The sequence below is a fragment of the Streptosporangium sp. CA-115845 genome, from assembly GCF_050943795.1.
Taxonomy (GTDB): domain Bacteria; phylum Actinomycetota; class Actinomycetes; order Streptosporangiales; family Streptosporangiaceae; genus Streptosporangium.
The window spans coordinates 8,437,323-8,494,993 of the sequence record NZ_CP191988.1 but is presented as its reverse complement, the minus strand read 5'-3'; the positions used below and the strand labels follow the sequence as shown (position 1 = coordinate 8,494,993).

At 69.2% G+C, this 57,671-nt stretch carries 42 protein-coding genes and 1 pseudogene (2 of these 43 cut by a window edge); 19 read left to right on the top strand and 24 right to left on the bottom strand.

Annotated elements, in window-relative coordinates:
- From ACQP0P_RS40400 to ACQP0P_RS40385, 4 genes are all read right to left on the bottom strand, one after another.
- Nucleotides 1–1,340 carry the 5' portion of a glycosyl hydrolase family 18 protein gene (locus ACQP0P_RS40400; RefSeq protein ID WP_433366255.1) on the bottom strand. Its footprint begins 256 nt before the window's first position, so the window shows 1,340 of its 1,596 coding nt (coding positions 1–1,340); the start codon lies at nt 1,338–1,340; its stop codon lies off the left edge, out of view.
- A 302-nt stretch (nt 1,341–1,642) separates the two neighbouring features.
- Nucleotides 1,643–3,898 carry a 1,4-alpha-glucan branching protein GlgB gene (glgB, locus tag ACQP0P_RS40395; protein WP_433366252.1) on the bottom strand — a complete coding sequence of 752 codons (2,256 nt, stop codon included), beginning with the start codon at nt 3,896–3,898 and terminating at the stop codon, nt 1,643–1,645.
- A gap of 217 nt (nt 3,899–4,115) precedes the next feature.
- Nucleotides 4,116–5,330 carry a copper amine oxidase gene (locus ACQP0P_RS40390; protein ID WP_433366249.1) on the bottom strand — a complete coding sequence of 405 codons (1,215 nt, stop codon included), beginning with the start codon at nt 5,328–5,330 and terminating at the stop codon, nt 4,116–4,118.
- Between the two features lie 3 nt (nt 5,331–5,333).
- A complete protein-coding gene (locus ACQP0P_RS40385) occupies nt 5,334–6,008 on the bottom strand; it encodes a hypothetical protein (RefSeq protein ID WP_433366246.1) in 675 nt (224 codons plus the stop codon).
- Between the two features lie 534 nt (nt 6,009–6,542).
- On the opposite strand from ACQP0P_RS40385, the gene ACQP0P_RS40380 reads away from it, so the two are divergent.
- Nucleotides 6,543–8,990, top strand: a complete 2,448-nt coding sequence (locus tag ACQP0P_RS40380) for a M14 family metallopeptidase (protein ID WP_433366243.1) — start codon at nt 6,543–6,545, stop codon at nt 8,988–8,990.
- 289 nt (nt 8,991–9,279) lie between these two features.
- A complete protein-coding gene (locus tag ACQP0P_RS40375; RefSeq protein WP_433366240.1) occupies nt 9,280–9,588 on the top strand; it encodes a GNAT family N-acetyltransferase in 309 nt (102 codons plus the stop codon).
- A gap of 57 nt (nt 9,589–9,645) precedes the next feature.
- Here the strand turns inward: ACQP0P_RS40375 and ACQP0P_RS40370 are convergent, their stop codons facing one another.
- Entirely contained in the window at nt 9,646–10,146 is a 501-nt protein-coding gene (locus ACQP0P_RS40370; protein WP_433366237.1) for a GNAT family N-acetyltransferase, read from the bottom strand.
- Between the two features lie 196 nt (nt 10,147–10,342).
- Between ACQP0P_RS40370 and ACQP0P_RS40365 the strand changes: the two genes are divergently transcribed.
- From ACQP0P_RS40365 to ACQP0P_RS40355, 3 genes are all read left to right on the top strand, one after another.
- Nucleotides 10,343–10,717: a hypothetical protein gene (locus ACQP0P_RS40365; RefSeq protein WP_433366234.1), complete on the top strand. Its 375-nt coding sequence runs from the start codon at nt 10,343–10,345 to the stop codon at nt 10,715–10,717.
- 318 nt (nt 10,718–11,035) lie between these two features.
- A complete protein-coding gene (locus ACQP0P_RS40360; protein ID WP_433366231.1) occupies nt 11,036–11,371 on the top strand; it encodes a TraR/DksA family transcriptional regulator in 336 nt (111 codons plus the stop codon).
- Between the two features lie 168 nt (nt 11,372–11,539).
- Complete coding sequence (locus ACQP0P_RS40355; protein WP_433366228.1) at nt 11,540–12,391, top strand: LLM class F420-dependent oxidoreductase; 852 nt, start codon at nt 11,540–11,542, stop codon at nt 12,389–12,391.
- Nucleotides 12,392–12,591: 200 nt separating this feature from the next.
- Here ACQP0P_RS40355 and ACQP0P_RS40350 read toward each other — a convergent pair whose 3' ends face one another.
- The gene (locus tag ACQP0P_RS40350) at nt 12,592–13,077 is read right to left on the bottom strand and encodes a hypothetical protein (protein WP_433366225.1); all 486 of its coding nucleotides are present in this window, start codon (nt 13,075–13,077) and stop codon (nt 12,592–12,594) included.
- Nucleotides 13,078–13,201: 124 nt separating this feature from the next.
- Nucleotides 13,202–14,170: a helix-turn-helix domain-containing protein gene (locus ACQP0P_RS40345; RefSeq protein WP_433382342.1), complete on the bottom strand. Its 969-nt coding sequence runs from the start codon at nt 14,168–14,170 to the stop codon at nt 13,202–13,204.
- Between the two features lie 202 nt (nt 14,171–14,372).
- Here ACQP0P_RS40345 and ACQP0P_RS40340 point away from each other — a divergent pair, with 202 nt between their 5' ends.
- The 6 genes from ACQP0P_RS40340 (at nt 14,373) to ACQP0P_RS40315 (ending at nt 21,168) form a co-directional block, all read left to right on the top strand.
- Nucleotides 14,373–15,599: a sensor histidine kinase gene (locus ACQP0P_RS40340; RefSeq protein WP_433366222.1), complete on the top strand. Its 1,227-nt coding sequence runs from the start codon at nt 14,373–14,375 to the stop codon at nt 15,597–15,599.
- Nucleotides 15,596–16,258, top strand: a complete 663-nt coding sequence (locus ACQP0P_RS40335) for a response regulator (RefSeq protein ID WP_433366220.1) — start codon at nt 15,596–15,598, stop codon at nt 16,256–16,258. Before ACQP0P_RS40340 ends, ACQP0P_RS40335 begins: the two co-directional genes overlap by 4 nt.
- Before the next feature lie 378 nt (nt 16,259–16,636).
- A complete protein-coding gene (locus ACQP0P_RS40330) occupies nt 16,637–18,706 on the top strand; it encodes an MMPL family transporter (RefSeq protein ID WP_433366217.1) in 2,070 nt (689 codons plus the stop codon).
- Nucleotides 18,707–19,162: 456 nt separating this feature from the next.
- Nucleotides 19,163–20,413 carry an AAA family ATPase gene (locus ACQP0P_RS40325; protein WP_433366214.1) on the top strand — a complete coding sequence of 417 codons (1,251 nt, stop codon included), beginning with the start codon at nt 19,163–19,165 and terminating at the stop codon, nt 20,411–20,413.
- Complete coding sequence (locus ACQP0P_RS40320; RefSeq protein ID WP_433366211.1) at nt 20,373–20,990, top strand: RloB family protein; 618 nt, start codon at nt 20,373–20,375, stop codon at nt 20,988–20,990. The genes ACQP0P_RS40325 and ACQP0P_RS40320 overlap by 41 nt, the downstream gene beginning before the upstream one ends.
- 13 nt (nt 20,991–21,003) lie before the next feature.
- Nucleotides 21,004–21,168, top strand: a complete 165-nt coding sequence (locus tag ACQP0P_RS40315; RefSeq protein ID WP_433366208.1) for a hypothetical protein — start codon at nt 21,004–21,006, stop codon at nt 21,166–21,168.
- 15 nt (nt 21,169–21,183) lie between these two features.
- On the opposite strand, the gene ACQP0P_RS40310 is transcribed toward ACQP0P_RS40315, so the two are convergent.
- The 4 genes from ACQP0P_RS40310 to ACQP0P_RS40295 all read right to left on the bottom strand — a co-directional run bounded on the left by ACQP0P_RS40310 (nt 21,184) and on the right by ACQP0P_RS40295 (nt 27,581).
- Nucleotides 21,184–25,611: a caspase, EACC1-associated type gene (locus ACQP0P_RS40310; RefSeq protein WP_433366205.1), complete on the bottom strand. Its 4,428-nt coding sequence runs from the start codon at nt 25,609–25,611 to the stop codon at nt 21,184–21,186.
- Complete coding sequence (locus ACQP0P_RS40305) at nt 25,598–25,975, bottom strand: effector-associated constant component EACC1 (protein ID WP_433366202.1); 378 nt, start codon at nt 25,973–25,975, stop codon at nt 25,598–25,600. The genes ACQP0P_RS40310 and ACQP0P_RS40305 overlap by 14 nt, the downstream gene beginning before the upstream one ends.
- Before the next feature lie 152 nt (nt 25,976–26,127).
- Nucleotides 26,128–27,093, bottom strand: a complete 966-nt coding sequence (locus ACQP0P_RS40300) for a hypothetical protein (RefSeq protein WP_433366199.1) — start codon at nt 27,091–27,093, stop codon at nt 26,128–26,130.
- A gap of 47 nt (nt 27,094–27,140) precedes the next feature.
- Nucleotides 27,141–27,581 (bottom strand): ATP-binding protein, encoded by a 441-nt coding sequence (locus ACQP0P_RS40295; protein WP_433366196.1) that lies wholly within the window; start codon nt 27,579–27,581, stop codon nt 27,141–27,143.
- A gap of 198 nt (nt 27,582–27,779) precedes the next feature.
- On the opposite strand from ACQP0P_RS40295, the gene ACQP0P_RS40290 reads away from it, so the two are divergent.
- From ACQP0P_RS40290 to ACQP0P_RS40275, 4 genes are all read left to right on the top strand, one after another.
- The gene (locus ACQP0P_RS40290; RefSeq protein ID WP_433366193.1) at nt 27,780–27,989 is read left to right on the top strand and encodes a Scr1 family TA system antitoxin-like transcriptional regulator; all 210 of its coding nucleotides are present in this window, start codon (nt 27,780–27,782) and stop codon (nt 27,987–27,989) included.
- Nucleotides 27,990–28,032: 43 nt separating this feature from the next.
- A complete protein-coding gene (locus ACQP0P_RS40285) occupies nt 28,033–28,284 on the top strand; it encodes a DUF397 domain-containing protein (protein WP_433366191.1) in 252 nt (83 codons plus the stop codon).
- Nucleotides 28,285–28,505: 221 nt separating this feature from the next.
- Nucleotides 28,506–29,549 (top strand): hypothetical protein, encoded by a 1,044-nt coding sequence (locus tag ACQP0P_RS40280; protein WP_433366188.1) that lies wholly within the window; start codon nt 28,506–28,508, stop codon nt 29,547–29,549.
- Nucleotides 29,550–29,889: 340 nt separating this feature from the next.
- A complete protein-coding gene (locus ACQP0P_RS40275; protein ID WP_433366185.1) occupies nt 29,890–30,831 on the top strand; it encodes a DUF5996 family protein in 942 nt (313 codons plus the stop codon).
- Between the two features lie 78 nt (nt 30,832–30,909).
- Here the strand turns inward: ACQP0P_RS40275 and ACQP0P_RS40270 are convergent, their stop codons facing one another.
- The 4 genes from ACQP0P_RS40270 to ACQP0P_RS40255 all read right to left on the bottom strand — a co-directional run bounded on the left by ACQP0P_RS40270 (nt 30,910) and on the right by ACQP0P_RS40255 (nt 37,568).
- On the bottom strand, nt 30,910–31,428 hold the full coding sequence (locus ACQP0P_RS40270) for a nitroreductase family protein (RefSeq protein WP_433366182.1): 519 nt from the start codon (nt 31,426–31,428) through the stop codon (nt 30,910–30,912).
- Between the two features lie 161 nt (nt 31,429–31,589).
- The gene (locus tag ACQP0P_RS40265) at nt 31,590–32,900 is read right to left on the bottom strand and encodes a xylan 1,4-beta-xylosidase (RefSeq protein WP_433366179.1); all 1,311 of its coding nucleotides are present in this window, start codon (nt 32,898–32,900) and stop codon (nt 31,590–31,592) included.
- Nucleotides 32,901–33,372: 472 nt separating this feature from the next.
- Nucleotides 33,373–35,940: a NucA/NucB deoxyribonuclease domain-containing protein gene (locus tag ACQP0P_RS40260; protein ID WP_433366177.1), complete on the bottom strand. Its 2,568-nt coding sequence runs from the start codon at nt 35,938–35,940 to the stop codon at nt 33,373–33,375.
- 176 nt (nt 35,941–36,116) lie between these two features.
- Nucleotides 36,117–37,568, bottom strand: coding sequence for a PLP-dependent aminotransferase family protein (locus ACQP0P_RS40255; protein ID WP_433366174.1), 1,452 nt, complete (start codon nt 37,566–37,568; stop codon nt 36,117–36,119).
- Nucleotides 37,569–37,748: 180 nt separating this feature from the next.
- Between ACQP0P_RS40255 and ACQP0P_RS40250 the strand changes: the two genes are divergently transcribed.
- Entirely contained in the window at nt 37,749–38,972 is a 1,224-nt protein-coding gene (locus ACQP0P_RS40250) for an MFS transporter (protein WP_433366171.1), read from the top strand.
- 44 nt (nt 38,973–39,016) lie between these two features.
- Here ACQP0P_RS40250 and ACQP0P_RS40245 read toward each other — a convergent pair whose 3' ends face one another.
- From ACQP0P_RS40245 to ACQP0P_RS40225, 5 genes are read right to left on the bottom strand one after another with little or no spacing between them, the layout of a single operon-like run.
- A complete protein-coding gene (locus ACQP0P_RS40245) occupies nt 39,017–39,163 on the bottom strand; it encodes a hypothetical protein (RefSeq protein ID WP_433366169.1) in 147 nt (48 codons plus the stop codon).
- Nucleotides 39,164–39,169: 6 nt separating this feature from the next.
- The gene (locus ACQP0P_RS40240) at nt 39,170–41,287 is read right to left on the bottom strand and encodes a DEAD/DEAH box helicase (protein WP_433366166.1); all 2,118 of its coding nucleotides are present in this window, start codon (nt 41,285–41,287) and stop codon (nt 39,170–39,172) included.
- Nucleotides 41,284–42,591 carry a BREX system ATP-binding protein BrxD gene (gene brxD, locus ACQP0P_RS40235; RefSeq protein ID WP_433366163.1) on the bottom strand — a complete coding sequence of 436 codons (1,308 nt, stop codon included), beginning with the start codon at nt 42,589–42,591 and terminating at the stop codon, nt 41,284–41,286. The genes ACQP0P_RS40240 and brxD overlap by 4 nt, the downstream gene beginning before the upstream one ends.
- A gap of 13 nt (nt 42,592–42,604) precedes the next feature.
- Entirely contained in the window at nt 42,605–45,451 is a 2,847-nt protein-coding gene (pglZ, locus tag ACQP0P_RS40230; RefSeq protein ID WP_433366160.1) for a BREX-2 system phosphatase PglZ, read from the bottom strand.
- Entirely contained in the window at nt 45,448–49,302 is a 3,855-nt protein-coding gene (locus tag ACQP0P_RS40225) for a hypothetical protein (RefSeq protein ID WP_433366157.1), read from the bottom strand. Before ACQP0P_RS40225 ends, pglZ begins: the two co-directional genes overlap by 4 nt.
- A 634-nt stretch (nt 49,303–49,936) precedes the next feature.
- Here ACQP0P_RS40225 and ACQP0P_RS40220 point away from each other — a divergent pair.
- The 3 genes from ACQP0P_RS40220 to ACQP0P_RS40210 all read left to right on the top strand — a co-directional run bounded on the left by ACQP0P_RS40220 (nt 49,937) and on the right by ACQP0P_RS40210 (nt 55,156).
- Nucleotides 49,937–52,567: an SUMF1/EgtB/PvdO family nonheme iron enzyme gene (locus ACQP0P_RS40220; RefSeq protein WP_433366154.1), complete on the top strand. Its 2,631-nt coding sequence runs from the start codon at nt 49,937–49,939 to the stop codon at nt 52,565–52,567.
- 51 nt (nt 52,568–52,618) lie between these two features.
- A complete protein-coding gene (locus tag ACQP0P_RS40215) occupies nt 52,619–53,632 on the top strand; it encodes a queuosine salvage family protein (RefSeq protein WP_433366151.1) in 1,014 nt (337 codons plus the stop codon).
- 345 nt (nt 53,633–53,977) lie between these two features.
- Nucleotides 53,978–55,156 (top strand): hypothetical protein, encoded by a 1,179-nt coding sequence (locus ACQP0P_RS40210; protein ID WP_433366148.1) that lies wholly within the window; start codon nt 53,978–53,980, stop codon nt 55,154–55,156.
- On the opposite strand, the gene ACQP0P_RS40205 is transcribed toward ACQP0P_RS40210, so the two are convergent.
- The 4 genes and pseudogenes from ACQP0P_RS40205 to ACQP0P_RS40190 all read right to left on the bottom strand — a co-directional run.
- Nucleotides 55,151–55,627, bottom strand: coding sequence for an SIR2 family NAD-dependent protein deacylase (locus ACQP0P_RS40205; protein WP_433382339.1), 477 nt, complete (start codon nt 55,625–55,627; stop codon nt 55,151–55,153). The two genes, ACQP0P_RS40210 and ACQP0P_RS40205, sit on opposite strands and share 6 nt — an antisense overlap.
- A pseudogene (locus ACQP0P_RS40200) lies at nt 55,628–56,820 on the bottom strand (RNA-guided endonuclease InsQ/TnpB family protein); the annotation flags it as partial.
- A 136-nt stretch (nt 56,821–56,956) separates the two neighbouring features.
- Nucleotides 56,957–57,292: a hypothetical protein gene (locus ACQP0P_RS40195; protein WP_433366145.1), complete on the bottom strand. Its 336-nt coding sequence runs from the start codon at nt 57,290–57,292 to the stop codon at nt 56,957–56,959.
- A 41-nt stretch (nt 57,293–57,333) separates the two neighbouring features.
- Nucleotides 57,334–57,671, bottom strand: the 3' portion of a protein-coding gene (locus ACQP0P_RS40190; RefSeq protein ID WP_433366142.1) for an NUDIX domain-containing protein. It continues 328 nt past the right edge of the window; the window shows 338 of its 666 coding nt (coding positions 329–666); the start codon falls outside the window, past its right edge; its stop codon occupies nt 57,334–57,336.

Genomic DNA, 57,671 nt, shown 5'->3' with positions numbered 1-57,671 from the left:
GGGCCGGTGGCGGTGCCGCCGGGGGCCGCCTGGGTCACGCCGGTCCAGCCGCGGCCGTAGAAGCCGATGCCGAGCATGATCTTGTTGGCCGGGACGCCCTTGCTCTTCAGCTTCTGGACGGCGGCGTCGGAGTAGAAGCCGGGCTTCGTGGGGGCGGGGAGGGCGGTGAGGGGCGAGTGCGGAGCCGTCGGGCCCTGGGCGTCCCAGGCGCCGAAGAAGTCGTAGGTCATCGGCATGATCCAGTCGAGGTTCGAGGCCGCGCCGGCGTAGTCGGCGACGTCCATCTTGCCGCCGTTGGAGCCGTCGGCGGTGATCGCCGCGGTGACCAGGTAGTTGGGGCCGAACTTGGTCCGGAGCGCGGAGATCACGTTCTTGAACGAGTTCGGACCGCTGGTGTCACAGGTGAGACCGCAGGCGTTCGGGTACTCCCAGTCGATGTCGATGCCGTCGAACACGTCCGCCCAGCGCGGGTCCTCGAGCATGCTGTAGCAGGAGTTGGCGAACGCGGTCGGGTTGGCCGCGGCCTGGCCGAAGCCACCGGACCAGGTCCAGCCGCCGATGGAGAAGAGCACCTTGATGTGCGGGTAGGCCTTCTTCAGCTTGCGGAGCTGGTTGAAGTTGCCGCGCAGCGGCTGGTCCCAGGTGTCGGCCACGCCGTCGACGCTCTGGTCCGCGGTGTATGCCTTCTCGTAGTCGGCGTAGGAGTCACCGATGGTGCACCTGCCGCCGGTGGTGTTGCCGAAGGCGTACAGGATGTGCGTCAGCTTGCTCGCGGAACCGCTGGTGACCAGGTTCTTCACGTGGTAGTTGCGGCCATAGACGCCCCACTGGGTGAAGTAGCCGATGAGCTTCTTGGCGGAGGGGTCGATGGTCGGGGTCGGCGTGGGCGTGGGGTCGACGGTCGGAGTCACCGTCGGGGTCGGGGTGGGTGTCGGGTCGGGGCCGCCGGTGCCGTTGCAGGCGGCGCCGTTCAGCGTGCAGTTGAGCACGCCGGACACTCCGCCGGGCGCGCCGTTGAAGCCGAAGCTCACCGAGGCGCCCGCCGCCAGTGCGCCGTTCCATGACTTGTTGACGAAGGTGTAGTGGTTCCCGCTCTTCGTCATGTCCGCGTCCCAGGCCGAGCTGATCGACTTGCCGGCGGGGAGGTCGAATTCGACCCGCCAGCTCGTCAGCGCGCTCGTGCCGGCCTTGACGACGACCTTGCCCTCGAAGCCGGAGCCCCAGTCGGAGGCGGTCGAGTAGGTCGCGGTGGCGGGTGTGGCGGCCGTCGCGCTGCTGATCCCCAGGGGAACCAGCAGCGCCGCCGCTGCGATTAAGGAGCCGATGGTAATGCGTCGCAAGGGTCGCTCCAGGTCAGAGAGTGCCAAGCCCCCGTACTCATAGGAAAGTTTCCTATTAGTTTCTTGAGCGTAGGTTCTCCTTTGCCGATGGTCAATGCCTCGGTCACGGATATAAGGCCGATTTAAGGTTTTGGGGGAAGCGGTTGGAGGCAGGGGGGCGAGAACGCGGAAAGGGCCGGTCACGCGACTGCGTGACCGGCCCTTTCGCGGTCCGGTTCCCGGGGGAGGCTGCTCCCGAAGGGGTGGCGCCCGAACGTCGCCGTCGCCTCACCGGTCAAGAGACAGGTCAGGGAGCCGATCGATCAGGCCGGTTCGGCCTCCTCGCGCTCCTCCGGCTCGCCGGCGGGCGGCTCGGTCGCGGCTCGCCTCCCCAACTGCTCTCGTACAACCTCCACGGTGGACTCGGACGCGCCGGGGTGGCGCAGCCAGAGGACGCCCAGCGGCGGGACGCGCAGCGTGGTGGCGTACGGCAGGCCGTGGCGCTGCTCCTCGACGGCCTCGACGGTGCCGAGGTTGCCCACGCCGCTGCCCGCGTAGTCGTAGGCGTCGGTGTTGAGCACCTCCTCCCACGAGCCGGGGAAGGGCAGGCCGAGGCGGTAGTTCTCGTGCGGGGCGCCGGAGAAGTTGGCCACGCAGGCCACCGCCGAGCCGTCCTCGGCGTAGCGGAGGAAGGAGAACACGTTGCCCAGCGCGTCGTCGGCGTCGATCCAGCGGAACCCTGCCGGGGAGGCGTCCACGCTCCACAGGGCGGGGGAGTCCTTGTAGACCCGGTTGAGGTCGCGGACCAGCCGCTGCACCCCCTTGTGCCCGTCGAAGTCGAGCACCCACCAGTCGAGCCCGCGCTCCTCCGACCACTCCGAGCCCTGGCCGAACTCGCCGCCCATGAACAGCAGTTGCTTGCCGGGGTGGGCCCACATGAAGGCGAACAGCGCGCGCAGGTTCGCGAACCGCTGCCACTCGTCGCCGGGCATCTTGCCGAGCAGCGACCCCTTGCCGTGCACCACCTCGTCGTGCGACAGCGGCAGCGCGAAGTTCTCCGAGTACGCGTACATCAGCGAGAACGTCATCTGGTGGTGGTGGTACTGGCGGAAGATCGGCTCGTGCCTGAGGTAGGCGAGCGTGTCGTGCATCCAGCCCATGTTCCACTTGAACCCGAAGCCGAGCCCGCCCAGGTGCACGGGACGTGAGACGCCCGGCCACGCGGTCGACTCCTCGGCGACGGTGACGATGCCCGGCGCCTCGCGGTAGGCGACCGCGTTCATCTCCTTGAGGAACTCGACCGCGTCGAGGTTCTCCCTGCCGCCGTACTCGTTCGGCGTCCACTCGCCCTCGCGCCGCGAGTAGTCGAGGTAGAGCATCGAGGCCACCGCGTCGACGCGCAGCCCGTCGACGTGGAACTCGCGTAGCCAGTACACCGCGTTGGCGACCAGGAAGTTGCGCACCTCCCTGCGGCCGAAGTCGAAGATGTAGGTGCCCCACTCGGGGTGCTCGCCCCGCGCGGGGTCGGCGTGCTCGTACAGCGGGGTGCCGTCGAACCTGGCCAGCGCCCAGTCGTCCATCGGGAAGTGTGCGGGCACCCAGTCGACCAGCACCCCGATGCCCGCCTCGTGCAGGCTGTCGACCAGGTGGCGGAAGTCGTCGGGGGAGCCGAAACGGGCGGTCGGCGCGTAGTAGGACGTCACCTGGTAGCCCCAGGAACCGCCGAACGGATGCTCGGCCACCGGCATGAACTCCACGTGTGTGAACCCCATGTCCACCACGTAGTCGACCAGCTCGACGGCCAGCTCCCGGTACGACAGGCCGGGGCGCCAGGAGCCGAGGTGTACCTCGTAGACGCTCATCGGCTCCCGCACCGCGACGCTGTCGGCGCGGCGCCGCATCCACTCCTCGTCCCGCCAGGTGTACTCCGACTTCTCGATCACCGACGCGGTCGCGGGCGGCGTCTCGGTACGCCGGGCCATCGGGTCGGCCTTGGCCCGCCAGATCCCGTCCGAGCCGAGGATGCCGAACTTGTAACGGTCACCGGGGCCCAGACCGGGGATGAACAGCTCCCACACGCCCGACCTGCCGAGCGAGCGCATGGGGTACGCGGTGCCGTCCCAGTGGTTGAAGTCGCCGATGACCCGGACACCGCGGGCGTTGGGCGCCCACACGGAGAAGGCCGTGCCCTCGGTGTCCTCGTGCCGGATGACCCGCGCGCCGAGGGTCTCCCAGAGCCGCTCGTGGCGCCCCTCGCCGATGAGGTGCAGATCCATCTCGCCCAGCGTGGGCCAGTGCCGGTAGGGGTCGTCCGTCTCGTAGGGCTCGGCATCGGGGTAGGCGATCCGGAGCCGGTAGTCGGGGATCTTGTCGAGGCCGGGGATCGTCACCGCGAAAACGCCGTGGGCCACGTGCCTCATGTCGTGGGCCCGGTCGTCCACGAGGGCCTGGACCTTCCGCGCCAGCGGGCGCAGCGTCCGTATCGTCACGCCCTCGGGAGTCTGGTGCGCCCCGAGGATCGAGTGCGGGTCATGGTGCGCTCCGCCCGCGAGCCGGTCCAGGTCCAAGTGCGCGTTCATGACTCACTCCCGTAGATCGATAGCCCCTACCTTGCCCTACCCGGGTCTCTCAACCCATGCCCCTGTCCACTATCACCATGCGTGTTAGGAAAAGGTGCAGATCTGAGTGAGAGAAAAGTGACGATTGTCGGTTATGTGGGGCAGGCCGGAATGCTCTCCACCGGCGGTGCCGGGCACCCGGGCCGGCCGAGGCGCCCGGCCCGGGTGCCCGGCGGCGTCAGTACGGGTTCTTGGCGGTGACGTCGCGGGGGGTGATGCGGAAGCCCTGCCAGTGGCTCGGCATGGGGTCGGCGTCCTCGTCGCGAGGGACGTGGTGGTAGCCGACGTTGACCCACAGGACCGGGTCGGTCAGTCGCTCGCCGTTGGTGTAGCGGTCGACGGACCTGGCGCACCGGGGAGTCGGGTTGACGCTCGCCAGGCGCTCGCAGGAGCGGTAGTCGGTGACGTAGAGATCGGCCCGGGTGAAGGCCTCGTCGGCGGGGCCCCGGTACTGGGCGCTGTCGGAGTTGTTGATCTCCCAGGAGACGCGGTGCCCGTCGGCGTTGCGCACCTTGCGGTCCACCACCCGCCACCAGCGCATCGGCCTGCTGACGGCCTTGGCCTCGGTGCTGAACGCCGTCCGCTCCAGCCGCCGGTTCGCGGTGCCCGAGCCGCTGAAGTCGTACTGCTCCACGACGTCGTCGGCCCGGCCCGCCACGTCGAAGTCCAGGCGCCAGAAGACGTTGTGCGTGTGGCTCGCCTCGAACCTGTCGTCGCCCACCCCGATGGGCCAGCCGTGCTCCGGTGTGGTGGTGAATCCGGCGAGTGACCCGGTGGCCCCCACCCGCGGGGTGATCGCGCCGTCGTCGGAGAAGGCCCATTCGGCCAGGTAGGTGTACCAGCCGACCTGGAAGGCGGCGAACACCACCAGGTCACGCCCCTGGGCCGTCAGGTTCGGCTGGTCGGGGACCGACTTCAGGTACGCGTGGCCGCGGGCCCTGGTCGTCACGCAGACGAACTGCTCGCGACGCTCGCCGAGCGGGCAGTCGGCCGCCCGCAGCGGAATGGCGGTGTAGCCCAGCGACCCGATGTCGTGGTAGCGCGGCCGGCCCCTGTCGTAGGGCACGTGGATCTGGGCCAGCGAGGTGCTGCGCAGCACGGCGACCGGCCGCTGGTTCCTCGGCGTGTAGACGACCCTGGTCAGGGTCAGCCCCTCGACGTTGCGCATCTCCCAGCAGAGCTGCCAGCGCGCCCCGTTGGGCAGGGTCTTGTCGATCCGGTACGGCGCGTTACACGGTGCCGTCGCGGGCTGCGCGGCGGTCGTCTCCGGCGGCGCATCGGACGACGCGCCGGAGGATGCGCCGGGCGAGGGGAGCGGCGGTATCGGTGCGGCCGGTGGGGCGGTGAGGGTTCCGGCGAGCAGGGCGCAGGAGAGGGCGAGGCGGAGGAACACTGATTACCACTCCAGGGTGTGGATCTTCTTGGCGGACAGGTCGACGACGAGCCGGCTGGTGTCCAGCCAGGTGCCGTCGGGCAGCCGGACGAACAGCCGCAGGCACCGGTGGACCTCGCACCGCCTGGCCGGTCCCTTCTCGCCGGACGGGGTGAAGATCAGCCCGCGCAGCCCCAGGTCCGCCGCCGACCCCAGCCGCCCGCCCCCCGCCCTGGCGTACGCCTCGCGTGCGACCTTGCCGTATCCCGGGTGGGCCAGCAGGAGCCCGGCGGCCGTCGTCTCCTCCTCCGGCGACGGCGGCGGTTGCACCCCACGGGCCACCGTCTCCCGCACGACGGTGCCCCGGCCGAGGTCGACGGTCCGCACGATGAGCCGGTCACTGCCGTAGTCGTAGAGATACGCGTCCGCACGGCGGCGGTCCGAGGTGTCCTTGTCGTCGTCGCGCTCCACGTAGAGCAGCTTGATCCGCCCCGCGGCCAGGTGCGATCTGGAGCCCGCCGACGCGATCGTGGTGGCCTGGGCGACCTCCTGACCGGTCAGTGGATCCTCCCGCGCGGGCATCTGCGGGGCGGACCCCGCCGCCTGTGACCCCTGCTCGCCGGAGACGAACAACAGCGCGCCGGCGACGACGGCCACCCCCGCCCCCGCGATCACCGTCACGATCAACCTTCGCCCCATGAGTGCCCTCTTTACTCACCGTTGACTTTTCATTGCGAAGGGTAGCGATCGGGAGGGGAGGTGGCGGGTCTAAAGGCGTATTGCGTTTTTGGTGGGTGTTACTGAGGTTTGTGGAACTTGAGGCCTTCTTGCTCTGCGGAGGCTTTGGGAAACCGCCCAGGTCGTTCGGGGTGCCTCGCCGGCAGGCGCCGGGGTGGCCGCGGTGGGAGCGGTCGCCGATCGCCCGGGGGGCGCCCGGCCACGATAGCGACACTCAGCCGCTAATGGCCATAAATCACCCAAGCGGCCATCAATTACGCGATGTACTTACTTGACAGGCTATTGATCTTTGCTATATATCACAACCCTGGAGTGAATGAAATAAGTCATATATAACCTTCATGTGAATATTTGCTTACGAAATTTAAGTGCGTCTGATATGCGGTTTTGGGGCCTTGGTGAATATTCGGCCTCTGGTGAGGATTCTTGCCAATTGTGCACTTCGTTGAAGAATGGCCAACTATCTGGGGTGTGTGCGAACCGGGGGAGTCTTTCATGAGGAGCCCCCTCGGCGGGAGGAGAGCCGGTCGCGCCGCGGTCGTGCTCGCCCTGCCCCTTGCCCTCGGCCTCGGCGCGATGCCTGTGCTGGCCGATCCGGCGCCGCAGGCCGGTGAGGTCGCACCCGACCGGCAACCCAGCGCGGCGCAGAACGGTGTGGCGCTGCTGCGCGTCATCGTCCCCGACCAGGAGGCCGTCGACCGGCTCAACACCATGGGCGTCGACCTCGCGGAGTACAAGAGGCCCCTCGACGAGGGCCTTGAGGTGCACGCCGTGCTGAGCCCGGAGGAGGCGCAGGAGTTGCGCGTCCTCGGCTTCGACGTGCGCGGTGCCATCTCCGACCAGACCGATGTGGCCGAGAACAGGGTCGCGCGGCAGGAGGCGCTCACCAAGGCGGCGGAGGCGGCGGCGGATGTCGACACGCTGACCCCGCTCCGCGCCGAGTGGTTCACCAGCCTCGACAACGAGTACTTCCTCGCGGTGGAGGTGAAGTCGAGCGCCACCGACGCGCAGACCGTGCTCACCGCCACCTGGGACAGCGGGAAGAAGACGGCCCCCGGCTCGGGCGGCACCGCGACGATGTCGCGCTTCACCGACGCCGGTCAGTACATGTACCACCGGTTCAACACGCCCATCTCTCTCACCGCGGTCCCCACCGAGGTCACCGTCACCAGCAACCGGGGTGGATCGGTCACGGTCCCGGTGACCAAGTGGCTGGGGGAGAGGCGCAAGGCGCCGAGCAAGCACTATGTCGCGGACTTCGTCGACCGCTACATGGACCCGACCGAGGTGACCAGCCGGATCTCCGGCCTGGCCCAGGAGTTCCCGAAGATCTCGCAGATCGTCAATCTGCCGTACAAGACGAACGGCTACCGCCGGGCGGCGCAGGCGCAGTTCGGCACGGTCGCGGCGAGCACGTTCTACGTGACCTCCAAGGCGTACGGGCACCAGGGCGGCAACGACATCAGCGTCGCGCTGGTGAAGCCGGACGCCGCCTCGGCCGCGCCGAGCGTGTCGGTGAGCGGCAAGGACGTCGTGGTCAACCTCGGCACCGACGCGTCCGGTGCGATCAACAGCACCGCCGTCCAGGTGGTCACGGCGCTCAACGGCGACGCCGCGGCGTCGGCGCTGCTGACCGCCGCCACCTACCGGGGCAACGCCGGTGCCGGTCTCGTCGCCGCCGCGGCGGCGGTGAAGCTGACCGACAACCTCAAGGCGCCGGAGGCCGTCTCGCGTGACCCGTTCCAGGTGAAGGCGCTGCGCATCGGCAAGCAGCGGGACGGTTCGAAGGTCGGCGTGTTCCTCTACTGCCAGGAGCACGCCCGCGAGTGGGTGACCCCGCTGACCTGTGTGGAGACCGCCGAGCGGCTGCTGCGCAACTACGCCCGCGACGGGCAGACCAGGAAGCTGGTCGACGACCTCGACATCTTCATCATGCCCACGGTCAACCCCGACGGCGGGCACTACAGCGTGTACGACTACAACATGCAGCGCCGCAACATGGTCAACCACTGCGACGCGACCAACGGCGATCCGGCGCGGCGCAACTCCTGGGGCGTGGACCTGAACCGCAACTTCTCGGTCGGTTCGGTGTTCGACGGCTACAGCGGTGCCTCGACGGTCTGCACCAGCGACACCTTCGCGGGTCCGGCCGAGCTGTCCGAGCCGGAGGCGCGCAACGAGGTCTGGCTCACCACCCGGTTCCCGAACATCAGGTTCGCGATGAACACGCACTCCTACGGCGGCTACTTCATGTGGCCTCCGGGTGCCTACAAGCTGGCCGGCCGTGAGACGCTGCCGAGGCCCGACTTCGGCACGGAGAACTTCTTCTGGAAGGCCTCCGACCACATCCTGTCCGCGGTCCAGTCCTGGCGCGGTACGGCGATCTGGCCGGGTCGTACCGGTCCGGTGCCGGACGTGCTGTACTCCGCGGCCGGTAACAGCGCCGACGAGCACTGGTACAACCGGGGCATCATCGGCTGGGACTTCGAGGTCGGCGCGGACGTCTACCACCCGGAGACCAAGCGCTTCCAGGCGGTCGGTTTCCAGCCGCCGTTCGAGGAGGGCCACGAGGAGGCGATGGAGTTCGCCGCGGGTCAGATCGGCATCCTGGAGATCGCCAGGTCCTTCTCCGACGACAACAGGCAGCCGAGGTCGGAGCTGAGCGTGACGGGGCGGACCAGCACCTCCGCCACGTTCACCTTCAAGACCGACGAGCCCGCCAACGTGTACTACACGCTGGACGGCGGCCGCCCGACGCCGAGTTCCACCAAGCTCGCCGCCGCGGGAATGCGCGAGGGCGCCCAGCGGATCACGGTCGACAGGACCACCGAGGTCCGCTGGTTCGCCGTTGACATCGCGGGCAACGTGGAGAACGGCTACCAGCCTGACGGCAAGGGCGACAGCTTCCGCAAGGAGAAGGTGAGGGTCCACGACGCTCGCTGACCCCGCCTGACGTTCGCACGGCCGCCGGTCCACCGACCGGCGGCCGTCGTTCAGCCTCATCACCGACCGGACGGCGCCGTGGACCGGCGCCACCCGCACGTGGGACGGCTCTGACAACGTCCTGCTTCGGTACGGGTGACCGGTTGCCAGGGGGCGGGAAGGCGGGGCGACAAAGGATGGGACACGGTCGGCTACATTCGTCCGTACCAGTCCTCGGGCTGTCCCCGCTGACATCTCACCGATCGCGGAGGGCTGGGAGGCTGAACGCGGTCGACGCCGAGGAGGACATATGACGGTCAAGGTCACCGACGCGCCCGAGGCACGCCGCTACGAGGCGCGGTTGGCAGGCGGGTCCGAGGTCGTGGGCTTCGCGGAGTACATCCGCGCGCCGGATCTGATCGCGTTCGTGCACACCGAGGTCGGCCCGGCCCACGAGGGCAAGGGAATCGGCTCCGCGCTGGTTCGCGTCTCTCTGGACGCGGCCCGGGAGTCGGGGCTGAGCGTGCTGGCCACCTGCCCCTTCTACCTGGCCTGGATCAGCCGCCACCCCGAGTACGCCGATCTCCTCTACCAGAACCGCAGCCGGGTCAGCGACTGAACGGCCTGAGCGGCGCACCCTGTCCGGTGCTGGATTCTCGCCGCCCCGATCCCGCTCTCACGATCCTCCAGGGTATGGCGGCAGGAGGTCCCACTCCTGCCAGGAGATCTCCCTGCCGGGCCAGCGGACCGAGAGGTACGGCCACGCCTCGCGCAACCAGGCGCGGACCACCGTCTCCAGCTCCTCCTCCAGGCCGGTGTCCTCCTCGTCGGCCCGCACCCAGAACGACACGTCGGCGTCGGCCCCCTGCCTTTCCGGGGGATCGACGTAGACGCACCCGAGCAGGCGGGAGCCGTCGGGGCTCAGCACCGCGTAGTTGAACGACCTGCGCAGCAGCGCCTCCTTCTGGTGCCAGGCCAGATCGATCAGGTTGTCCTCCAGCGTCATGTCGTCGAGCGGCCAGCCGCCCCACAGCGGGAAGCGCTCCCGCAGCCGGGCGGCGCTGCTCATCACGGCGTCGAAGTCACGCACCGCGTCGTGCACCGTGATGGGCCGGATGCGGAACCGCTCATGCTCCACACCCGCGGGAATCTCATGGGTTCTCGGTAGGAACGACATACGGAACAGCCTGACGCGCACGCCTTGGCAGCCGCTGAACTGCCGCTTGCCGGGGCCGGGTTCCGGTAGATCTTTCTGGCCGGACCGGGCAGAGGGGCCGGATTAGTGCGGACACCGGCGGATCCGGGATCGGCGAGTCCAGCGGCAGCGGACTGGGCATGTGCCTGTTTTCGCTGGTTGGGCTATGGTCGGCAGCATGGCGACCTCGTGGCGAACCCCACGTGAGTCCACCGCCCTGTCCGTGGCGGTGGGCTTGGTTCTGGCCGCCCTCCTGCTCGCCGCCCTGGCCCCGGCCTCGTACGGCGGCGGCCCCGCCCATCGGTCCGCCGGAGCGATCGGCGACGTCTGGGAGCCCGGGAACTGGCTCGAACAGTCGTCGACCATGCCGAGGGCATCCGCCGGCGCCTTCGAGCACCTGCCGGCCCTCCGGCGGCTGCACCAGCGCTCCGCCTCCGATCCGGCGGACCTGTTACCGCTCCTGTCCCCCGCGTGGCGGGACCCGGACATGGTGCGCAGCCCCCAGTTGGCCACCCACCGGACCTCGGGCTCGCGCAGCCCGCCCCTGATCTAGCCGATCCACCCCCTTCACCACCTGTCGGGCCACGCGCTCGACCGGCGGGTGGCGTACGCGCGCCGGTGTTCACCGAACACCCGGGGGCGCGCTCTGCCGTCCGCCGCGTTCGCGTGTCACCGGACAGAGCCGTGGAACGGCCGCGGCTCTGTGCACACCCCGCCCCGGCCGGATATCCCGCAGGTTCCATCGGGCCGTACCCGGCCCGTTTCACGCCATGCCCGCGAGGCCGCGACCAGGCCACGCCGGGCGAACTCGATGACGAGCGCGGCCATGCGCGCCGCCTGGCGTTCTCAGCTTTGGAAAGGACTTCCGATCATGTCAGTCAGCAGTGAGGGCACCCGTCTCAGCAGCGTGCAGGTCCGGATCATCCGCGAGGAACTGGACGAGCAGCTTCTGTGGCGTACCACCCGGGTGAACGAGCTCGAAGCCTCGGTGGAGGACGGGGAGGTCGCGTCCCGGCAGGACGAGCTCGTCGCCCTCGCCGCCGCGGGCCGCGACCTCGCGGAGACCAAGCGGGCCCTGGAGAGCCTAGACTCCGGCGCCTACGGCCGGTGCGTCGGCTGCGACGCGGACATTCCCTTCGAGAGGCTGAAGATCCGTCCGCTCGCCCGGTACTGCATCGCCTGCCAGCGGCGCCACGAGGCCCGCTGACCCGGCGGCCCCGTCCGGTGGACACCGGACGGGGCCGCTTCTCCTCGTGGGTCAGGTCCTCACTCCGACCGGCGCCTCCGGCGCGTCGGAAAGATCACTGCTGCGGAACAAGCGAGATCATCTGACGTGTTGGCCGACGAGGGACCTGACGACCTGGAGGTTTTCCCCATGAGCAGCGAGACCCCGAACATCGGGCGGTACGGCGTCTTCAGCGGGCTGGCCTGGCAGGAGGCGGGGGTGCGGGCCGAGGCGGCCGCGGAGCTGGAGGAACTCGGCTTCGGCACGATCTGGCTCGGCAACAGCGGCGTCGAGAAGGCCGCCGACATCGTGAACGCCACCTCCCGGATCGTGGTGGGCACCTCCATCCAGAGCATCTGGCACCACGACGCCGCCGACACCGCCGAGCGGTACGCCGAGCTGGAGAAGGCCCACCCCGGACGCTTCCTGCTGGGCCTGGGCGTCAGCCACCCCGAGGCCACCGACACCTACCGGCGCCCGTACGGCGCCATGATCGACTACCTCGACGCCCTGGACCGGGCCCCGGCCCCGGTGCCGCAGAGCCGCCGGCTGCTGGCGGCGCTGGGGCCGAAGATGCTGGGCCTGGCCCGGGACCGGGCGGCCGGTGCCCTGCCCTACCTCGTCACCGCCGAGCAGGTCGCGGCCTCCCACGAGGTTCTCGGCGAGGGAGTGCTGCTCGTTCCCGAGCTGGGCGTCGTGCTGGAGACCGACCCGGAGCGGGCCCGCACCCTGGCACGCGGCGGGCTGAAGCTGTACCTGGGGCTGCGGAACTACGTCAACAACTGGCTGCGCGGCGGCTTCACCGAGGACGACCTGGCCGGCGGCGGCAGCGACCGGCTGATCGACGCGCTCTTCGCCTGGGGCGACGAGGAGCGGATCCGGGCACGCGTCGAGGACTTCCAGGCGGCGGGCGCGGACCAGGTGGCGCTGCAGGTCATCACCGCGTCGGGCTACGACCTGCCCCGCGAGGAATGGCGCCGCCTCGCCGAGATCCTGCGCTGAGGCTTTCTCACGGTGTCAGCGTGAGCCCGATGAGGCACCCGGCCAGGAGGAACGCCGGCCCATCGTGGAGGTGGCCGAACCTGCCGGCCATGACGGGAGCAGCTTCCTGGCGGCCGAGCCGCCGGACGGCGGCGGATCGGCGACGGGGACGGACGCTCTCCGTCGTCCGGAACAGGTGGTCCAGTACCCGGTGCCCGGGATCACGAGCCCGTCCAGGCCCCGCAGGTGCCGACGTAACCCGTCGGCCCCTTGTTGCAGGCTCGGAAGTGCAGGTCGGAGTACAGGCCGTTGGGAAGAGCGCTCGTGGTGAACTCGGTCATGCCGTCGATGGCCTCATAGGTCACGAAGACGGTTGCGGAGTGGTAGGTCCACGTACTTCCGGAGTACCGGTATCCCTTGAACTGGAGTGCGCCGCCGTAGTTGTCGGTGTAGCAGTCGATGCCGTAGTCCGACAGCGCCCCGTCCACATACACGTTGTACGCCTTACGGCCATTGAAGGTGTTGATATAGGTATAGGTGTAATCGAACGAAGCCTGCGTACAGTCGTTGGCGCTCCTGATGATGAAAAACGTCAGGGCGGAGTGGCCGGCGGACGCCGAGGCGGGGACGGCGAGCGCGCCGGCGAGGGTCAGTGCGGCGGCCAGCGGGGCGATCCTGCGGGCGAGGCGAGTGCGGCGGATGGGCATGCGAGACTCCGTACCTGGATGGCGAGGTCCGACCGAGATGTCGCTTCTTGGTGCAGAGCAAGGCTAGATCGCCGTGGCGCGCGGGATGTGACCGCCGGCGCACGCTCCTGTGGAGATCAGCGCACTACCCGCTGCTGTTCCGCGTGTGCCGGTAGTCACCGGGCGAGACACCGTAGGCGGAGCGGAAGAGGCGGCTGAAGTGAGTGCGGTCGCCGAACCCCCAGCGGGCGGCGATCATGTGCAGGGGCAGGCTGTCGAGCCGCGGGTCCGTCAGATCGCGGTGGCAGTGTTCCAGCCGGGCTTGGCGGATGCGGGCCCCGACGGTGGGGCCGCCGCGCGCCTGGAACAGCCGATGCAGGTAGCGCAGGCTGATGTGGTGCGCCGCGGCGATGACCTCCGGGTTCAGATCCGGGTCCGCGAGCCGCCGCTCGATGAAGTGGTCGATGCGCTGGAGCAGGACCTGCCGGCGGGTCTCGGGGGTGAGCGCGTCGGATGCGTCCAGGCGGTGGGCGATGGTGGCCGCCACCAGGTCGAGGGTGATGCCGGACAGGGCGGTCTCGTCCGCTCCGGTGTAGCCGTCCGCGTCCCTCATCAGCTGGGACAGGTGGGCGGCCAGCACCGCGCCGATGCCCCTCCGGACGCAGATCGGCACCGTGGCGAGCTGGTCGACGTTGTCGGCGGGCAGGCCCGGCAGGGCACGCGGGAACTGCACGATCAGCGACCGCGCCGGCTCCTCCTGCGACGATCGCCATCCCTGGCTGGGGTGGGAGGTGCCGTAGAAGGCGAACTCCCCGGCGCGGTAGAGGGCGGAGCGACCCCGGTAGGTGAGGCCGGCCGAGCCGTTCAGGTTGAGGTTGAGCAGATATCTCTCCGGATCGTTCTCGCGGATCAACCTGGGAGTTCGGGTCACCTGGAGTGAGGGGTAGGAGAGCAGCGACACCTGGACCTCGCCCAGCTGCAACACGCGCATCGTGGCCGCGAAGTTGTTCTCATGTTCGCTGCGGACCCAGGCGCGCACGTGCGCCTGGGTGGCCATCTCGAACCAGCAGGGGAAACGGTCCCCGGCCGGCAGGTCGTGGGTGTGGAAGGTCATCGCACTCAATGGCGCTCCTCCTTCCGGCCGCGCCGCCGTTCCCCGCGGCCTCGGGTGAGACGCGTCAGAGTATCGACTTCCCGCCGGAGACCCGATGGAATCACCGTGGCGGTGTACGGTCGCGGGGTGTCGGCCCCTCGCGGTAGGCGGGATACCGCCACGGGTGGACGCCCCGGAGCGCCGGGCGGATTACCGTGCGGGGATGAGCAGGTTCGCACTGGTGGCCGCCATGACCGTGGTCGTCGGGTTCTCCTCCGTCATGGCCTACGGCAACCAGCCCGGCGCCCGGCCGCTCGACGCTCTCGGCTACGGGCTGCTCGCCCTGACCGTGCTCGGCCTGGCCGGGCCCCGCGAGTGGCCCGGGTTCGGGCTGGCCGTCTGCGCGGTCCCGGCGGCGGTCCTCTTCGTCCTCGGCTACGCCTACGCGCTGTGGCCGGCCCCCGCGCTGATCGCCGTCTTCGCGACGATCTCCGCCGGACGCCGGGCGCTGGGCTGGGCGGGTACGGGTTTCCTCGTGGCGGTCCCCACAGGCGCCGTCCTCCTCGACAGGACCCTCGACAACCTCACCGGCCTGCTGCTGTGGGCGCTCATCGCGGTGGTGGTCGGACAGCTCGCCGAGGTGTCCGGGGCCCGCCGCGCGCACGCCCGCGAGGTGGAGCGGCGGATGGTCGAGGCCGAGCGCACCCGCGAGGAGATGGCGCGCGGGCGGGCGCGGGAGGAGCGGCTCAAGGTCGCCAGGGAACTGCACGACGTCACCTCCCACACCGTGTCGCTGATCGCGCTGCACGCCGCCGTCGCCGCGGAGGCGATCGACCGCTCCGGCGGCCCCGAGGCGGCCCGCGAGGCGCTGTCGGTGATCCGTACGGCCAGCCGCGAGGCCCTGGCGGAGATGAAGGGCATTCTCGGAGTCCTGCGCGAGGACGGGCCGGAGGGAAAGCGGCCGATGCCGGGCGCGGGGCAGCTGGAGGAACTGGTCGCCTCGGCGGGCCTGCCGGTAGAGTTCGAGGTCGCGGGGGAGCGGCGCGCGCTGGCGCCCGCGGTGGACCTGACCGCCTACCGCGTCGTGCAGGAGGCGCTCACCAACACCATGCGCCACGCGGGGGCGAGCACGGCGCGGGTCCGGTTGAGCTTCGAGACGGGCGGTGTGACCATCCAGGTGGATGACGACGGCCGGGGCGGCGGCACGCTCCCGCCGGGCGCATCGAGCGGCGTGCACGGGCGGCCCGGCGATGGCGAGCGGCGGGGGACCGGTGGTGAGGTGACCGGCGGCGAGTGTCGGCCGATCGGCGATGACCTGATCGGCGACGTGACCCGTGGTGGGTACGGGCTGGCCGGGATGGCGGAGCGGGTGGCCGCGGTCGGCGGGCGGCTCGTGGTCGGCGACCGGCCGGAGGGCGGGTTCCAGGTCGCCGTGTGGCTCCCGGCGTGATCACCGTTCTGCTGGCCGACGACCAGCCGCTGGTCCGCGCCGGCCTGCGTGCCCTGCTCGACTCCGAGGAGGACCTCACCGTGCTCGGCGAGGCCGCCGACGGCCGCGAAGCCGTGCGGCTGGCCGCCGAGCTCCGTCCCGACGTCGTGCTGATGGACATCCGCATGCCGGAGCTCGACGGCCTGGAGGCCACCCGCAGGATCGTGGCGGCGGGCGGCGCCAAGGTGGTCGTGGTGACCACCTTCGATCTCGACGAGTACGTCTACGAGGCGCTCCGCTCGGGCGCCAGCGGCTTCCTGGTCAAGGACGCGGAACCGGCCGAGCTGCGCCACGCCGTACGCGTCGCCGCCCGGGGGGACGCGCTGCTGTCGCCGGGCGTCACCCGGCGGCTCATCGAGGAGTTCTCGGCCAGGCCCGATCCCGCGCCCGGCCGGGCCAGGCTGGCGCCGCTGACCGATCGTGAGCGCGAGGTGCTGGCCAGGGTCGCCGGAGGGCTGAGCAACCTCCAGATCGCCGAGCGCCTGCAGATGAGTCCCGCCACGGTGAAGACGCACGTCAACCGCATGATGGCGAAGCTGGCCGTGCACGACAGGGCGCAGCTCGTCGTGCTGGGCTACGAGGGCGGCCTGGTCCGTCCCGGCCTGCCGGAACAGCGCTGACGGCACTCACGGCGTTCACGGCGACGGCGGCGCGGCCACGCCCGCAGAGTTTCACCTCGTCGGGAGGCAGCGCGTTTCCCCGGGTGGGCTCGTCGTGTTCGGGTCCGCCGCCGGTTCGTGGGCTTTTTCCGTCACGGTGCGGTGCCCATGGAGTTTCACCCCGCCGGGAGACGGTGTGTTTCCCGGGTGGCTCCGCCGCCGGTCCGTGGCTTCCTTTCCGTCACGGTGCGGTGCGTGCCGGAGGTGAGCCCATCGGGTCTCGCTTCACCGGGACGGCCTTCGGGACTCCAGGGGTTCCGCGCTACCGCCGATGCGGTAGGGCGTCGCCCGCGCCGGGTGGACGACCTCGGGCGGTGCGCGCTCCTAACGTCCGGACCCATGACATCCCTCAACTCCCTGGCCCGCTTCTGCGCCCGCCGCAGGTGGCTGGTGCTGCTCGCCTGGCTGGCCCTGGCCGCGGCCCTCGTCGTGGGCGCCGCCCGCGCGCCCGGCGTCACGACCGACGACTTCACACTGCCCGGTTCGGAGAGCCAGCGGGCCGCCGACCTGCTCGGCGACCGCCCCGCCGAACCCCAGGGCAGCCTCGTGGTGTCCGCGCCGTCGGGCGTACGGGCCCCCGGGGTGCGGCAGGCGGTGACCGGGCTGATCGCCCGCATGAACACCGTTCCCGGCGTGGAGGTCGCCACCCGCACACCGGCCGGCGCCGCGGGCCGATCCCAGGTGCCGCCGGAAGCCCCCTACGGGCAGGTGTCCGCGGACGGCACCGTCGCCACCGTCCCGATCCGCCACACCGGCGAGGAAGGCGCCGCGAGGCTCAAGGAGATCCGCGACGCCTTCCGCGCCCCCGCCGCCGCTCCGGCCTCCGGAACCCCAGCCGTCCCCCTCCTCACGGTCGAGCTGTTCGGTGAGGACTTCGCCGACTTCACGCCCGGCGGCCTCACCGAGGGCATTGGGCTGCTGGCCGCCGCGGTGATCCTGCTCGTCGCGTTCAGGTCGCTGATCGCGGCGGTGCTGCCGCTGCTGGTAGGCGTGACCGGGGTGGTCTGCGCCGCCTCCCTGCTCTCGCTGCTGGGGAACTTCGTCCCCACGCCGGGATTCGCCGTGTTCGTGACCATCATGCTCGGCCTCGGCGTGGGCATCGACTACGCGCTGCTCGTCGTCACCCGCTTCCGCGCCTCGCTGGGAGAGGGCCGTACCGTCGAGGACGCCGTCGTACGGGCGATGACCACCGCGGGCAGGTCGGTGCTGTTCGCGGGCATCACGGTGATCATCACCGGCGCCGGCATCCTGTTCCTCGGCCCCTCGGTGGGCGGCGGCATCGCGCTGGCCGCCGGGTGCGGCGTGCTCATGGTGATGCTCGCCGCTCTCACCCTGCTGCCCGCGCTGCTCAGCCTCCTCGGCACCCGGGTCGACCGCTTCTCCCTGCCGTTCCGCCGTGGGACGGCCGGATCGTGGGCGCGCCGGTGGAGCGGGGCCGTGCAGCGCCGTCCCTTCCTGGCCGGTGCCCTCGCGCTCGGACTGCTCCTCGGCCTCGCGCTGCCCGCGGCGAGCCTGCGCTTCGGCTGGTCGGACGCGGGCAACCGGCCGATCTCCGACACCACCCGCCGCGCCCACGAACTGCTGGCCGGCGGCTTCGGCCCCGGCGCGGCGGGCCCGCTCGTGCTGGTCTCCGCCGGCCCGCTGGGCCCGGCGGTCGCCCAGGCCGCGAGCACGCCGGGGGTGGCCGACGTGACCGCGCTGGACGAGCGGACCGCACTGGTCGTGCCCGAGACGGGCCCGCAGGACGAGGCCACCACCGGCCTCGTCCACGCGCTGCGCGCCGAGTTGCCCGCCCCCGTCCTGGTCACCGGCGGTACGGCGGCCGGCATCGACTTCGCCGAGCACTCCTTCGACCGGCTGCCCGGGACGGCCGGCGCGGTGCTGCTCGCCTCGTTCGTGCTGCTCGTGCCGGTCTTCCGCAGCCTGGTCGTACCGCTGAAGGCCATCGCGGTGAACCTGGCGTCGATCGGCGCCTCCTACGGCGCGGTCGTCGCGATCTTCCAGTGGGATGTGTTCGGCCTCGGTACCGGCGGGCCGATCGACGCGTGGGTGCCGATGATGCTGTTCGTGGTGACGTTCGGGCTGACCATGGACTACGAGGTGTTCCTGCTCTCCAGGATCCAGGAGGAGTACGCCCGCACCCGCGACAACAGCGGCGCGGTCACCGAGGGCCTGGCGGCGACGGCCCGCGTGATCACCGCAGCCGCCGCGATCATGTTCTGCGTGTTCGCCGCGTTCGGCACATTCGACGACAGGGCGCTCCAGATCATGGGCATCGGCCTGGCGGCCGCCGTCCTCATCGACGCCACCGTGGTCCGTCTGGTCCTGGTGCCGTCGGTGATGGAGCTCCTCGGCGACCGCAACTGGTGGTTTCCCGGGACCGCCGGCAGGTCGGGCGGGGGGGCTTAGCGGTGAGCCGGACGGGTGGGCGACGGCGGCGGCCGTACTCCGGTGGCACCCTGAGGGAGATCCTCCCGTAGGACTTCGCAAGGTGAAGTTCGTTTGGTGAGTCCGTCGTTTCGTGCTCGTCGTTCGAATCCTCATTGTGCCAGGTGAGTGTCAAGTTAACTTCCTGCTTATCATGCTATATGACTAAAAATCCTATTTAGGTAGTTTCGAAGGCTGTTTTCCTGTTTTTGTCGAGTGCGCAAAAGGCGAGGTCGTGCGTCGCCGCTTCTTCGCGGTAGATGTCGACCTGTTGATCTTCCGGACAATCGGATGGTTGGTCCCGTACAGTTGCTCACGCTCATTCGTGCGGTTCTTCCGCACGACTGAGGGTAGATCCCCTGTGGGAAGGAGGTCGGCACGTCAATGTTGCTAAGTTTCCGTACGGCCAACCACCGATCGCTCCGCGATGAACAGCAGTTGTTGCTGACTCTCAACTACAGTTCCGACAGTCCGGCCGACGTTGACTGGGAGTGCGTCCCCGTGGTCGGGCTCTTCGGCCCCAACGCCTCCGGCAAGTCCAACGTCATCGATGCGCTGGTCTACATGCGAAACCTGGTGCGAGGCTCCCTCAGGGAGAGCGAGCCGGGCGCCGGCATCCAGCGATCCCCCTTCGCTCTGAATCCCGCGATGCGGGAAGAGCCGTCCACCTACGTGGTCGATCTCCTCCTTGAGAGGACTCGCTACACCTACGGATTCTCGGTCGACGACACGCAGGTGACCGAGGAGTGGATGTACAGCTATCCAGTGGGGCGGAAACGCACGATTTTCCATCGGAACTCGGACACCTACTCGTATGGAGAGCACTCTCCGGAGTCCATGAGGCAGGTGGAAGGCATCACGGATTCGAACGTGCTCTTCCTGTCCGTCGCGGCGCGATCGAAGCAGGGTCTGGTCAGGCCGGTTTACGACTGGTTCGTCGGTGTCCTGGATCGCAAGCCCGCGATGACGCACCTCCTTCGTAGCGTCGAGTCCCTTGACCGCTCGGGTTATCTCGATCGTCTGACGTCGCTGTTGCAGGCTGCGGACACCGGAATCGAGTCGGCCGAGATCGTCGATGAGACGGACGAGGAGTTCGCCGAGCGAACCGCTCGCCTGGAAGGGCTCTCTCGGGTGGGAAGACCCGAAAGGTACTCACTGCAACGGCGTAAGGAAGTGTTCTTCCAACACAGGGGAGAAAACGGCACATTCCCCTTGAGTTTAAGAGACCAATCCTTCGGCACCAGGGCCCTCTATGAAATGGGGATCCCGGTCTTCAGATCACTCGATCGAGGGACCCTTCTCATCGTGGACGAGCTCGACGCGAGTCTGCATCCGTACCTGTCGGCTCAACTGGTCAAGCTCTTCAGGGAACCCTCGACCAATCCTCTGGGTGCCCAGCTCGTCTTCACCAGCCACGACGCCACGCTGCTCGGCCGGATCCAGGGCGAGGAAGTGCTTCATCGAGACCACGTCTGGTTCACGGAGAAGGACGAATGCGGTGCGACGGAGTTGTTCCCGCTTTCCGAGTTCAAGCCGCGCCGGGACGAGAACCGGGAGCGCAGATACATGGCCGGCCGCTATGGCGCCGTCCCCATCGTCAATGACGAGCTCTTCGCCACTGCGCTCTCAAGGCGCGGAGAGGTAGGCGATGTCCCCCCAGACATCCAAGTCTACGAAGATCAGCACTGAGACCAACCTGAAGGGAGGTAAAAAGGGGACCAAAGAAGAACGCTCTACCTTCCTGATCCTGTGCGAAGGGAAAACCGAGAAAGACTATTTCACGGGTATGCGCTCCCGACGTGGCCCTCAGATCGATGTGGACGTCCCCAAGGGTGATCATCTCGCTAAGGTACGTGAAGCTGTCGATCGTGTGTCGAGTGATTACGATGCCGTCTGGTGCATCCTGGATACAGAACTGGACGGGGAGCTCACCGCCGAGATGACGCGCGAAGCAGGGAAGAGCGGCAGGGTCAGACTGGGTCTTTCCACGCCGTGCTTCGAACTCTGGCTGATCCTTCACCACGCCGACTGCGCGAGGCCGTTTCAATCGGCCGATGCCGCCAAGAAAAAACTGAAAAAGATCGTCCCCTCCTGGAGTGAGAAAAACACCAGGTTCTCCGATTTCTCGGCCGGGGTCGGCGCAGCGTGCGACAGGGCGCAAAAACTTAGCCCGGACGGCAGGAATCCGTTGAAGAACCCTTCGACAAATGTCTGGGAGCTGGTCTCCGGCATTCGCGAAAAGCAGGGTGCGGGACGCCAGAAGTAAGATCCCAGCGGGATTGCCGATCGCCCTCATCGCACGGAGCGGGGAGACCTCGGCGGTCACGGCCGAAGCCGGCGCTTCCATCGGTGTGCCGGTGGTCACCGCGACGGCCGACAGCACCGACAACGTGCCGGTGGTGGACGCCCTCAAACAGGGGTGTCCTGGGGGAGCCATCCCATGACCGAGCGGACACCGCCTAGCTGATCCCCGCCGCGCCCTTCGGGCAGATCTCGCGGTAGGGCGATTCGGGGATGAGTCTCGTCCACTCCTTCCTTGAGAGAGTGGTTCCCACCCGGGCGCAGAGCGTGGCGGTTGCCTGCTCCGGATCTGTGGGAAAGGTGGAGAGCCAGGTCTCCTCCTCCTCGGTCCTTCCGGTCGTGTACAGGGCCGACCCATCGGGGGCGAAGGTCACGTCACCTCCCAGGGTGGTCAGCGGGAGACCTAGCTGGCGCCGGCTCGCGACGTCCCAGATCCGCACGCCGTCGGATGCCGCGACGGCGAGCAGATCGTCCCTGCTGGAGAAGGCGAGCGAGGCGACGCCGTTCTTGTGACCGCGGAGGCTGAGCCCGACCCGTCTGAACGTGGTCGCGTCCCAGAAGGTGACCTGGCCGTCGTTGCCGCCGACGGCGATCAAGTCGCCGCCGGGGCTGAAGGCCAGTGCGCCTATCTGGTTCGTCCCCGGGCCGAACTCTTCCGGAAGGACCTTGCCTGAGGTCAGGTCGAGTGCGCGTCCGGGGTAGGTGCCGAGTGCGAGCAGCCGGCCACCCGGTTGGAAGGCCAACATCCCGCTCGGCCTGTCGATGCGATCGACCTCGATCGAGTGGAGTCGCCGCCCGGTCGCGACGTCGTACAGCAGGACCGTCTGCCTGGGCTTGGTGTCGTCACCGGTGACGAAGGCGATGCTCTTTCCGTCGGGACTGAACGTCATGCCGCGCAGAAAGTACTGCCAGCGTCCGTACGGCGCCTTGCCGGGTAGGTCGAAGACCACCGGTGCCTGGCCCGCGGGTTTGGCCAGTGTCACGCGGGAGCCCTTCTGCAACGCCACGATCCGTGCGCCGGGTCCGACCTCCAGCGTGTCGAAGGCGTTGTTGGGGATCGACCCGATCGGTTTGCGGCTGCGTGAGTCGAGCAGGGTGGTGCCGGTGTCTCCCACCGAGACGACCGTTGAGCCGTCGCGGCTCAGCGACGCTCCTTCGACGATCGTCGGGTGGCTGTCGGCGCGCAGGTCAAGAGTGAGTACGGCACCGTCGTCGCCCACCAGCCTGAGCGCGGAGGCGTCCGGAGTGAACCGGAAGTCGAAGACCTCCTCGTAGGCGGGCTTGTAGCGCTGGAGCAGAGCGTGATCGGCGACGCGCCACAGGCACACGGCTCTGTCGTCGTCGAATCCGGCGAGGAACCGTCCATCGGAGCTGAAGCGCAGCATGGCCACGCCGACCCCGTCGTAGTCGTTAACGCTGTAGCCGTCAACGCCGTATTCGTCCTGGTAGACCTGCCGGGTGCCGAGGTCCCACAGTCGCGGGCCGCTACTGTGGCCGGCAACGGCCAGGTACTTTCCACTGGGGCTGAAGGCTATTCCCAATGTGTCAGTATTTATCGCCTCGCTTCCCGTTGGCCTCGTTCCCAGAGTGAGACGTTTCTTCCCCGAGACCAGGTCCCAGACGACGGTGTTCCCGTCCAGGTCGAAGTGGGCCGCCAGCCGGTCGTCGGGGCTGAACGTGACCAGTCGCCGACTTGAGAGGGTCCTGTGGAGCATGACCTGCCGGGCCACGTCCCAGACCTCCAGATCGAACGCCAACCATTCGGGCTCTCCCCTGTCGAGGATCAGCCGTTTTCCGCCGGGACTGAACTCCACCGCCTTGACCTCGGAGCCGAACTCGGCGCCCACCTGACTGTCTGTTTCGGTGTCCCAGAGCCGCACCCTGCCCTTCGGGGTGACGACCGCCAGCGTGTGGCCGTCCGGACTGAGCGTGACGGCCTTGAACGACCTCCCCGCTGCGGCGCCCCTGCTCATCGGCACGGTGACGTTCGAGCCGGAGCCGCTCAGCGTTCGCAGCCGCCTGCCCGTGGCGGCGTCCCAGACGCCGCCACCGTCCGGTCCGAAGGCGACGAGTTCCGTGCCGTCCCGGCTGAGCTCGTACACGACCGCGCCGGGGACGGTGACCACGGACCGTTCCAGCTGATCCAGTGCCTCGTACAGGCTGCCCCGGGCCTCCGGAACCTGCCCGAGCCGCCAGGAGGCGATGCTGAGCAGGGTGGCGTTCACCGGATCGGTGGGCCGCAGGACGCCTGCGCGAGCGGCGACGAGGCTGGCGACGACGCGGTCTCGCTGGGCGCGTGCCGCGGCGGTCTGCTCGTCGGCCACCCGGCGCCGGCTCTCGGCCAGACCCGCGGCTGCCAGGGCGACGACCAGCAGTCCGGTCAGCACCGTCAGGATCAGCCGACGCTGCCGCCCCCGCCGCCTCATCGACGCCGAACCCGCGTCGAGGAACGCCTGCTCGGTCGCGGTCAGCGTGACGTGGTGGCGCGGGGAGTCGCCCTCCCCGCGGGTACGGGCCTGCTGAGCCGCGAGGAGACGGGTGCCCTGGTAGAGGAAGGCGGGGTCGCGGTCATGCCGGGCCCATTCACGGGCGCTCTCACCGAGCTGCTGGAGCACCAGCAAGGTGGCGCGATCCTCCTCGATCCAGAGACGTAGCTGGGGCCAGGCGCGGATGAGGGCCTCGTGGGTGAGTTGCACGCTGTCCTCGTCAACCGTCACCAGCCGGGCGCGGACGAAACGGTCGAGGACCTGCCGTGCCTCGACGTGCCCCGGCGCGGCGGCCGGTGGAAGCAGATCGGCCAGGGGGACCGTGCGCCGGGTGCTCTCGGTGCCTTCGCCGAGCCGTACCAGGCGGGGCAGGAGCCGCCGGGCGGTCCGATGGCTCGCGGAGTCGAGGTCCCCCAGGGTGGTGTCGGCGGTCTGCGCCAGTGACCTGGCGATTCCCCCGGTCGTGCGGTATCCGGCCAGGGTCAGGGTCCGCCCCTCCCGGTTCTGCCAGGTCGCCAGCAGGGCGTGGGAGAGAAGGGGGAGAACGCCGCCCATTCCCATCGCGCTGAGCTGCGCGCCGGTCCCGAGATCCTCCAGAAGGAGGTCGACGAGCCCGTCTTCCAGGATCAGCCCCGTCAGCGCGGCCGGTCCTTCGACGGCCTCACGTAGCTGTGCCGTCGTCATCGGGCCGACGACCAGGGGGTGGTCCAGGGCGGACAGGAGTTCCGGATGGGCCGTGCAGTGTCCGTAGAAGTCGGCCCGCACTCCGATGACGACCACGGCCGGGACGTCACCCCCGGAACCGGCGGATACGGAGTGCAGTGCCTCGACGAAGATTCGACGCTGGTGTTCGTCGGGACAGGCGGTGAAAACCTCCTCGAACTGGTCGACGATGATGACCGGACGCTCGGCCCGGTCGCCGAGGATCTGGCCGAGCGTCTCACCGAGATGACCGGGCTGATCCTGGAGCCGTCGCCGGAGCTCCTCGGGAGAGGAGCCGCCGGGAACGGCGAACCGCTTGGCGAGCATGCCCACCGGATCGTCACCGGGGCTCAAGGTCATGAATTGGGTGCCGGTCTCGCCGGAGTGTGGTGCCCGCTGGAGGGCGGGGACCAGACCGGCACGGAGCAGTGACGACTTGCCCGACCCGGACGGTCCGATCACCACGAGCGGCCCTGCCTGGGAAGGGTGTTCGGTCACCCGGTCGACCAGGGCGGTGATGAGATCGGTGCGGCCGAAGAAGAACCCGGCGTCCTCCGGGCCGAAAGCGGCCAGCCCCCGGTAGGGGCTGAAATCTCCCACCTGCTCCCTCGGGGCATCCGGAGATCTGCTCCGGTAGGCGGGGTTGGGGACAATCGGCTGCCGGTCTCCGTAGTCGGCGGCCTGGCGCCGAGGCCGGGGAAAACCCTGCTCGGGAAGAGTGCGGGACAGTGACCTGTAGAGATCGTCCAGGGTCAGCAGCGGTGGGGCCGTGGGGTCTCCACCGGTCAGCAGGTGGATGAGGGCACCGGTGAAGGCGGTGTGCCGCCGTCCCTCGGGGGCCCATGCGGCCTCGTCCCTGTTGGTGGAGGTCAGGAGGTACATGCCTTGCCGGGCGGTATCGAAGACCTGGTCGAGGTCGGCGCGGCCGGTGGTCCCCTGTGCCCGACCGGCGAAGCAGCAGTCCAACGCGATGAGCGTCAGACGGGCCGGGGAGTCGGCGACGACCTCCCGGACGACCGAGTAGGGCAGGGCCTGGTGGCTGGGAATCCCCTTGGTGAGATCGACGGTCGAACGGGTGGCCAGATGAAGCTCGTTGTGACTGCTGACCAGGCCGTGGCCCACGTAGTAGACGAACAGCGCGCTTCGCGCCCGCTGTGCCGCCTGGACCAGGGCGGCGCCGAGTTCCCGCGGGTCGGAGGGGTCGATCAGCATGGTCAGATTGGCCGGGTCCAGCCCCGCGTGGTCGATCAGGCACTGCCCGAGATCTCTGATGGTGCCGGGGACGGCGGGAACATCGGGCAGGCGGGAGCCGGCCGGGTATGTTCCCGAGCCGATCAGGAGGACCTGGGCGCCCGGTGCGGCGAGCAGCAGGCCGGGAAGCGCTTCAGTCGTCGCCATCACGGGCCTCGGTGCGCTTGGGCACCTCGACCAGTTGCGTGGTGAGCGCCCGTGTCTCGACCGGATTCAGAGCCTTGCCCCCCTTGGCGGTCACCTCCACGCGAGTCTCGTTCTCACCGCGGGTCAGGGTCAGATTCACTTCTTCGCCGCGGGTTCTCAGCCAGGCGATCAGCACACCCGCCGGTGCGGTCCCCGCCCCTCCCGCACCAAGGGCGACCTGCAGCCCGTCGACCACGGGACCGAGGGCACCGGGTGGTGGGGCACCCTCCCTGACCCGCACCTGTCCGCGCAGCTCGGGCTCTTCCTTCAACCAGGAGTACAGATTACGGAGTTCGTCCGCGGAGTTCTCGGCTGTGACAGTCACCAGCACGTCCAAGTTGGCACTCCAGAATTCCTGGGCCCCCGCACCGCTGTTGCGACCACCGCGTAACTCGACGCGGTTTCCTCTCGCTCGTATGTCCACCAGTCTGACCTAGGCCCTATGGAAAGTCACCGCCTTCGGCGTTTTCGCGGATCTCAATCAACGTCAAGTTTGGGGACGGAGAAACGGTGCCGCTGGTTCAAGGTGGCGTGGGCTCCGTCGAAGTCCGCCAGGCGGGCGGGCAGGGCGGTGTTGAACTTCAGGCCCTCCAGGGCTCCGGGGTCGGGTTCCGGCAGGCACAGTCCTTCGGCCGAGTCCCGCAGGGCGGAGGTCCAGCTTTCCCTGGACACGTCTGTCCGAAGGCGCAGCCAGGCGTCGGTTACCTGCTGCCTGGGGTCGGCCACCGAGGCGAGCGTGCTCCGCAGGGTCAGGTTGGCGCGATACCCGGCCCAGGTCCACCAGCGCACGTCGTCCCCGCGCACGATGACCGAACCGCCGGGGTGGACGACGTCCAGATGCCGTTCCCGCGCGCCGGCCAGCGCGTCGACGGCGCGGCGGGTCAGCCGTACGGGAGGGTCCGCGCCCAGGAGCACTTCCCGGATGGCCTGCATGAGCTGGAAGGACGTCCCCCGTGGCAGGCCGCCCGACTGCCAGCGGGCGCGCCCGCCGCGCTCCGCCGCCTCGACGAAGCAGCGGCGGCGTTTCCAGTCGATCCAGGTGACCTGCCAGCTCCGGCCGGCGAGCAGGAGCAGCCGGGGCCCCTCGCGGTGGTCGCAGAGCAGCGACGGGTCGATGCGACCGATCTCCGCACGGCCGTGCAGGACCGTGAACTGCGGTGACGCCGTGAAAACGGTGGTGAGCTCCATGAAGTGGCGGTGCCCGAACGCCTTTTCTGCGGCCGGGCCGATGAAGAGCATGCCACCGTCGGTGTCGACGAACCCCGCCGAGACGAGGTGCCGCAGGATCGGTGCCGCCTCGGCACCGAAGGGTTCGAGGCCCGGCCACCACTCGGGCCAGGTACGGTCTCCGATCCGGTACTCCTGCAGGCACAGGGCGAGGAGCTGCTGCGCGACGATGTGCCTCGGTTCGGGCGGCGGCGTGATATCAATCGCATCGCACATCGCTGATTTCGGACGCTTGCGCGAACGCGCCGAGCGGCTCCTGAGGTTCAGGACGATGCCTGGGTAGCCGTGGTTTGACGGGGAAGACGCCAGCGGGCCCAGACGGTTTTGCCGGGGCGGTCGGGGAGGGGGGTGACGCCGGTGTCGTGTGCCAGGGCCCTGACGATGGTCAGGCCGCGGCCGTGCAGGGACTCGGGATCGAGGGTGAGGTGGCGGGGCTGTCCGGTGCCCCGGTCGGTGACCTGGACCTGGAACTCGTCGGCGGTGCGGGCTCGCAGGGTCAGGGGTTCGGGAGTGGGCCAGACTGCGACGGCGTGGAAGTGCCGGGTGCCGGGGCCGTACCAGACGGTCCAGGCGGGCTCGATCTGGTCGAGTTGCTCGGCGGCGGCCCGTTCGGCCGGGTCCCAGGGCTGAGGGGCGACCTGCTCGGTGACGGTCCCGCGCCGGTGTCGTCCGCTCTGCCGGGGCTGGGGCTCGCGTCCGTTCATGCCGTCGCCCCCTGCCGGTACGGGGCGTGCTTGCCGGAGGGGGGGACGGGGACCCGGCGGCCGTCCTCGCCGGTACGGCACGGCGGCCGTGGCCACGGGCGGCTCCGGCTGCCGGTGTCGGCCGGGGGCGGGGAGCTGCTCGGGGGAGAGCAGTGGGGGGTGTTCGGGGGACCGCTGGGCAGGTGGCATTGGGGGGTGATGACGGGAATCCTCGGTAGCTTCGTGGTCGCGCAGCTTTCAGGGAGTCCGGATACGGCGTATATCCAGTCCGCAATCCATGGGCACGTGACAAACCGCCCAGAAGATGTCGAAGCTATCCATAGCAGGTATGACGCCTTGCGAGCCGAGGCGCAACCTCAGCGCATGTCCATCGAGTTGATCAGGGAGGCGGAGAAACTGTGGACCTGAGTGATGAGCTGAAGACCGCAGCCTGGCGTACTGACGATCAAAGGTGAACGTTACCCAAAGGCGGCCCATCTCTGCAGGTCAGCGGCATGATCACGTGTCACGCCGAGCTTTCGGATTCTGTAAGGCCACCAAGAGCGGCCCCGACCAGGGTGATTGCCTGGAGGTGGCTCCGTTGTCGGGTGGTCGGGTGGGGCTGCGGGACACCGAGGCCCCGGGGCAGGCGCCGTTCGTGGTGAGTGCGAGTGTGTGGGACGCGTTCGTGGACGGGGCCAAGAAGGGCGAGTTCGACTTCTGATCCTCGTTCCCCGACGTACGGGAAAGTGCCTGGTCGTTGCCGGGGTCTTTCCCGTACGTCTCTGTCATCGCACCAGAGAGGCGGATGACGCAAGGCCACCAAGCGCGGATCTGACCAGACCCGGCTGTCTCCTTGCTGTCACCTTCGATCCCAGCGGCTTCTCATCACGCTGCAAGTCCTCGCCCGCAGGATGGTCTCGTTACCTCCTGAAAGGACGAGATATGCGGTTATGGAGTGTCCTGTTGTCGGCGGCCGCGCTGTTGCTGGCCGGGGCGGTCCCGGCTCAGGCCGACGCGCTGGCGGATGACCCGGTGGTCTCGGTGGCTCCGGTCGGGGTGGAGCCGCCGTCGTTCAGCGGCGTGTGTTCGCCGGGGGTGCGGTTCGCCGCCAGCGCCGCGATCACCGCCGACGGACCCGGCACTGTGACCTACCAGTGGGATTCGGGCTGGGGGGGCCAGAGGGGGCAGCTGACCTTCACCGAGGCCGGGACGCAGACGGTCACCGGAGTCACCTACCACTACTACGGCATGGGCCCGCGGAGCCAGACCGTCACGGTGACCGGCGCCAACCAGGCGCAGACAGCCGTCGCCTATACGCTGGGCTGCATCGACCCCGTCCCGACTCAGGCGCAGATCCAGCCCGCGACCGACTACATCGGCCGCTGTGGCTCCGACGTCGTGCACACGGTCAGCGCGCAGATCAGCTCGCCGATCGCGCAGACGGTCCGCTACCGCTGGAAGGGTTTCTACAGTTGGCCGTTGCCGGGTCTGGAGGACGAACGCGAGATCGTGTTCACCGAACCCGGCACCAAGACCGTCAGCGCGCCTTTTCAACGCCTTCCCATCCCGGGCACCAACATGGGAAACACCGTCGAAGTGCAGGTCGTCAGCCCCGGCAGCGCGAGAAGCGAGAGTGTGCACTACCGGACGGTCTGTGTGAAGGCGGAGTTCACCTCGATGATGACCGTCGCCGGCAACTGCAGAACCGGGGTTGACTTCAAGTACAAGATGGACGGCTACATCGAGAGCAACGCGGTGGGGCAGATGTCCTACACCTGGGCGCATCAGTCCTTGGGGGAGGATGAGTGGGTTCGTGACCCGTGGAAGCCCCTGTCCTTCACCACCGACAACAGCCCCGGCCGTCAGAGCGTCAGTAAAACGTGGACCGCTCCCATGGGCGAGTCGGGCGCGTGGCGCCTGGAGATCGCCGGCTCCGACGGCACCGTCGTCTCGCAGAGCCGCCCCTACAGAGTCCCATGCGGCTGACGGCCCGGCCGGGCACACCCGGCCGTCGCTGACCGCCGGTGCGGCTCGCGCGAGCCGCACCGGCCGCGGCCCGACCCCGGGCTGACAAACGGATGCGCGAGAAGTCATCGCCGAAGCAGCTCGCCGTGCCACCGGCGGACCCAGGGCAGCACCTCGCGCAGTCCGGCGAGCAGCGGGGCCGGCTGCGGCTGCCCAGCCGTGGTTCTGCTCCCGGTCGACGATCGGAGTCGCCAGAGCCTGGGGCTGCTCGTGGGTGTTCCCCAGCAGCCCGACGACGCGGCCCGATGAAGATCTTGCTCTTCATGGTTCCTGGTGCGCACGCTGCGGGAATGGTGGCGTCATGGAGTTGTTCGCCCCGATACCGCTGGACGAGTGGCGGGACACCAAGGCCACGCTGCACCGGTTCTGCCAGGTGGTGGGCAAGATCCGGCTCGCCGCCGGGGTCCGGCGCAACCACTGGTGGAGCGTGCCGTTCCATCTCACCGGCCGAGGGCTCACCACCCGGCCGATGGGGCAGGCGGACGGCAACCCGATCTTCACGATCGACTTCGACTTCGTCGGCCACCAACTGCTCGTCACCGCGCTGGACGGCCGGGCGGCGTCGTTCCCGCTCTACGGCCAATCGGTGGCGTCCTTCTACCACCGGGTCATGCTGGCGCTGGCGGAGCTGGACGTGCAGGTGGACCTGGACATACCGTGGCCGTTCGACCTGCCCGACTCCGGGCGGCCGTTCGTCGAGGACACCGAGCACGCGGCCTACGACCCCGTCATGGTCATTCGCTACTGGCAGGTGCTGAGCCAGGTGAACCTGGTGCTGGAGGAGTTCGCCGCGGGCTTCTCGGGGAAGATCAGCCCGGTGCACCACTTCTGGCACACCTTCGACATCGCCTGCAGCCGCTTCTCCGAACGCCGGGTCGACCAGCCGCCCTCGGTCGACTCGGTGACGCGGGAGGCCTACTCGCGAGAGGTGATCAGCTCCGGCTTCTGGTTCGGCGACGACACCTTCCCCGAGCCCGCCTTCTACTCGTACACCGCCCCCGAGCCCGGAGGGCTGGAGAACGAACCGCTCAGCCCCGAGGCCGCGGAGTGGATCGAGCAGCGCGGCGGCCATCTGGCAGTGCTGCGCTACGCCGACGCCCGATCGGCGGCCGATCCGCGCGCCGCGGTCCTGGCCTTCTACGAGAGCGCCTACCAGGCCGGAGCCCGGCGTGCCGGTTGGGACATCGCCAGGCTCGCCTGCCCAGGGGGGATCACCGACCCGAAACTGAGAACCGGACCCTGACCGGCTGCACCGTCCTCGACGTCCTCGACAGCGGCGATGGCAGCCGCGACTTACGGCACCCGGTGAGCGGGCATCCGCTCAGGGGCCGATCCAGCGGACCAGCTCGTCCAGCGGCAGGCGGCCCGAGGGGATCGCGGACCTGCCGCGAGGCGCGGGTGCGGGGTAGCCGAGGGAGATGGCGGTCCTGACCTGCCACGGAGCCTCGACGCCGACCAGCCGGCCGGCCCGCTCGGCGTTGGAGGCGGGGAAGAACGAGGCCGGGCAGCTGCCCAGGCCGAGGTCGTGCGCGGCGAGCATGAGGTTCTGGGCGGCCCGGCCCGCGTCGAACTCCGCGTCCTCGCCACCCGTGCCGTGGTCCACCGCGAGCAGGACGACCACTGGAGCGGTGGCCAGGTGAGCCGCGTAGCCTCCCAGCAGGCTCAACCTCTGCTGCAGGCCGCGATCCCTGACCACGACGAACCTCCACGGCTGGCGGTTGCGCGCCGACCCGGTCCAGCGAGCCGCCTCCAGCACCCGCACGATGTCGCCGGTCGGCACCGGTGTGCCGGCGAACCATCTGGTGGCCCGCAACGGCCCGCCCCTCTGCCCCACGCTCATCTCCCCGATCCCGCACAGCGTCCTGCGCTCATCATCTCGAAAGACCGGTTCGGCCTCGCGACCGCCGGTCAGCCTGGACGATCGTCCCGCCGCGAGCAGGCGCGGCGGTGGGTCTGGAAGGCCGGTGGTATCCGTACGCCGATGACGGCCCCGTCCTGAGGCTAGCGGTCGCTCCACTTGATCTCGTAGGGCCGGAGGGTGAACGACGTGCCGTCCACGGTCGTGGTGATCTTCGCGTCGGTGGTGTTGACCATCAGCAGTCGCCGCGGCTGCGCGAGCACCCGGACCTTGGGGTCGGAGGAGGTGACGTGCTCCAGTTCGGCCCCGGCCGGGAACCAGGTGGTGAAGTCGGCCACCAGCTTGCCGGTCGGGAGCTCGGCACCGGTCCGCGGGTCCCACATGCAGCCCTGGCAGGTGCCCTGCTTGACCTGCGGATTCCAGTACAGCGCGGTGGCGGCGCCGCTCCTGGCGAACTCGATCATCGAGGCGGCCTGGACGGCGAGCCGCATCGGCTCCGGCCAGGTGGTGTTGTCCTCGGGGACGAAGTACCACTCCGACCACCAGATGGGCAGGTCGCCGGTCTTGTCGCGCAGCCAGGTGGTGACCGCGCTGAACTTGCTCAGCGCTCCGAACGCGTCGGGCAGCAACTCGTGGGCGTCGGTCAGCGAGGCGCCGTCGACCACGATGAAGTCGGCGCCCTTCTTGTTCTCGAACCAGTAGTTGAAAGCGTCCAGGGCGTTCTGGTTGACGACTCCCCAGCTGCCCCGCAGCTCGGACTTGCCGGTCCTGTTGCTGTCGAAGCCGAGGTAGGGGCCGCCGATCTTGGCGTCGGGCCGGACCGCCTTCACCGCGTCGTAGACCTTGTTGTAGAGGTCGGTGTAGCCCTTGAAGTCCGCGGGTTTGGAGTGGTCCTTCCAGAAGCCCTTGAACTCGTTCCAGACCATGAAGTACTCGACGTCGCGGTACTTCGCGGCGACGGTCGCCGACAGCTTGGCGAAGTCGTCGAAATGCTTGGGATAGGGGGCGTCCTCCAGGTGCTCGGCCCAGGCCGAGTCCGAGGTCGGGCCCTCGGGGCCGCCCTTCATCCAGTCAGGGGCGCAGCAGAGCGTGATGATCTGTGTGCCGCCGGACTGCCTCATCAGGTTCGTCCGGCTGTCCAGGTCCTCCCAGTAGAACTCCTGCGGGCGCGGTTGGGGGTTGAGCGCCCCGAACCCCATGATGTGCTGGTTCTGCAGCATCGGGGTCTGGGCGAGCCTCCGGCTCACCTCCTGCTCGAACTGCGGGGTGACGTTGTTGGCGCTGACCCCCGTGTGGGTGAACCCCCAACGAGGCCATCCGGGGTCCACGGCCGGCGCTTTCTGAATCGTGCTGTTGGACGCCGCGGTTGAGGGGGCGTCGGCCTGCCGCGCGTCGGGAGCCCCCCGGTCCGGAGTACCGCCGAAGGAACAACTCGCCGCCAGCATCGCCGTCATGACGGCTCCCGCGGCTGAGGCGACCGCCCGCCCAGGACGCCACCATGTCGATCCCCCAGTACTCGATGCCACCTGATCCCCACTCGATCTTCGCCGTCTGCTGTGCCCAGAGGGTTCCACAGGCCGAGTAAAAGCGGCGTATGGGAAAGCGGTTCGCCGGCAAACGTTATGACGGATCCGGAAGGCGGGCGTGCTCGCCGGTCACCGCGGGCCGTCACCGCCTTCGCGGTGTCGTCGTGAGCCGGGCCGAGGACCTGTTCTCTCGCCGGCTACGCGATGTCCGAGCACCATGATGCCGCGCTGACGGTCGCCTCCCCGCGGACGGCGGTCGCGACGCGGGGCGTCGAGGGGACGGGGTGATCTTCCACTCGGATCGCGGCCTGCGAATACACCGCACTTCAGTGGCAGTACGAGAGCCCGCCCCGGACGCCTTGGTCAGCGAACGAGGCGGGCCCTCAGATCGGATCAGCGGTCAGTTGTGCACCTGCACCGATCCCGCGGTGATCTCCTGGGGATCGGCCAGGTCCAGGTCGTACTCCAGCGAAGGCCGGTTGTCGTAAAGCTTGGCCCGTACCGGGTAGGCCCCGGTCTTCAGGTCCCACACCACGAGCCTGAGCCGTCCGGGATCGTGGCCGTACAGGACGAAGCCTCGCCCGTCCGCCGTTTCGCCCTTCACCGCGAGCCGGTCGTCGGGGGTCACGACCAGCCATTCGAGCCGGTCCGATCTGAGCTTGAAGTCCGTTCCCTGCACGCGGACGGTGACCTTGCCGTTGCCCGGCTCAGGCCCCTGGTCGGCGGGCAGGTACTTCGGGTTGAACTGGAAGTGTGCCTTGCCCTCGATGGGGGCGGGCGAGGCGAGGTGGCCGCCGCCGGTGGCGAATCCGGCGTCGGGGTCGTAGGCCACCACCATGGTCTGCCGGTTCCTGGTGCCCAGGTCGTCGTCGGTGACGGTGACGCTGATCGTGTACATGCCGGGGTGGGCGTAGCGGTGCGTGCGGTCGCAGCGCTTGCCCGTGGCGGCGAACTCCTCCCTGACCCCGTCGTCCCAGACGACCACGCAGGTGTGGCTGTCGTTCGTGCCGGGGTCGCTGACCGGCACGGTGACGGTGACGTCGGTGCCGGCGGTGCCGGCGCGGTAGACCGACCACGGTTCGGGGCCGAAGCCGTTGAGGTCGGCGGTCGCCGAGCCGCGCAGCGAGCCGCCGGAGCCGGAGACCCTGGGGGCGACGTTGCGTACGGTCACGCTCGCGCGGTCACTGACCGGGCCGTTGACACCGTCGCCGGCCGTCAGCGTCGCCACGAACTCACCGTCGTCGTTGCACGTGACGGTGGTGCGGGCGGCGTGCGGGTCGGCCACCACGCAGGCGGCGCCCGCGTCGGTGCCGGAGACGGGGCTCACGGTCCAGGTCAGGGCGGGTGTGGACTCGCGGTCGTGGGCGTAGCCGTTGAGCGTGATGCGGGCACCCTCGTCACCGGTGACATCGGGCCCGGCGTTGACCGTGGGCGGTTCGTTGACGGGGGCGGGTAGCGAGCCGCCGCTGCCGCCGTCGGTGATGTTCACCCAGAACTCGTCCTGGACGGGCGCGTTGGGATCGGTCGAGGTGTGCAGGATGCGGTCGCCGGTGTAGTAGGCACGCAGCCTGCCGCCCGCGACGGAGTTCTGCCGCTGCGGTACGGGCCGGACCGAGAAGTCCCAGTCGGGGTGTGCGGCGCCCTCGATCGTGGAGGCGAAGGGGTACTCGTCGCACTGCTCGCCGGGCGGCTGGGGTGGCGTGGGCAACCACAGGTCGAAGTACCAGTCCCGCTCGGTGCCGGTGCGGTAGCAGGCGGCCTCCTTGTGCGCCTCGTTCGACCTGGCGACCGTGGTGTTCGCGGGGTCGTAGCGGTGCAGGCCCGGGTCGCTCTCGCTGCCCAGGCGGCCCGGCATCTTCTTGTCGCGCGGACTTGGCACGCCCGGCGGGACGAGGAGCGGGTAGGTGTCGTTGGGGAAGTCCTGGGCCGTCTTGATGTGGAAGGCGACCACTTCGAGATCCCGGTCGCCGGTGGAGTAGGTGATGTGCGGGAGCACCTCGCTGAAGACGCAGGCGTTCGGGGCGTGCTGGAAGTAGCCGGCCGAGTCACAGCGGATCATCCGGTCGGGAGTGTGGACGTCGTCGATCATCTTGAACTCTCCCTCCTCACCGGAGGTCAGCCTGATGAACCACCTGTGGTAGAGCACCTTGTCCTGGTAACTGGACTGGTCCTCATGGGAGTAGATATCCCACTTGGCCCAATTTCCGAGATCCCAGTCCCTCCAGGTGCGGTCGATGCCGGAGAACGCGCCGTGGCAGTAGGTCGGCGACTCCTGGCAGTCGCCGACCGCGACGAAGGACTGGCCGGGCGCGGTGACCCAGTTGTCGATCAGGCCCCAGTCGTAGTCGACCGAGTCCTTCTCGATCCTGAAGTAGATCCGGGCCTTGCGGGTCTGGTTGCTGGACAGGCCGATGATGTTGTACTTGGCCTCGGTCGTTCCTTCGTGCTCCGGCGGCTTGTTGGTGTGGATCTTCCAGTAGTCGAAGATCATCGTGCCGCGCTGGCAGTACTGGAACCTGTTGTGGATACGGCCGACCGCGCTCTCCGCACCCGGCAGTGACAGGCAGGTGTCGACGAAGCCGCTGTCGGGCTCGTCCGGCGGCTCGGCCAGGGCGGCGATCCTGCCCGCTTCCTCTTCGCCGTCACCGAACTCGGCGGAGTCGCGGTAGGACTTCTGACCGGTGGCGACCGCGACCTGCTTGGCCTCGCGCTGTGCCTGCTCCGGTGTGAGCGGCTCGGTCGCCTTCGCGACCTTGGTCCGTAACCGGTCCGCGGTGAGCGTGGTCCCGTCGGCGTACCTGAAGCTGACGCGGACCTCGCGTTCGGTCTTCGGCTCCTCGGTCGCTGCGGGCGTGACCGAGGGGGTGACCTGGGATGACTCTGCGATGGCCGGTGGCGTGAGTGCTGCCCCCAGCACGGCCACCAGTGCTAAGACCAGAATTTTTCGCTTCGAGCGACGTTTTCCCATGTGCCGTCCCTCTTCAGTTGAGGAAGATCGGTAAACGAAACGGCATTAACGTAACATTGACGATTTTGGTCATCAATACATAATTTTTCAGAATTTGACAGTGATTGTCAGTCCGAAAGGTGAAGGATTTCGGCCCAGCGCTAGACAGGAGACGTCGCCAAGCCACCCGAAGAACATCAATCCTGAGAGTCCGCCGCGGCGCGGAAGCTCTCCGCCAGGCGCCGTAGGCCCGGTTCGATCCGCTCCGCCGGGATGGCGCCGTACCCGAGCACCAGCCCCGACCGCGCGGGGGCCTCGCCGTAGTAGGGGGCGAGGTCCTGCAGCGCGATCCCCGCCTGGCTCGCGTACGCCGTGACGCGGTCCATGTCGACCCCGGCGTCCGAGGTCAGGTGGGCGCAGAGGTGCAGGCCGGCGGCCGAGGGGATCGGCTCCAGCCAGTCGCGGAAGTCCCGCCGGAGCGTGGCGAGGATCCGCTCGCGGCGGACCGCGTACTCGCGCGTCGCCTTGCGGACGTGCCGCCCGAGCAGGCCCTCGCCGATGAACCCGGCCAGCGCCGCCTGGGTGGGAAGCTCGCCGTGCCAGTCGGTGAGCTGCCTGGCCCTGCGGAGTGCGGGCTGGAGCGAGGCGGGGGCGATCAGGAAGCCCAGCCGCAGCATCGGCAGCATCGTCTTGGAGAAGGAGCCGACGTGGACGACGTGGCCGCTGCGGTCCAGGCTCTGCAGCGGTTCCAGCGGGCGGTCCTCGAAACGGAACTCGCTGTCGTAGTCGTCCTCGATCACCACGGCACCCCGCCGCTCGGCCCATTCGAGCAGCGCGGCGCGGCGGCCGAGCGACATCGGCGTGCCCAGCGGGAACTGGTGCGAGGGCGTGACGTAGACGAGGCGGGCGGAGTCGGGGAGGGCGGACACGTCCAGGCCCTCGGCGTCGACCGGTACCCCGGTGACCCGCGCGCCCAGTGACCGGAACAGCAGCCTGGCCGGCGGGTAGCCCGGTTCCTCGACCGCCACCCGGCAGCCGGGCTCGATCAGCACGCGGCCGATCAGGTCGAGCGCCTGCTGGGCCCCCTGGGTGACGAGCACGTCGGCGGCGCTCGCCCGTACCGAGCGGGAGATCCCGATGTGACGGGCGATAGCCTCCCGCAGGCCCGCGTGTCCGGAGGGGTCGCCGTAGCCGGTGGAGCGCACCAGCGCCGGGCGGAGCTCGCGGGTGACGAGCCTGCGCCACGTTTCGAGCGGGAACAGCCGGGCGTCGGGGACGCCCACCCTGAAGTCGTAGACCGGCTCGGTGGCCGGTTCGCTCGGCGGGGCGGGCAGGGACCGCCAGAGGTGGCGGGGGCGCACGCCGCTGCCCGCCGGCGCGGTCCGGGAGCGGGTGCGGGTGCGGCCGAGGGGTTCGGCGCAGACGAAGGTGCCCGCGCCGACCTGACCGACGAGGACGCCCTCGGCGGTCAGCCGCTCGTAGGCGACGGCCACGGTGTTGCGTGACACGCCGAGCCGTCGCGCCAGCTCGCGGGTCGGCGGCAGGCGCTCCCCGGAGCGCAGGCGGCCGTCGAGGACGGCGTCCAGAAGCTGCCGGTAGATGCGGACGGACAGATCGCCACGCCCGGCGAGGCTCACATGGAAATCCACCCGACCATCCTCGTATTGGCCCAATGACCTTGCCTTCTATTGGATCTTATATGGGGCCAATCCGCTCAGTAGAGTCACGCTGTTCCCCTCGCGGCGGGCACCCTTCCCGCTGCCGCCCTTCGCCTGACCTCCCGACGCCCGTCCCTCGCGGTGGCGAGTCGGTGACGACCAAGGAGCCACATGTTCAGCCGGATCATGCCGCCTTCCGGGCCGTCCAGGATCCTCGCCCTCGCGCAGCTGACCAACTCCATCGGAGACGGCGCCTACTACGTGTGCTCGGCGCTCTACTTCATCCGGATCGTGGGGCTGTCACCGACCCAGGTCGGCTTCGCGCTGACACTCGGCTGGGCCGTCGGGTTCGTGGCGGGGGTCCCGCTCGGGCACCTCGCCGACCGCCGGGGACCGCGCGGCACGGCGGTCCTGCTGGCCGTCGCCACCGCCGTCGCGGTCGGCTCGTTCCTGTTCGTCCGGTCCTTCCCGGCGTTCGTGCTGGTCGCCTGCCTGTACGCGATCTCCCAGTGCGGTCTCGCCGCCGCCAGGCAGGCGCTGCTCGCCGGGCTGGTGGACAGCGCGCGGCGGACCGGGATCCGGGCCCACCTGCAGGCGACGGTCAACGCGGGGCTGGCGGTCGGCGCCGCGCTCGGCGGGGCGGCGCTGCACCTCGACACCCCGGCGGCCTACCTGGCGGTCCTGACGGTGGACGCGCTGAGCTTCCTGCTCTCCGCGCTGATCCTGCTCCGCCTTCCTCCGGTGCCCTCCACGGCGGCCGCCGGAGCGGGCGAGCCGGCGCTGGCGGTGCTCAGGGACCGGCCGTACGCGCTGATCTCCCTCCTCAACATGATCACGCTGTTGAACATGCCGCTGCTCAGCCTGGTCATCCCGCTGTGGATCGTCCAGCGGACCCAGGCCCCGAACTGGACGGTCGCCGCACTGCTGGTCCTGAACACCCTGGGGGTCGTGCTGTTCCAGGTACGGGTGGCCCGGCGGGTCAGTGACCTGGAGACCGCCGCCCGGTCCGTACGGCGGGCGGGCGCGGTGCTGCTCGCCTCATGCGCGGTGTTCGCCCTGTCGTCGGCCGGATCCTCGGCGTGGGTCGCCGGGCTCGTCCTGCTCGTGGCCGCCTGCCTGCAGGTGCTCGGCGAGATGATGCAGGCCTCCGGCGCCTGGGAGATCGGATTCGACCTCGCCCCGGACGGCAAGCAGGGCCAGTACCAGGGCTTCTTCGGATCCGGTGCGGCGGTCGCCAGGATGCTCGGCCCGCTGCTGCTCACCACGCTGATCGTCACCTGGGGGACTCCGGGCTGGCTGGTGCTGGGCGGCCTGTTCCTGCTCTCCGGCCTGGCCATGGGACCGGCTGTGCGCTGGGCCCTGCGGACCCGGCGGCCGTCCCCATCACGCCTCTGAACCGCAGTGACGGAACCCCTCTGCGGGACGCCCGCCTTTGGTCGTCAGTGCGGCGTCACGGCGAAGCAGGCGGAGGCGTGCCCGATGGTGATCGTGATGCGGAGGTGCCCGTCGGCGGGGAGCAGAACGGAGCCGGGGTGGCTCCGGTCACGAAAGGGTGTGCCGTCGTCGAGCGAGACGGAGGTCGCCACGACACCTCAGCCGCTGGAGACGGAGAACCGGTGCTGCTGGTTCAAGGTGGCGTGGGCTCCGTCGAAGTCCGCCAGGCGGGCGGCCAGGGTGCGCTCGGCGAGTCGGGCGGGCAGGGCGGTGTTGAACTTCAGGCCCTCCAGGGCTCCGGGGTCGGGTTCCGGCAGGCACAGTCCTTCGGCCGAGTCCCGCAGGGCGGAGGTCCAGCTTTCCCTGGACACGTCTGTCCGAAGGCGCAGCCAGGCGTCGGTTACCTGCTGCCTGGGGTCGGCCACCGAGGCGAGCGTGCTCCGCAGGGTCAGGTTGGCGCGATACCCGGCCCAGGTCCACCAGCGCACGTCGTCCCCGCGCACGATGACCGAACCGCCGGGGTGGACGACGTCCAGATGCCGTTCCCGCGCGCCGGCCAGCGCGTCGACGGCGCGACGGGTCAGCCGTACGGGAGGGTCCGCGCCCAGGAGCACTTCCCGGATGGCCTGCATGAGCTGGAAGGACGTCCCCCGTGGCAGGCCGCCCGACTGCCAGCGGGCGCGCCCGCCGCGCTCCGCCGCCTCGACGAAGCAGCGGCGGCGTTTCCAGTCGATCCAGGTGACCTGCCAGCTCCGGCCGGCGAGCAGGAGCAGCCGGGGCCCCTCGCGGTGGTCGCAGAGCAGCGACGGGTCGATGCGACCGATCTCCGCACGGCCGTGCAGGACCGTGAACTGCGGTGACGCCGTGAAAACGGTGGTGAGCTCCATGAAGTGGCGGTGCCCGAACGCCTTTTCGGCGGCCGGGCCGATGAAGAGCATGCCACCGTCGGTGTCGACGAACCCCGCCGAGACGAGGTGCCGCAGGATCGGTGCCGCCTCGGCACCGAAGGGTTCGAGGCCCGGCCACCACTCGGGCCAGGTACGGTCTCCGATCCGGTACTCCTGCAGGCACAGGGCGAGGAGCTGCTGCGCGACGATGTGCCTCGGTTCGGGCGGAGGCGTGACCGGCTCGACCCAGTGCCGTCCCCAGAGACGGAGCAGCCCCGAGGCCCGGAGCAGTCCCTGCTCGTCGAGGGCGAGGAACAGGCAATTGCGCGTGGAGCCGGGGCGCCGCCCGGTGCGGCCGACACGCTGAAGGAAGGAGGCCACGGTGGAGGGCGCGTCGATCTGGATGACCCGGTCCAGGTCGCCGACGTCTATGCCCAGCTCAAGGGTGGAGGTGGCGACGATGACGCAGTCCCGGCCCTCACTGAAGGCGTGCTCGGCCCGGCGGCGTTCCTCGACGGACAGCGAGGCATGGGAGAGGAACACCGTCACGCCCAGCGCACGCAGCCGGGTGCCCAGTTCCTCGACCAGTTGCCGGGAGTCACAGAAGACGAGCCGTTTCTCCCCTTGGTGCAGCGCGGCGATGACCTTGGCCGCGTTCGCGACGGAGCCCACGTGGTCGAGTTCGACATCACCCGGAGGCGGGCCGCCGAGGGAGCCTTCGAACGATGCGCCGGATGGCGAGATGACCTCTCCCGTACGGTTCCCGCGGCTCGATCCCTGGAGCCAGGCCAGCAACTCGGTGGGGTTGCCGACCGTCGCGGACAGACCGACACGCTGGATCGGACGTCCCGCGACGCGGGTCAGTCGTTCAAGTACGCACAGCAGATGCCAGCCCCGGTCGTCACCCGCGAAGGCGTGTACCTCGTCCACCACGACGGCCCTCAGCCCGGCGAAGATCACCGAGTGGTCCACCTTGGTACTGACGAGCATCGACTCCAGGGACTCCGGCGTGGTGAGCAGGATGTCGGGCGGGTCGCGCAGGATCGCGGCCCGCCTGGACGAGGTGACGTCGCCGTGCCAGAGGGCGACCCGGCGCCCCAGCCATTCCGCGTACCGCTCCAGCCGGGGCAGCAGGTTGTTCAGCAGCGCCTTGATCGGGCACACGTAGAGGACCGAGACACCCGTCCAGCGCTGCGCGGCCATCGCCGACAGCAGCGGGAATGCGGCCGCCTCGGTCTTGCCTCCCGCCGTGGGCGCGAGCAGCAGGGCGTCCTGTCCCGAGGCGAGCGGCCCCAGCGCCCGCTGCTGGAGGGGGCGCAGCGACGGCCACCCGAGCGTGTTGACGACATGGTGCGCCAGCGTGGGGTGCAGCTGCGCCGGATCGTTCACAGGTCCAGTTCCACGGTGTCCGCCGACCTCGCGTTCCGCTCCACCTCGGTCAGCTCCGAGGCGGCCAGGGTGAGCGCGTAGTGCCGCCGGGGGTCGAACTCCTCGAACTGGTCGACGCGGTCCATGACGTCGACGAGCTTGCGCAGGAACAGGCGCGGCGCGACCCCCACCTGGCCGCCCAGCTCTCCCGTCACCGCGCGGCCAAGATCCGTCAGGTAGCCGTCGTCCACGACCGAGGCGATCCGGCCGGGTACGGAGGCTCCACCGGCGTAAAGGTCACGGACCCTGGTCCCCAGCTCGCCGAGGGAGTCGAGGGTGAAACCCGGTAGCCGGATCTGGATGGCCCGGGGGTTGTCGAAGCGTGGATCTCCGCTGAAGTCGGTGGCCAGCCGCTGCGCGAGGGGCGCCAGCCGCTGCGCGCCCTGCGGCCCCTCGAAGAAGGCGGGCGTCCCGGTGATCAGCAGGTAGAGGCCGGGGAAGCGGCCCGAGTGGACCTCGTCGATGAGCTGCCGCAGCGAGTTGAGCGCCTTGTCCCGGGCGTCGGACCTGACCCGTTGCAGGGTCTCGACCTCGTCCAGCACGAGTACCAGGCCGGGATGGCCGGAGTCGCGCAGCACGGTCAGCAACCCCTGGACGAAGCCCAGCGCGCCGAAGTGGTCGAGATCGCCTCGGACACCGGCCGTGCGACGTGCGGCGGCGGCGACGTTCGGCTGGCCGCCCAGCCAGGCCAGGATCGCGTCGGCGGTCGCCGCGTCCCCGGCGGCCGAGGCACCCCGGTAACCGCGCAGGGCCGCCGCGAAGGTGGGGGCGGACCGGCTCACCCCGGCCAGCCGCTCGGCGAGCAGTTCCTCGACCGCCTGCCCGAGCTCCGAGGGGTCGGCGCCGGCGGCGAGCGCGTCCTCTTCGAGCACGTAGAACCACGCGTCCACGACGGGCCGCAGGGCGCTGGGCGGGTAGCTCGCCGTGCAGAGGCGTTCGGTCAGTCGCCGGTAGACGGTTTCCAGCCGGTGCAGCGGGGTCTCGTTCTCCGAAACCTGGACCTCGGCCGTCGCCATGCCCCTGCGCTTGGCCTGTTCGGCGAGCCAGCGGGTGAAGAAGGTCTTCCCCGAGCCGTACTCACCCCTGACCGCCTTGAAGACCGAGCCGCCGGAGGCCAGGGTGTCCAGCTCGTCGCCGACGGTGTCGCCGAACCGGCCGAGGCCGACCGCGAGCAGGTCGAGACCCGCCTGCGGCACGGCACCCTGCCGGAGCGCGTCGATCACCTCGCGCCGCCGGACGGCGCTCACCGACACGTCTGCTGTCACGACGGCCGTCCTCTCACTTCCTCGGGTTCCCGAGCCCGAACTGCTCTCTCAGCAGATGTGCGTCGAGCCGGGCGCTCCGGCCATTGTCGGTGATGGAGAGCACCGGATAGTTGTCGACGTTGAGGATCCGCTGGAGCGTGGCGACGAACCCCGCCGCCCGCACGGTGTGCTCCCCCGCGCTCTGGGCCACGACCGGAAGGGGGAGCGGGCCGCCCGCGTCCAGCAGGGCGAGCAACACGGCGTGGATCTTCGCCTTCGGCACCCTGCGCGGCATCATCTGGTGTTGCGCCGTGAACAGTTCGGTGGCGAGCAGGCCGGTCACCAGGGTCTCGTTCGGGTTCGAGGCCGCGGGTTCGTCGAACGCGGCCGAGCCCGCCCCCTCGTCGAAGTCGTCGAACAGCGTCGGGCCCTGTGCCATCTGCGGGGCCTTCCTGCCCTTGGGACGGGGTCCGGCGGGGGCCTGCGGTACCGGAGACGGCGGGGGCACCGGCTCCAGTGACCACCATTCGGGACGCTGGTCGGGCAGGGCCCGCCACCCGTCGGGCACCGAGGAGCCGAGCGGGAGGAACGCGAGCAGCGGGACCGTGACCTCGGCCAGCGAGGCACCACCGTGGTAGCCGGCCTTACTGGGCAGGTAGCGCAGGCAGGGGTCCCAGAGCGCGACGAGACGCCCGCCCGCCACCCTCGGACCGGCGAGCTCCACCTCGCCTTCGCCGACCGGCGCTCCGGCGTCGCGGTGGCGGGCCGAGCGGGGATCGGGGACGGTACGCAGTGTGCCGCCCCGCTCCAGTACGTGGCCGTGGTCACTGGTCAGGATGACCGCTCTGCCCTGGAGCCGGGCGTGGTGCAGCAGGGTACGCAGGATTCCGACGTCGGCCACCCCCCACGCGTCGTCGACCCGCCCCCTGCCCTTGTCCAGCGTGTCGTCGATCGTGTTCAGCACCACGCCGACGTGCGTCGACACGTCCTCCAGCGCCGTGGTCAACTCCTCTCCCAGGGATTCGCCCGCAGCGCCGGAGAGGCTGCCCTTGTGGAACAGCCGGACCGTCCGGCCTCTCCAGAACGGGTGGTTCTCGAACGCCTTGCGCTCCTCGGCCGCGCCCCCCGTGACGAGGCGGGCGGCGAACAGGCTGGCCCGGGAGACCCTGGTCAGGGTGGGGATCGCCGCCACCACCGCGCGCCTGCGCGCCCGGCCTCCGGAGCCCGGCACCGGGTCGTACTCCTCCCAGTTCCGCTCGCGGAGCTCCTCGGCCAGCTCGGTGGCGACGGCGGCGCTCATCCCGTCCAGGACGACGAACAGCAGCGGACGGCCCCGGTCGGACCTGTCCGCGACGAGGGGCGCCACCACGCGCGGGAGCACGGTGTCGACGGTGAGCAGGTCACCGGGTCCGGTGGCGGTCCAGGCGGCGAGCTTCGCGGCGAACGCCCTGTTCAGCTCGTGTCCCCGGGCGTGGACGAGGTCGTGGAGCCTCCGGTACGCCTCCTTCAAAGGTCTGTGGTGCGGCTCACCGAGCCAGAGGTCGTCGCGGGCACGGTCGACCCAGCCCCACTCGTCGATCTGTGCCTGTACGGCCGGGCCGACGCCGCTGACCCGCTCGGCCGTGACATGTGGCCGTACCAGCCACTGGAGGAGTCGCTGAGCCATCTCGGCGCGGCGCACCCGGTGGCTCTCCGCCCTGGCGAGCACGTGCGTCCGCAGTCCCGCGACCGTGTCGGCCAGCACCGCCAGGCTTGGTGCGGAGCGCTCTTCGAGCGCCGCCGACAGCGCGGACGCGACGTCGTCGATTCTGTCCTCGAAGCCGGAGCCGAGCAGGTCGCTGTGCCGGGCGGCGGCCCTGGCGCCGAACTGGACGACGAGCTTTTCGGCCCGTTCCAGGGTGGCGTGCGCCAGGCGTGCCTCGCCCGCGTCACCCCCGTCGCGGAGCAGCCAGGCCACGAAACGTTCGGCGGTGGCGGCGAAGGCGCGGATGCTCGCGTCCTCCACCGAGGGGTGCGGGCCACCGCGCGCGGACGTGTCCGCGCTCATGGCCGAGATGTAGGCGAGCGCGCCCCCCTGGGCACGCTGCGCGACGCCCTCCGCGGAAGGGGTCCAGAGGGCGCCGCAGACCAGGCCCAGCGCGAGGGCGTCGGCGGCGTGGCCGCCGTCCACGAGCTGGAACAGCACATCGACGGTGCTGCCGGCGGTCTCACGGAGCCACGACCGCAGGCCCTCGCGCTCGGCCTCCCGCAGGCCGCGGAACGCCTCCACCGCGGCGGGGTCCGAACTCCAGAGCAGCAGCGCGGCGGCGCTCAGCTCGTCGGCGCCGACGCCCAGCCGGTCGAGGCGGTCGAGGCGGAGCCGCCGGGCCGCGAGCTGCCCGAGCGCGGTCTCCCGGGTCAGCATGGCGCCGGTCAGGCGTGGCCACCCGCCGGGAGGCATCGCGTCGATCAGAGCCTCGGCCGCCCAGCCCTCCGCCACCAGCCGGGGGTCCGTCCGCTGGGCGCCGAAGCTCTCCTCGACCAGCCGCCAGGGCTCCACCACGAAGATCCGCTGCCGGATCACCCTGCTCAGCAGACCGACTCCGAGCGTGCTCTCCTCGGCGTCGGTGAGTACGACCAGTACGGAGCCGTCGCCACTGTCGTCGCGGTCCAGGTGTGTCGTGACCTGCTCCATGACCGCCAGGGGCGATACGCACGCGGCGATACGCACGGTCCGCCCGTTCAGCGTGGTCTCGTCCGCGCCCGCCCAGTCGGGGGCGGCCCGGATGAGCAGCACCCGCTGGTCACTCTTGGCGTACCTGCGCAGCAGCCGGGCGGCCTCCTGTTCCAGGGCGGCGGTCGTGATGGGCAGCGGCCGGGAGACGACCGGGGCCGGGCTCACCGGCGGGGGACCGATCGCATGGAGATCTCGACGTCGGCGCCGGGATCCGCCTTCGCGAGGGCGCGCGCCTGGGTGAGCAGATCGGTGAGCCTCGACTCCAGGTCGGGGCCGGCCTCCGCGAGGGTACGGGCGTCCGTGATCAGCCGCGACAGCCGCTCCTCCAGCCGTGAGACCGGCCCGCTGTAGATGACCTCCGACTGAGGGCCGGGTGGGGGCTTGGGAACGGGGCCGGGACCGATGGGGTCCGGGCGGCGGCGGATCGCCTCGCGGATCAGGTCTCCCGCGGCCGAGCCCGCCCTTTCCAGCGCCGGGGCCAGCGGGAGGGTCAGCTCGTCGGCGAGCGCCACCTGGCGCAGCTCGCCGATGATCAGCGCGGCCCTGGCGCTGAACGGCTCGCCCAGGTCGGCGAGATGGGCGAAGTTGTCCCAGCGAGCGGTACGCAGGGCGGTCACCACCGCCGCCGCGCTCTTGATGCTCCTGCCCACCCGCTGCGGGGCCTCGCCGACGTCGGCGGACGCGAGCTGCTCGATGATCTCCAGCTTGCCGTGCCGCGACCCCAGCCCGTCGAGCAGGTCGGCGGCCTGGCGGGCGGTCCGCAGCCGCCCCTCCCGCGCGTCGAGGCCGAGTCCGAGCAGGTCCCCGCGGTTCTCCAGCTCGGTCACCAGATCGTGCGCGTTGTCGCGGTGGCGGCGCGCGTCGTCGGAGAGCTCGCGGGCGAAGAGCCCGGCCAGCCGCGCCCGGCGCGCGGCGGGAGGGTTCCGGCCGAAGATCTCCATCGCCCGACGGCGCGCGGTCTCCCAGACCTCCTCGCCGGGCAGGCTCTCCTCGCGGAGCGCCATGTCATCCCTGATCTGGGCGAGCTCGGGATTGACCGGGCCGCCGTGCTGGGTCCAGGACCGGTCGGTCTGCTCGGCGAAGCAGGCGATCACCAGGTGGGCGACGAGCCGGTCCAGGCCACGCCGTTCCGGCCGGTCGATCCAGTCGAGCAGCACGGGGATCTTGAGGTCGCCGGTCACCCGGTCCTGTGCCGCGCACCGGTTGAAGTGGCCGCGCCAGTGCGAGCCGAGGACGAACGCGGCCTCGTGCATCTCGCCGAGCAGCAGCGGGTTGGCGACGCGGCGCACCGTGGCGCGGTGCGGCTTGTCGACCTCCACCCGCCCGTCGGACGCCTCGACGGCCTTGCGGACGTAGTCGAGCACCAGCCTGGCGTCGGCCGCCTTCACCACGGCGGCGCCGCCGACGCGGTCGGGGTCGAAGTCGGGGTGGGCGGGAAACTGGCAGGTCAGCATCTGCCCGGCCAGGCCGGCCATCGCGTCCGCCAGGGACGCGCCGGAGGGCAGGCGGGGGTTCAGCTCCTCCGACAGCGAGAGCAGGTGGTCGTCGAAGCCGGTGACGACGTCGCCCTGCTGCTTGCCGGTCAGGCCGTACGCCTGCCGGAGTGTCTCGGCCAGCTTGTTCGAGAGCACGACGCCCTGGCCGGTGAGGGTCTGGCGGGCCCGGTGCCGGTCGGTGGGGTTGAGATCCTTGGCGACCTCGTCGAACCGCTTCCCGTGCAGGGCGTACTCGATCGTCACCAGCCTGCGCAGGTCCTGGGTGCGCTCGGCGGACAGGGAGGCGGGCACCCAGCAGAGCGTGCAGTCGCGGAAGCCGTTCGCGAACATGAGCTGCACCCGGTTGCGGTCGTCGGCGGGGGTGTAGTCGCCCTCGTCGAACGGGTAGTCGACGATGACCCGCCAGCTGGTCGGGTCGGCCGGGTGGAAGGCGTCGTCCCTGAGGTCGTCGTGGTCGCGGATGTTGCCGAAGACGACCTCCACGGACCGCCTGCTGCCGCGCCAGGCGAGCTCGAACCGGTCGCCGCCGTACTGCTCGGTCTCGGTCACGCCCAGCTCCTTGTACAGGAGCTTCCTGATCAGGTTCTTCCTGGTGCCGGTGGTGTCGGCTCCCGCGTTGCGGGCGTTGTCCAGGATGGAGTCGATGTCGACGCCGACGAGTTCGAGGCCGACCCCCGGATCGTCGGCCTTGGCGAACTTGATCTCGTTGAACTGACCGGCCCACTCCTCGACCTTGCGTGCCACCAGCCCGACCTCGCCACCGGAGATCGGGCTGGTGACGCTGCCGTGGTTGAGGGCGGCGAGGCGGCTCGCGGTCAGGTTGTGCAGCGCGGGCACCGTCGGCGCGAGCGCGGAGAGCAGCAGCGTCTTGATCAGCCGGTCGTCGCCGGTGAACGCCCGTACCCGCCCGGCCGGCCGGGGGTCGGTCTCGGTGCCACGCCGCACCCTGGCGATCTCGTCCTCGGTGAGGTCGCCGTAGCGGCCCAGCAGGTACGGGCGGAGCTTGGTGTCGTACAGCTTCTGCGCGGCCTCGAACTCGACCTTGAGCTTCTGGGTGAACGGTTCGTCGCCGCCCTCGGAGATCACGTCGTAGAGGTCGCCGAGTGGGATCAGGTCGCCCAGCCGCAGGTCGTCACGGCGGCGGATCAGGATCCGACGCATCAGCTTCAGCGCCGTACGGGAGCGCTGGAGCGCGCTGGAGATGTGGACGAGGGTGTCCATGAAGGCGGGGCTGAAGGGATAGGTCCTGCGGAAGGCATCGATGTCGGCGCCGGTGGCGTTGCCGGAGCCGAGCAGGGTGTCCCAGACCTCGCGCCGGACCTTGCTGGTCTGGTCGAACGCGCGGGCCAGTGCGGTGGCGGCCGCGTCGTCCTTCGCGGAGAGCAGTCGCTGCTGGGCGATCACCGGCAGGTCGCGGTCCTCCAGCGTGATGGTGTCGAAGCGGCTCTTGGCCAGGTCGAGCGTGTCCTGGAAGCCCAGCTCGACGGCGCCGACCACCTCCTCGCCGATCAGGTCGCGCAGGTCGCGCTGGCGGGCGATGAGGCTGATGACCGGGATCGGGCGGGTCGCGTCGCCGGACTCCACGAAGTTCGTGATCTTCTGTACCTCGCGGGACACGAACTTCGGATCACCCACCGAGTTGGTGAGCCAGAGGACGAGCTCGTCGAGAAAGAGGATCAGCGCGTCGTAGCCGAGGTCCTTGGCGTGCCTGCTGATCTCCAGCAGCCCTCGGTCCAGGGAGACAAACCCCTCCGCGTCCTCCTTGGCGTTGGTGAAGAACCCCGTGTTCCAGGTCTGCAGCAGCTCGTTCACCAGCCTGCGCCGGAGCTCGTCCTCGGCGGTCAGCACGATCGGATGCTCGTCGTGGCCGTCGGAGGCGTCGGCGTGGGACCCGGCGAAGGCGGAGTCGAGCTGCCCGGGGGTCCAGGACGGCCTGGGGTCGCCCCACTCGTCGACCTCGTCGCCACCGGGGAGCCCCTGGATGAACGCCTCGTCGCCGATCCGCGCGCGCAGGTGGGCCGCCTGCGCCAGCAGGGCGTCGGTGCGGTGCACGGAGGGGATGGGCGCGTCGGGTTCGAGGGAGCGGACGTAGTCGACGTAGCGTCCCAGCACCCGGTGCTCCAGCGACTTGGCGTCGAGCAGGTGGAACGGTACAAGCAGGAAGCGCCTGCCGACCAGCCAGTCGTGCTCGGCCAGCAGTCCGGCGAACTCCACCCGCTCTCGCGCGGCCTTCTCCCCGCGCAGCAGCGCGTGCAGCACGGCCATGAAGTGGGATTTACCAGCGCCGAACGACCCGTGCAGGTAGGCGGCCTTCGAACTGTGCCCGGTGACCGCCGCCTTGATCAGCCCGAGGGCCTTGCCGAAGTTCGCGACCAGGTCCTCGGTGATGACGTAGTCGCGAAGCGTCGACTTGGCGTCGGTCACCCCCTCGGCGAGCTTGAGCACGAAATCGCTGTCGCTCATCCCCTCGGGAATGTCGATGAACTCCCGAAGCAACGGCGGCTGGTGTGGCGTTGTCATGTCCCTCACTTGTTTTGACCTGCGACAGGCGATTTCTTGAACTCATTAAGGTATCCGCGGGATGACGCCGTGGGGAAGGTCGTTCGCTGGAGTGTTATGCCCGGTTGCCGGTAACTCCGGAGAGCGGGTGATATTGTGCGCCTAGTCAGAATCGTCGTCGGGTGTGCAACTCACGACTATCCGGAGCAGCAACTTTGTTGCTGTAGTGCGGTTTGTGAACTTTCGCGTACTGACGGGCCGGTGGTGTCATATGCGAAGATTGCCGGCGGAACTCCTGGAAGCCGCAGCTGCGGGAGAGGTCGTACCCGTCGTCGGCGACGGGCTGAACACGGGGCGCCCCCGGGGGCCGGCCACTCCTGAGCAGATGGTGACAGCACTCGCCCGTCGGCTGGGTGGCGATGCGCCGCGACATCTCACCCACCGTGACCTCCCGATCCTCGCCTCGCAATATGAGGCGCTGCGCGGGCGACATGCCTTGGGCCGGCTGATTCGAGAGGAACTGGGGGCCACGAATCCGGAAGTCGGTGAGGAACTCGTGCTCGCCGCGAAACTGGCCACAGAGGCACTTATATCCACAAGTGTCTCATATAGCGCTGAAATAGCGTTGAGTGCAGCCGGTCGCAATCAGCACACCGTGATCGCCGATCCCGTCAACGCTGCCTACGCGACAGACGATCACCGCCCCTGGCTCATCAAACTCGCCGGTTGCGTCTCCCAGCCGGATTCACTCGTCGTCAGCCAGGACCGGCTCATGTGGCTTTCGACGGCGATCGACCAGGTCGGCATCATCGTGCGAGGAATCCTGGTGACCAAGACTCTGGTCTTCGTCGGATACCGCCTGGACGATCCCTATCTGGAAATGGTCCACACCCTGCTGCAGACCTCGCCGACGTACTCCCGGCGTCGGTACATCCTGGCCGAGGAGGAGTCGGAGGCGTCGGCCGCGGTGTGGCGCCACCGCGGGTACGACCTCGTCTCAGGCCCTGTGCGCCGGTCGCTGTCGCAGTTGGCACAGCAGGGGACCCCGCGTGGACGTTCGCTCCGGGTGCCGACCGCTGAGCATCCCCGGACACGGACGAAACCGTTCAAGTTCCTTGACTACTTCACGGAAGGGGACTCCGAGGTCTTCTTCGGGCGCGACGCGGATTCCGCGCTCATTGCGGCGATGGTCGCGAGCAGCCCTTTCGTGCTCATCACCGGTGTGTCCGGTGTCGGGAAGACCTCGCTGATAAACGCGGGCCTGGTGCCGAGGTTGCATGCCCAGGGGTTCGACACCTACACCGTCCGGGCACTCCAGCATCCGGCGACGGAGATCCTCTCCGCCATACGCCCTCAGGGTGACGAGTCCTCGGAGGGAAAGAATCTGTACAGCGAGCTGCGAGCGGCGCTTCGCGACCGGCCGACGGTCGTCGTCATCGACCAGTTCGAGGAGTTCTTCATCCGGGTGGGCCCGGACTCACGCGCGGAGTTCGCCCGGCAGCTTGACGAATGCCTCACCGGTGACCTGCTCGACCTCCGCGTGGTCGTGGTCATCAGGGAGGACTTCCTGCACTGCCTGCTGGAACTCGAACCACCCATGGACGCCGTCTTCAAGAATCGCTACTGGGTGCGGCGGCTGTCCCACGCCCAGGCCACGGAGTTCCTCTCGGCCACGGCACGGCGTTTCGGCATAGAGACGGAGGCCGACCTGCTCGGCCGGCTTCTCCGTGACCTGGATGACGGCGGGATCGATCCGGCGCATCTCCAGATCGTCTGCCACATGCTCCACCGGGCCGGCTCTCCGGATTCCGGCGTGCTCCGGCTCGCCACCTACGAACGGCTGGGCGGAACCCCGGGGATTCTCGCCGAATACCTCGACCACACGCTGGAGGATCTCGGTCCGGACCGCAGGGAGACGGCGAAGGCCGTGCTGAAGTGCATGGTGTCGGCCGATCAGACCAAGGCGGCGATGACCGCCAAGGAGATCGAACGCGACACCATAACGCGTCGCCTCGGCATCTCCGCCGAGACCTTGCAGGACGCCTTGCAGGAACTCACGAACAGGCGTGTCATCCGGCCGATCCACGGACGTGACCGACTGTACGAACTGGCCCACGACATCCTGGCCCGCAAGATCTGGGCCTGGATCGAGCCCGAGGACGTGGAGCGGAAATACGCGCGGCAGATCCTGAATCAGTCGGTGATGGACTTCGACCGGTTGGGAGTCCTGCCGGGCCAGATCCAGTGGACCACGATCGAGAGACATCGGGAGGAACTCGACCTCACACCCGGCCAGGCACGGCTGATGCTGCTGGCCGCTCTCGACCGTGATGAGGATGTCGACTGGTGGGCCGAGATGGCCGTCACCTCCGGCCTCGACATCTGGCAGGAGTTTCACCGGATCGTGGCGGCACCCGATCCGGGGCTTCAACTGGCCGTGCTGCACTGGCTGTCCGGAACGCGGGCCCCCGCCGGACACGAACTTCTGAAGCGCGCCCTGAGCAGTGAGTATCCGGCGACCCGCCGTACCGCCGGCAGGATGCTCGCCGCAGAGGATCATCCACCGCCGGTGGCCGACATGTTCGTCACGATAGCGGGCGAGGAGTTCGTGTTCGGTACGGATGACAGTAGATTCGAGCATTCTCGACCGGAATATCGTGCCTATGTATCGCCTTTCGCCATCCAGCGCTTTCCCGTCACCAATCTCGAATATTTCCAATTCATCCGGGCCGCCGGGCTCCGCTCGCCGGAACACTGGCGCGGTGAGGCGCCGCCGAAACGCATCACGGAGCATCCGGTGACCCAGGTGAGCTGGCACGAGGCAAATGCCTACTGTCGCTGGTACAGGAGTGAATCCGGAATTTCCGTCCGGCTTCCGACGGCGGCGGAGTGGGAGATGGCGGCAGGTTGGGATCCCGTTGGCAAGGTGAAACGACTATGGTCGTGGGGCGACGACCATGACCCGAAGAAAGGAAACACGCGAATCGGAGGCCCCGGGCAAACCACTCCGATCGGGCAATATTCCCCGGCGGGTGGTGACAGTCCCTATGGGGTCGCCGATATGTGTGGAAACACCTTCGACTGGGTGCAGGACTGGTGGGCGCCACAGCATGACATCGACCGGACACACAATCCGGCCGGTCCGGAGCAGGGAGAGCACAAATGTGCCCGCGGCGGTTCGTGGGCGGGCTCCGCGGAAGGGGCCAGCGCGGTCAGCAACAAATACTCCCTCGCCCCGGAGACCCGTAACGAATACGTGGGATTCCGCATGGCGTACTCCCTTTGAAACCGAGGGCGATCGTCCGGAATCAGCCTAGCGTGAACTGGGAGGCCACTCATGGCGCATGCAATGGAGACGGGCACTGTTGTCATCGATGAGAACAGGATCAGGCTCCTGGCCGGAACTCTCGGGCGGCTACCGTTGGCCGCGGACTTCTCCGCGCAGCTGACCCCGCAGGTGGAGGTCGAGGACGAGACCGCCTTTCGGGCGTATCTATGGGCGTCTGCCATATGCCACGCCACGAAGGGCGGCCTGGCGGGGTATTTCTCGGGAAACTACTACAAGGGCTGGGACTTTCTGCTCAGGGCCTTCACCCGGCAGGCGGTCGAAAGCCCCGGAACGCTGAGCCCCGAGGCGATGGCGGACATCACGGAGGCCGGGCTTACGGCCATCCTCGTCGAGCACGCCGAGGAGGCGGAGGTCAAGCTCGCCGACCTGTCCCGACGTGCGGAGATACTCCGCACCACCTCATCAGAGCTGCTGCGTGCCTTCGGGGGCAGCGTGAGTCTCCTGCTTGAGGAGGCGGGGCACGCCGTCGGCGGTGACAGCGGCGTCTACGCCCTGCTGGAGCGGCTGTCCGCTTTCCGGGACCCCCTGTACAAAAAGAGCAGTGCCTTCCTGATGACCGTTCACTTCTCCGGCCGATGGAAGATAGCGGATCAGCACAACATTCTGCCGATGATTGACTACCACCGGATGCGAATCCTGCTCCGTACCGGCTGCATCACGGTTCTGGATGACGACGTCGCCCGTCGGCTTCGCGACCAGCGAAAGGTGAGCCCCGCCGTGGAAACGGTCGTCCGGGAGGTTTCGATGCGGGTGTGCAGCGAGTTGCCGGGGCTCGCGGGTATGCCCATGTTCGATTTCGACGTGCTGCTGTGGGCACACGCCCGCAGCTGCTGCAGGAACGCCCCGCTCTGTGTGAGCCGACAGGTCGAGAACGACTCCTTTCACTCCTACCTGGCATCCCCCACCCCGAATCGGTGTGTCTTCGAGAGCTGGTGTCCGGGAAAATCGGATGCGCGATCTCGTGATCTCTGGGAACCGGTGGTGGCCACCGAAAACTATTGAGCGGCCTGTGGCCGGGGATGACTCTCACGTTCGTCAAGGAATCCCTTCCGTTTTTCTCCGGTTACCGGTCTCCATACGCCCTTGACGCCACACAGCCCGCGGGCGACGATTGATGTTCAGGAGCCCTGAGCGGAGAATCGGTTGTGGCATCGAGATCAACTGCGCGAAATCTCATCGGCCGTTGCTCCGTCGCTCCACAATTTCACCTACACCTACCCTCCTCCCTATTTCGCTCGCGAACTGAGCACCCCGGGGGGCCTTGACCGCCGTGTCCTCGGTGAGTTCGCTGACTTCAGCATGTACCTGCATATTCCCTTCTGCCGGATCAACTGCAATTTCTGCAGCTTGCACAGGAGTCTCCTTCGTGACGACGGGGAGCTGGAGAGCTACCTTTCGGCGCTGCTCAGGGAATTGGACGATTTCGGTGACCACCTCGGGACTCTGGGGTCTCCGCGGATGTCCGCCCTCTACATCGGAGGCGGGACGCCTAGCGTTCTGCGGGTCGAGCAGCTGAACAGGCTCCTTGACCGGGTCGCCGTGTTCGCGCCGCGGGGCGTATCGGTGGAGGCCACGATCGAGTGTGCCCCCGACGCCGGTCGTGATGCCGCCTACTGGGCCTCGTTCCTGGGGGCACTCGCCACGCGGACCCGCCTGCCCATTACCAGGATCAGCGTCGGTGTACAGGCGTGGAGAGACCACGCGCTGCGAAGAATGGGACGCGGTAGCACGAAGCAGGCGGTCATCGAGCTGCTGAGGGCCGCGGACGGCCTTCTTCCCAGCTACAACGTCGACTTCATCCTGGGCTACCCGCGGGAGGAGTGTACGGTGGCGGGCCAGGCCGTGGAGATCCTGGAGGCTGTCCACGATCTTCGAGAGCTGGGGTTCTCACTTCCGAGTGTGAGCGTCTACCAGCTGTGGGACGTGGAGGAGATCCCCGTGCTGCGGCGCAGGCAGCATGAGATGCCGAGTGCCGACGCGGTGATCGAAGCACTCTGGACGATCCAGCAGGGGCTCTACGGCATGGGCTACGTTCCGGGGGCGGGGACCACGTTCGTCCGCGGCGAGGAGCACCGGCACCGCTGGACGGTGCACAGGTGCAGGGAGTTTCGCCATCTGGGCTTCGGCTCGGGCAGTTACTCCTTCCTGCCGGGTGGGTTCGTTCAGCGCAGACGGGACGTCGACGGCTACAAACGGGTGTTGTCAGCGCCTCGCGTCTCCTGGACGGAGATCGACGATCGGTTGAACACGGTGTTCCGGCTGACGGCCGAGGATGTCGAGATCCGCCGGATCATCGTGGGGCTTCGCTCGGGGACGCCCCTGCCCCTGGTGGAGGCGGGTGCCGTGGAGAGCCTCCGGCTCGGGGAGCTTCGGGACAAGACGCGCCGTCTCTGCCGGTCGGGAGTCCTGGAGGAGCGGACGGGCATGATCGCGCTTTCGGAGGACGCCTTCATGCTGACCAACGCCGTGTCCGCGTTCCTTCACCCCGCGGACGTGCCACGAAACTCCGCCGGGTTCGCCCTATGACGGCAGCCCGGTCGCCCTGGCGAGTTCGGCGGCGAAGTCCTTCGCGTCCCGGTCGATGACATCGAGCCGCTGTTCGTGCCAGACGCTCACGGCCGTCGCGGCCGGGCGTAGTTGAACCGCGTAGGCGCGCCGTTGCAGCGGGCCGAAGTGGCGGCCGAGCGTGTAGTAAAGCCGCTTGAAATCGGGGTCGTTCAGTCCGTAGCCCAGGAACAGCAGCGTCTTCGTGGCGAAATAGCCGTTGAGCACCGATGCGATTCCCGGCTGGACGGAGAACAGGTCGTAGTAGTCGCGATCGGTGACCACGATCGTGTCCGGTCGGGTCAGCGTCCCGTGGATCTTCAGCACCGGCACCGACCCGGAACGGATGAAGGGCAGTTCGCTGTCGGTGACGACCACGCTGTGCGCGATGCCCAGTGAGCTGAGCGACTGCTCGTTGACATCCTCCCCCTCGTAAACGAGGGGGATTCCCACGGTCGCCCGTGAGGGTTCCTGCTTCACCGCCAGTCGCCCGCCAGGAGAAATCCCCTTTGAGGTCTTACACCGGCTCCACAGGCGTTTTACCTCTCCGCCAGCCCGGCGGCGAGGATGTTCTTCGCGGCGTTGACGTCCCGGTCATGGGCGGCGCCGCAGGCACACACCCAGTCCCGGACGCCCAACGGCATGGACCGCTGGATCGCCCCGCACGCCGAGCACAGCCTGGAGGAGGGGAACCAGCGGTCCACGACGAGGAGTTCCCGCCCGTACCAGGCGGCCTTGTACTCCAGCATGGACCGCATCCGACGCCAGCTCGCATCCGAGATCGCGCGGGCCAGGCTGTGGTTCCTCACCATGTTGCGCACGGTGAGGTCCTCGATCACGACCGTTTGGTTCTCACGGACGAGACGAGTGGTGACCTTGTGCAGGTGATCACGGCGCCGATCACCGATCCGGGCATGGACGCGGGCGACCTTGAGTTTCGCCTTCCGCCGGTTGTTCGACCCCTTCTCCGTGCGGGCGAGGCTGCGCTGAGCCTTGGCCAGGCGCTTGCGGTCGGCCCGCTCGTGCCCGGGGTTGACGATCTTCTCCCCGGTGGAGAGGGTGACCAGGGCGGTGAGGCCCGCGTCCACCCCAACCGTACTCGCGGCCGGGGGGAGCGGGGTGATGCGCTCCTCGACCAGCAGGGACACGAACCAGCGCCCGGCCGCGTCCCTCGACACGGTCACCGTGGACGGCTCGGCCCCCTCGGGCAGCGGACGCGACCACACGATGTCCAGTGGCCCGTTCATCTTCGCGAGGGTGATCCGGCCGTCCTTCCATCGGAAGGCGCTACGGGTGTACTCGGCGCTCGCCCGGGACTTCTTACGGGACTTGAACGTGGGGTACTTCGCGCGTTTGGCGAAGAAGTTGGAGAACGCGGCCTGCAGGTGGCGAAGCGCCTGCTGGAGCGGGACCGAGGACACCTCGGACAGGAACGCGAGGTCCTCGGTCTTCTTCCACGCGGTGAGCGCGGCCGAGGACTCCACGTAGGAGACGCGGCGGCCTTCCTGGGTGTAGGCGCGGGTGCGGTGTTCGAGGGCTTTGTTGTAGACGAGGCGGGCGCAGCCGAACGTGCGAGACAGCTCCGCTGCCTGCTCGTCCGTCGGGTAGAAGCGGAACTTGAATGCCCGCTTCACGATCTGCGCCATGTTTCACACCCTACTGCAAGATCAGTTAAGTGTTGGGTGGGGTGGGTCGTGCGGGTCCAGGCACGCTCAGGCGCTAGAGCGCCTTCCCGCTCCCGTTTCCTTCCCGGCCTGAAGGCCGGGGTATCCACGGGAGTTATTAGATGAAATGGTCCCAGTTCGTTGAGACGAAGGCGGCGAACGGCTGCCCGCACAGCGTGCGATGCGTGCTGGTGGGGGCAGCCGGCACATGCTCGACACGATCGAGAAGAAATGACAGGAGAGCGTGTCTTCCCCGCAGGGCGGAGTAGGTGGTGGAAACCTCCGTCAGATCATCGGGGTTGCCGTCGAAGTCGTCCAGGCGGGAGGCGAGGGCGCGTGCCAGCTGGGATCCGGTGGGCAGGCCGCCGAGGGCGGAAAGTCCCGCACCACAGAAAGCGACCACATCCCCGCTCTGGACTGATTCGACGAGTTCCAATGGGATGGGCGGGATCACGGCCCAAGTGTAGCCAGCCGCCCCTTCGAGCAGATGGCCCTTCAACGACCGGTGAACACATCGTTGTGGAGGCGGTTGTGAACGATCGACGGGGCCGTGACGTCCTGCGACCCCCACCGTCCCGCACCGTCACGCGCCCGGATGGAAGAGGACGGACGGGAGTCGAGCGCTCCGGGCACGGGAACCGCCTGGGGGGCACGGCACTCGGCGAAGAATCGCAGCGCGACATCCAGATCGTCGAAGAAACCGTCGATGAAGGTGAGTTCGCCCGACTCTCGTTTGGCGATGAGCGCCGCCGGATGCTCATAACCCACCCAATCGACCTCTGCCGGATCTATTTCGTCCCGACGCGGATTCTCATCCGTCTCGCCTGTGAACA

Bases quoted from the DNA above. Each gene is read 5' to 3' on its own strand.
- glgB (WP_433366252.1), bottom strand. From the start codon at position 3,898: ATGAACGCGCACTTGGACCTGGACCGGCTCGCGGGCGGAGCGCACCAT.
- ACQP0P_RS40385 (WP_433366246.1), bottom strand. From the start codon at position 6,008: ATGGGGCGAAGGTTGATCGTGACGGTGATCGCGGGGGCGGGGGTGGCC.
- ACQP0P_RS40380 (WP_433366243.1), top strand. From the start codon at position 6,543: ATGAGGAGCCCCCTCGGCGGGAGGAGAGCCGGTCGCGCCGCGGTCGTG.
- ACQP0P_RS40375 (WP_433366240.1), top strand. From the start codon at position 9,280: ATGACGGTCAAGGTCACCGACGCGCCCGAGGCACGCCGCTACGAGGCG.
- ACQP0P_RS40370 (WP_433366237.1), bottom strand. From the start codon at position 10,146: ATGTCGTTCCTACCGAGAACCCATGAGATTCCCGCGGGTGTGGAGCAT.
- ACQP0P_RS40365 (WP_433366234.1), top strand. From the start codon at position 10,343: ATGGCGACCTCGTGGCGAACCCCACGTGAGTCCACCGCCCTGTCCGTG.
- ACQP0P_RS40360 (WP_433366231.1), top strand. From the start codon at position 11,036: ATGTCAGTCAGCAGTGAGGGCACCCGTCTCAGCAGCGTGCAGGTCCGG.
- ACQP0P_RS40355 (WP_433366228.1), top strand. From the start codon at position 11,540: ATGAGCAGCGAGACCCCGAACATCGGGCGGTACGGCGTCTTCAGCGGG.
- ACQP0P_RS40350 (WP_433366225.1), bottom strand. From the start codon at position 13,077: ATGCCCATCCGCCGCACTCGCCTCGCCCGCAGGATCGCCCCGCTGGCC.
- ACQP0P_RS40345 (WP_433382342.1), bottom strand. From the start codon at position 14,170: ATGACCTTCCACACCCACGACCTGCCGGCCGGGGACCGTTTCCCCTGC.
- ACQP0P_RS40340 (WP_433366222.1), top strand. From the start codon at position 14,373: ATGAGCAGGTTCGCACTGGTGGCCGCCATGACCGTGGTCGTCGGGTTC.
- ACQP0P_RS40330 (WP_433366217.1), top strand. From the start codon at position 16,637: ATGACATCCCTCAACTCCCTGGCCCGCTTCTGCGCCCGCCGCAGGTGG.
- ACQP0P_RS40320 (WP_433366211.1), top strand. From the start codon at position 20,373: ATGTCCCCCCAGACATCCAAGTCTACGAAGATCAGCACTGAGACCAAC.
- ACQP0P_RS40310 (WP_433366205.1), bottom strand. From the start codon at position 25,611: ATGGCGACGACTGAAGCGCTTCCCGGCCTGCTGCTCGCCGCACCGGGC.
- ACQP0P_RS40300 (WP_433366199.1), bottom strand. From the start codon at position 27,093: ATGTGCGATGCGATTGATATCACGCCGCCGCCCGAACCGAGGCACATC.
- ACQP0P_RS40295 (WP_433366196.1), bottom strand. From the start codon at position 27,581: ATGAACGGACGCGAGCCCCAGCCCCGGCAGAGCGGACGACACCGGCGC.
- ACQP0P_RS40290 (WP_433366193.1), top strand. From the start codon at position 27,780: ATGACGGGAATCCTCGGTAGCTTCGTGGTCGCGCAGCTTTCAGGGAGT.
- ACQP0P_RS40280 (WP_433366188.1), top strand. From the start codon at position 28,506: ATGCGGTTATGGAGTGTCCTGTTGTCGGCGGCCGCGCTGTTGCTGGCC.
- ACQP0P_RS40275 (WP_433366185.1), top strand. From the start codon at position 29,890: ATGGAGTTGTTCGCCCCGATACCGCTGGACGAGTGGCGGGACACCAAG.
- ACQP0P_RS40270 (WP_433366182.1), bottom strand. From the start codon at position 31,428: ATGAGCGTGGGGCAGAGGGGCGGGCCGTTGCGGGCCACCAGATGGTTC.
- ACQP0P_RS40265 (WP_433366179.1), bottom strand. From the start codon at position 32,900: ATGACGGCGATGCTGGCGGCGAGTTGTTCCTTCGGCGGTACTCCGGAC.
- ACQP0P_RS40260 (WP_433366177.1), bottom strand. From the start codon at position 35,940: ATGGGAAAACGTCGCTCGAAGCGAAAAATTCTGGTCTTAGCACTGGTG.
- ACQP0P_RS40250 (WP_433366171.1), top strand. From the start codon at position 37,749: ATGTTCAGCCGGATCATGCCGCCTTCCGGGCCGTCCAGGATCCTCGCC.
- ACQP0P_RS40225 (WP_433366157.1), bottom strand. From the start codon at position 49,302: ATGACAACGCCACACCAGCCGCCGTTGCTTCGGGAGTTCATCGACATT.
- ACQP0P_RS40215 (WP_433366151.1), top strand. From the start codon at position 52,619: ATGGCGCATGCAATGGAGACGGGCACTGTTGTCATCGATGAGAACAGG.